Annotated in this window: 53 protein-coding genes and 1 other annotated feature (2 of these 54 cut by a window edge); of the genes, 20 read left to right on the top strand and 33 right to left on the bottom strand. The window is 56.1% G+C overall.

Annotated elements, in window-relative coordinates; all coding sequences use genetic code 11:
- The 5 genes from ACVCAM_RS11865 to emrD all read left to right on the top strand — a co-directional run.
- Positions 1-2,257 carry the 3' portion of a T6SS phospholipase effector Tle1-like catalytic domain-containing protein gene (locus tag ACVCAM_RS11865; RefSeq protein WP_407222924.1) on the top strand. It extends 152 nt beyond the left edge of the window, so only the last 2,257 of its 2,409 coding nucleotides appear in the window; its start codon lies beyond the left edge, outside the window; its stop codon occupies positions 2,255-2,257.
- Positions 2,258-2,657: 400 nt separating this feature from the next.
- Entirely contained in the window at positions 2,658-2,747 is a 90-nt protein-coding gene (tisB, locus tag ACVCAM_RS11870; RefSeq protein WP_008500146.1) for a type I toxin-antitoxin system toxin TisB, read from the top strand.
- A gap of 64 nt (positions 2,748-2,811) precedes the next feature.
- Positions 2,812-3,258 carry a GNAT family N-acetyltransferase gene (locus tag ACVCAM_RS11875; protein ID WP_025910712.1) on the top strand — a complete coding sequence of 149 codons (447 nt, stop codon included), beginning with the start codon at positions 2,812-2,814 and terminating at the stop codon, positions 3,256-3,258.
- 62 nt (positions 3,259-3,320) lie between these two features.
- A complete protein-coding gene (locus ACVCAM_RS11880) occupies positions 3,321-4,154 on the top strand; it encodes an EamA family transporter (RefSeq protein WP_045372111.1) in 834 nt (277 codons plus the stop codon).
- 175 nt (positions 4,155-4,329) lie between these two features.
- Complete coding sequence (emrD, locus tag ACVCAM_RS11885; RefSeq protein WP_023293703.1) at positions 4,330-5,514, top strand: multidrug efflux MFS transporter EmrD; 1,185 nt, start codon at positions 4,330-4,332, stop codon at positions 5,512-5,514.
- On the opposite strand, the gene ACVCAM_RS11890 is transcribed toward emrD, so the two are convergent.
- Positions 5,417-6,505 carry a cellulase family glycosylhydrolase gene (locus ACVCAM_RS11890; protein WP_039267105.1) on the bottom strand — a complete coding sequence of 363 codons (1,089 nt, stop codon included), beginning with the start codon at positions 6,503-6,505 and terminating at the stop codon, positions 5,417-5,419. The two genes, emrD and ACVCAM_RS11890, sit on opposite strands and share 98 nt — an antisense overlap.
- 84 nt (positions 6,506-6,589) lie before the next feature.
- Entirely contained in the window at positions 6,590-7,516 is a 927-nt protein-coding gene (gene dsdC / locus ACVCAM_RS11895; protein ID WP_025910720.1) for a DNA-binding transcriptional regulator DsdC, read from the bottom strand.
- 204 nt (positions 7,517-7,720) lie between these two features.
- Here dsdC and dsdX point away from each other — a divergent pair, with 204 nt between their 5' ends.
- Positions 7,721-9,058, top strand: coding sequence for a D-serine transporter DsdX (gene dsdX / locus ACVCAM_RS11900; RefSeq protein WP_008500153.1), 1,338 nt, complete (start codon positions 7,721-7,723; stop codon positions 9,056-9,058).
- 17 nt (positions 9,059-9,075) lie between these two features.
- Positions 9,076-10,362, top strand: coding sequence for a D-serine ammonia-lyase (dsdA, locus tag ACVCAM_RS11905; RefSeq protein WP_407222922.1), 1,287 nt, complete (start codon positions 9,076-9,078; stop codon positions 10,360-10,362).
- An 83-nt stretch (positions 10,363-10,445) separates the two neighbouring features.
- On the opposite strand, the gene ACVCAM_RS11910 is transcribed toward dsdA, so the two are convergent.
- From ACVCAM_RS11910 to ACVCAM_RS11925, 4 genes are all read right to left on the bottom strand, one after another.
- Positions 10,446-10,793 carry a DUF202 domain-containing protein gene (locus ACVCAM_RS11910; protein WP_021242685.1) on the bottom strand — a complete coding sequence of 116 codons (348 nt, stop codon included), beginning with the start codon at positions 10,791-10,793 and terminating at the stop codon, positions 10,446-10,448.
- Positions 10,783-11,130: a YidH family protein gene (locus ACVCAM_RS11915; protein WP_049121466.1), complete on the bottom strand. Its 348-nt coding sequence runs from the start codon at positions 11,128-11,130 to the stop codon at positions 10,783-10,785. The genes ACVCAM_RS11910 and ACVCAM_RS11915 overlap by 11 nt, the downstream gene beginning before the upstream one ends.
- A 92-nt stretch (positions 11,131-11,222) precedes the next feature.
- Positions 11,223-12,545, bottom strand: a complete 1,323-nt coding sequence (locus tag ACVCAM_RS11920) for a 6-phospho-alpha-glucosidase (RefSeq protein WP_320733218.1) — start codon at positions 12,543-12,545, stop codon at positions 11,223-11,225.
- On the bottom strand, positions 12,542-14,164 hold the full coding sequence (locus ACVCAM_RS11925; protein WP_407222921.1) for an alpha-glucoside-specific PTS transporter subunit IIBC: 1,623 nt from the start codon (positions 14,162-14,164) through the stop codon (positions 12,542-12,544). Before ACVCAM_RS11925 ends, ACVCAM_RS11920 begins: the two co-directional genes overlap by 4 nt.
- Positions 14,165-14,385: 221 nt before the next feature.
- On the opposite strand from ACVCAM_RS11925, the gene ACVCAM_RS11930 reads away from it, so the two are divergent.
- Positions 14,386-15,132, top strand: a complete 747-nt coding sequence (locus ACVCAM_RS11930; protein ID WP_008500159.1) for a GntR family transcriptional regulator — start codon at positions 14,386-14,388, stop codon at positions 15,130-15,132.
- Here ACVCAM_RS11930 and ACVCAM_RS11935 read toward each other — a convergent pair.
- The 3 genes from ACVCAM_RS11935 to ibpA form a co-directional block, all read right to left on the bottom strand.
- Positions 15,100-16,761: a putative transporter gene (locus tag ACVCAM_RS11935; protein ID WP_087855323.1), complete on the bottom strand. Its 1,662-nt coding sequence runs from the start codon at positions 16,759-16,761 to the stop codon at positions 15,100-15,102. The two genes, ACVCAM_RS11930 and ACVCAM_RS11935, sit on opposite strands and share 33 nt — an antisense overlap.
- Positions 16,762-16,933: 172 nt before the next feature.
- Entirely contained in the window at positions 16,934-17,362 is a 429-nt protein-coding gene (gene ibpB, locus ACVCAM_RS11940) for a small heat shock chaperone IbpB (RefSeq protein ID WP_008500161.1), read from the bottom strand.
- Positions 17,363-17,498: 136 nt separating this feature from the next.
- Positions 17,499-17,909, bottom strand: coding sequence for a small heat shock chaperone IbpA (ibpA, locus tag ACVCAM_RS11945; protein WP_008500162.1), 411 nt, complete (start codon positions 17,907-17,909; stop codon positions 17,499-17,501).
- Positions 17,903-17,974, bottom strand: a sequence feature (ROSE (Repression Of Heat Shock gene Expression) occurs in the 5'-region of heat shock genes and acts as an RNA thermometer to modulate expression.). Its footprint overlaps the gene before it by 7 nt.
- 249 nt (positions 17,975-18,223) lie before the next feature.
- Between ibpA and ACVCAM_RS11950 the strand changes: the two genes are divergently transcribed.
- Positions 18,224-18,556, top strand: coding sequence for a YceK/YidQ family lipoprotein (locus ACVCAM_RS11950; RefSeq protein WP_232931446.1), 333 nt, complete (start codon positions 18,224-18,226; stop codon positions 18,554-18,556).
- Here the strand turns inward: ACVCAM_RS11950 and ACVCAM_RS11955 are convergent.
- The 3 genes from ACVCAM_RS11955 to ACVCAM_RS11965 all read right to left on the bottom strand — a co-directional run bounded on the left by ACVCAM_RS11955 (position 18,553) and on the right by ACVCAM_RS11965 (position 21,785).
- Positions 18,553-19,782: a DUF3748 domain-containing protein gene (locus tag ACVCAM_RS11955; protein WP_407222920.1), complete on the bottom strand. Its 1,230-nt coding sequence runs from the start codon at positions 19,780-19,782 to the stop codon at positions 18,553-18,555. The genes ACVCAM_RS11950 and ACVCAM_RS11955 overlap by 4 nt on opposite strands.
- A 50-nt stretch (positions 19,783-19,832) precedes the next feature.
- Complete coding sequence (gene yidA, locus ACVCAM_RS11960; protein WP_232931450.1) at positions 19,833-20,645, bottom strand: sugar-phosphatase; 813 nt, start codon at positions 20,643-20,645, stop codon at positions 19,833-19,835.
- Positions 20,646-20,759: 114 nt separating this feature from the next.
- Positions 20,760-21,785 carry a zinc-dependent alcohol dehydrogenase family protein gene (locus ACVCAM_RS11965; protein ID WP_046091926.1) on the bottom strand — a complete coding sequence of 342 codons (1,026 nt, stop codon included), beginning with the start codon at positions 21,783-21,785 and terminating at the stop codon, positions 20,760-20,762.
- 109 nt (positions 21,786-21,894) lie between these two features.
- Here ACVCAM_RS11965 and ACVCAM_RS11970 point away from each other — a divergent pair, with 109 nt between their 5' ends.
- Positions 21,895-22,830, top strand: a complete 936-nt coding sequence (locus ACVCAM_RS11970) for a LysR family transcriptional regulator (protein WP_032654294.1) — start codon at positions 21,895-21,897, stop codon at positions 22,828-22,830.
- Positions 22,831-22,864: 34 nt separating this feature from the next.
- On the opposite strand, the gene gyrB is transcribed toward ACVCAM_RS11970, so the two are convergent.
- Genes gyrB through dnaA form a run of 4 tightly spaced genes read right to left on the bottom strand, consistent with a single transcriptional unit; the run spans position 22,865 to position 28,877 of the window.
- On the bottom strand, positions 22,865-25,276 hold the full coding sequence (gyrB, locus tag ACVCAM_RS11975; protein WP_008500168.1) for a DNA topoisomerase (ATP-hydrolyzing) subunit B: 2,412 nt from the start codon (positions 25,274-25,276) through the stop codon (positions 22,865-22,867).
- A 28-nt stretch (positions 25,277-25,304) separates the two neighbouring features.
- On the bottom strand, positions 25,305-26,378 hold the full coding sequence (gene recF / locus ACVCAM_RS11980) for a DNA replication/repair protein RecF (protein ID WP_008500169.1): 1,074 nt from the start codon (positions 26,376-26,378) through the stop codon (positions 25,305-25,307).
- The gene (gene dnaN, locus ACVCAM_RS11985; RefSeq protein WP_008500170.1) at positions 26,378-27,478 is read right to left on the bottom strand and encodes a DNA polymerase III subunit beta; all 1,101 of its coding nucleotides are present in this window, start codon (positions 27,476-27,478) and stop codon (positions 26,378-26,380) included. Before dnaN ends, recF begins: the two co-directional genes overlap by 1 nt.
- Before the next feature lie 4 nt (positions 27,479-27,482).
- Positions 27,483-28,877 carry a chromosomal replication initiator protein DnaA gene (gene dnaA, locus ACVCAM_RS11990; protein WP_010426558.1) on the bottom strand — a complete coding sequence of 465 codons (1,395 nt, stop codon included), beginning with the start codon at positions 28,875-28,877 and terminating at the stop codon, positions 27,483-27,485.
- A 599-nt stretch (positions 28,878-29,476) separates the two neighbouring features.
- Here dnaA and rpmH point away from each other — a divergent pair.
- The 9 genes from rpmH (at position 29,477) to ACVCAM_RS12035 (ending at position 36,996) form a co-directional block, all read left to right on the top strand.
- Positions 29,477-29,617 carry a 50S ribosomal protein L34 gene (rpmH, locus tag ACVCAM_RS11995; RefSeq protein ID WP_000831330.1) on the top strand — a complete coding sequence of 47 codons (141 nt, stop codon included), beginning with the start codon at positions 29,477-29,479 and terminating at the stop codon, positions 29,615-29,617.
- A gap of 16 nt (positions 29,618-29,633) precedes the next feature.
- The gene (rnpA, locus tag ACVCAM_RS12000) at positions 29,634-29,993 is read left to right on the top strand and encodes a ribonuclease P protein component (RefSeq protein WP_021242673.1); all 360 of its coding nucleotides are present in this window, start codon (positions 29,634-29,636) and stop codon (positions 29,991-29,993) included.
- Entirely contained in the window at positions 29,957-30,214 is a 258-nt protein-coding gene (gene yidD, locus ACVCAM_RS12005) for a membrane protein insertion efficiency factor YidD (protein ID WP_001307474.1), read from the top strand. Before rnpA ends, yidD begins: the two co-directional genes overlap by 37 nt.
- Before the next feature lie 2 nt (positions 30,215-30,216).
- On the top strand, positions 30,217-31,860 hold the full coding sequence (gene yidC / locus ACVCAM_RS12010; RefSeq protein WP_008500173.1) for a membrane protein insertase YidC: 1,644 nt from the start codon (positions 30,217-30,219) through the stop codon (positions 31,858-31,860).
- A gap of 72 nt (positions 31,861-31,932) precedes the next feature.
- Complete coding sequence (gene mnmE, locus ACVCAM_RS12015) at positions 31,933-33,297, top strand: tRNA uridine-5-carboxymethylaminomethyl(34) synthesis GTPase MnmE (RefSeq protein WP_407223771.1); 1,365 nt, start codon at positions 31,933-31,935, stop codon at positions 33,295-33,297.
- A 111-nt stretch (positions 33,298-33,408) separates the two neighbouring features.
- Complete coding sequence (locus tag ACVCAM_RS12020; protein ID WP_407223770.1) at positions 33,409-34,584, top strand: MFS transporter; 1,176 nt, start codon at positions 33,409-33,411, stop codon at positions 34,582-34,584.
- On the top strand, positions 34,553-35,524 hold the full coding sequence (gene yidZ, locus ACVCAM_RS12025) for an HTH-type transcriptional regulator YidZ (protein ID WP_008500176.1): 972 nt from the start codon (positions 34,553-34,555) through the stop codon (positions 35,522-35,524). The genes ACVCAM_RS12020 and yidZ overlap by 32 nt, the downstream gene beginning before the upstream one ends.
- A gap of 122 nt (positions 35,525-35,646) precedes the next feature.
- Entirely contained in the window at positions 35,647-36,393 is a 747-nt protein-coding gene (locus ACVCAM_RS12030; RefSeq protein WP_023293689.1) for a 4'-phosphopantetheinyl transferase family protein, read from the top strand.
- 36 nt (positions 36,394-36,429) lie between these two features.
- Positions 36,430-36,996 (top strand): NADPH-dependent FMN reductase, encoded by a 567-nt coding sequence (locus ACVCAM_RS12035; RefSeq protein ID WP_014833835.1) that lies wholly within the window; start codon positions 36,430-36,432, stop codon positions 36,994-36,996.
- A 91-nt stretch (positions 36,997-37,087) separates the two neighbouring features.
- On the opposite strand, the gene adeP is transcribed toward ACVCAM_RS12035, so the two are convergent.
- Positions 37,088-38,425 carry an adenine permease AdeP gene (gene adeP, locus ACVCAM_RS12040; protein WP_139962861.1) on the bottom strand — a complete coding sequence of 446 codons (1,338 nt, stop codon included), beginning with the start codon at positions 38,423-38,425 and terminating at the stop codon, positions 37,088-37,090.
- Between the two features lie 165 nt (positions 38,426-38,590).
- On the opposite strand from adeP, the gene yieH reads away from it, so the two are divergent.
- Positions 38,591-39,256: a 6-phosphogluconate phosphatase gene (gene yieH, locus ACVCAM_RS12045; RefSeq protein WP_008500180.1), complete on the top strand. Its 666-nt coding sequence runs from the start codon at positions 38,591-38,593 to the stop codon at positions 39,254-39,256.
- 31 nt (positions 39,257-39,287) lie between these two features.
- On the opposite strand, the gene ACVCAM_RS12050 is transcribed toward yieH, so the two are convergent.
- The 16 genes from ACVCAM_RS12050 to atpA form a co-directional block, all read right to left on the bottom strand.
- Entirely contained in the window at positions 39,288-40,436 is a 1,149-nt protein-coding gene (locus tag ACVCAM_RS12050; protein WP_094945105.1) for an esterase, read from the bottom strand.
- Between the two features lie 160 nt (positions 40,437-40,596).
- Positions 40,597-41,322, bottom strand: a complete 726-nt coding sequence (gene phoU, locus ACVCAM_RS12055) for a phosphate signaling complex protein PhoU (RefSeq protein ID WP_008500182.1) — start codon at positions 41,320-41,322, stop codon at positions 40,597-40,599.
- A 26-nt stretch (positions 41,323-41,348) separates the two neighbouring features.
- Positions 41,349-42,122, bottom strand: a complete 774-nt coding sequence (gene pstB, locus ACVCAM_RS12060; RefSeq protein ID WP_114519433.1) for a phosphate ABC transporter ATP-binding protein PstB — start codon at positions 42,120-42,122, stop codon at positions 41,349-41,351.
- A 47-nt stretch (positions 42,123-42,169) separates the two neighbouring features.
- Complete coding sequence (pstA, locus tag ACVCAM_RS12065; protein WP_008500184.1) at positions 42,170-43,060, bottom strand: phosphate ABC transporter permease PstA; 891 nt, start codon at positions 43,058-43,060, stop codon at positions 42,170-42,172.
- The gene (pstC, locus tag ACVCAM_RS12070; RefSeq protein ID WP_008500185.1) at positions 43,060-44,019 is read right to left on the bottom strand and encodes a phosphate ABC transporter permease PstC; all 960 of its coding nucleotides are present in this window, start codon (positions 44,017-44,019) and stop codon (positions 43,060-43,062) included. The genes pstA and pstC overlap by 1 nt, the downstream gene beginning before the upstream one ends.
- A 128-nt stretch (positions 44,020-44,147) precedes the next feature.
- The gene (gene pstS / locus ACVCAM_RS12075; RefSeq protein ID WP_008500186.1) at positions 44,148-45,188 is read right to left on the bottom strand and encodes a phosphate ABC transporter substrate-binding protein PstS; all 1,041 of its coding nucleotides are present in this window, start codon (positions 45,186-45,188) and stop codon (positions 44,148-44,150) included.
- 245 nt (positions 45,189-45,433) lie between these two features.
- On the bottom strand, positions 45,434-46,510 hold the full coding sequence (stgD, locus tag ACVCAM_RS12080) for a fimbrial protein StgD (RefSeq protein WP_023326365.1): 1,077 nt from the start codon (positions 46,508-46,510) through the stop codon (positions 45,434-45,436).
- Positions 46,511-46,519: 9 nt separating this feature from the next.
- Positions 46,520-49,039 carry a fimbria/pilus outer membrane usher protein gene (locus ACVCAM_RS12085; RefSeq protein WP_407223767.1) on the bottom strand — a complete coding sequence of 840 codons (2,520 nt, stop codon included), beginning with the start codon at positions 49,037-49,039 and terminating at the stop codon, positions 46,520-46,522.
- Between the two features lie 18 nt (positions 49,040-49,057).
- Positions 49,058-49,741, bottom strand: coding sequence for a fimbrial chaperone (locus ACVCAM_RS12090; protein WP_045353381.1), 684 nt, complete (start codon positions 49,739-49,741; stop codon positions 49,058-49,060).
- A gap of 71 nt (positions 49,742-49,812) precedes the next feature.
- Positions 49,813-50,391, bottom strand: coding sequence for a chaperone-usher fimbrial major subunit (locus tag ACVCAM_RS12095; protein WP_227879848.1), 579 nt, complete (start codon positions 50,389-50,391; stop codon positions 49,813-49,815).
- A 428-nt stretch (positions 50,392-50,819) separates the two neighbouring features.
- Positions 50,820-52,649 carry a glutamine--fructose-6-phosphate transaminase (isomerizing) gene (gene glmS, locus ACVCAM_RS12100; RefSeq protein ID WP_008500188.1) on the bottom strand — a complete coding sequence of 610 codons (1,830 nt, stop codon included), beginning with the start codon at positions 52,647-52,649 and terminating at the stop codon, positions 50,820-50,822.
- Positions 52,650-52,874: 225 nt separating this feature from the next.
- A complete protein-coding gene (glmU, locus tag ACVCAM_RS12105) occupies positions 52,875-54,245 on the bottom strand; it encodes a bifunctional UDP-N-acetylglucosamine diphosphorylase/glucosamine-1-phosphate N-acetyltransferase GlmU (RefSeq protein WP_059363311.1) in 1,371 nt (456 codons plus the stop codon).
- A 138-nt stretch (positions 54,246-54,383) separates the two neighbouring features.
- Positions 54,384-54,803, bottom strand: coding sequence for a F0F1 ATP synthase subunit epsilon (locus tag ACVCAM_RS12110; RefSeq protein WP_006177560.1), 420 nt, complete (start codon positions 54,801-54,803; stop codon positions 54,384-54,386).
- A gap of 20 nt (positions 54,804-54,823) precedes the next feature.
- Complete coding sequence (atpD, locus tag ACVCAM_RS12115) at positions 54,824-56,206, bottom strand: F0F1 ATP synthase subunit beta (RefSeq protein WP_003862362.1); 1,383 nt, start codon at positions 56,204-56,206, stop codon at positions 54,824-54,826.
- 31 nt (positions 56,207-56,237) lie between these two features.
- Complete coding sequence (gene atpG, locus ACVCAM_RS12120; RefSeq protein ID WP_008500191.1) at positions 56,238-57,101, bottom strand: F0F1 ATP synthase subunit gamma; 864 nt, start codon at positions 57,099-57,101, stop codon at positions 56,238-56,240.
- Positions 57,102-57,152: 51 nt separating this feature from the next.
- On the bottom strand, positions 57,153-57,671 hold the final stretch of the coding sequence (gene atpA / locus ACVCAM_RS12125) for a F0F1 ATP synthase subunit alpha (protein ID WP_003862367.1). 1,023 nt of this gene lie beyond the right edge of the window; the window shows 519 of its 1,542 coding nt (coding positions 1,024-1,542); the start codon falls outside the window, past its right edge; its stop codon occupies positions 57,153-57,155.

The following is a 57,671-nucleotide window of genomic DNA, read 5'->3' on the forward strand; positions in this document are numbered from 1 at the left end:
CCGACGCGTCTTGCCTCCCTGCTGTAAAACGCTCCATATCAGCCTTTTCTTTGACGGTACGGGCAACAACCTGAATCATGACCTCTATGAATCGACCCCGCCTCATCCGACCAATATCGCTCGCCTGTTCCGTTCCACCATAGGACAAGGCTATGCAGGGGGAACCGGCGCGCATAACGCAGAGCTGGTCGATCAGGAAGGCGTCGCGCACAACCAGTATTACAAATACTATATTCCCGGCGTGGGGACGCCTTTTCCGGAGGTGCTGGATCTCGACTTCAGTGATGCAGGCCTGAAATACGCAGCTTACGGCGAGGAGCGCATCAACTGGGGTCTGCTTCGGCTGGTAGACGCTCTGCGATGTACGCTTGGGCTTGGCAAGCTGAGCGATGAGGAAAACTGGCACTCCATTCAGGCTATGGCCACCAACTACTCACACTCCAACGTTCACGGAGAATACCTCCGCCACAGAGAGCTTTTCCGGCTGTTAAACGGGTTGGGTAAAACGCTGGAGACCGCGTTAACGCAGCCAACGCCAGGCACCTCTAAGCTGCTGGGAATCAAGCTCTATGTTTACGGTTTCTCGCGCGGAGCGGCCTCGGCCCGGGCCTTTGTTAACTGGCTTAACGCCCTGCTTTCGCCTTCCCGAGCAGGGGCCTTACAACCTTTTTACCTGGCGACAAAACAGGGTGAAATTCCGATTAGCATTGAATTTTTAGGTTTGCTGGATACGGTCGCTTCCGTAGGGATTGCCCATATTGCCCCGGTAGCGGAAGGTCATATGGGCTGGGCCGACGGAACGATGGAATTGCCGGACAATGCGCTGATTAAGCGCTGCGTGCATCTGGTTTCGGCTCACGATCAGCGGTTGTGCTTCCCACTCGATTCAATCTGTCGTGCTGACGGGCGATATCCTGAATATGCCGTAAAGGTGGTTTATCCTGGCATGCACTCTGATATTGGGGGCGGGTACCCACCAGGCGATCAGGGGAAAGCAAATGCTAATGTCGATGATTTCTTATTATCACAGCTTTGTTTAAACGACATATACGCAGCAGCCTTTACTTCAGGTGCCCCATTAAAAGTCCAAAAAGAGTCGCTCCCTGAAGATTTACAAAAAGATTCATGGAGAATTATGCCAGAAGCCCTGGTTGACGAATTTAGTACTGACCCCTTACTAATCCAACGCTTCAACGCCTGGCGCCAGCTCACTCTTGATTTACCTCCTTCCGAAAGTGGCGTTCCCGATGAACAGGCAACCCTCTACTCCCCCGTTCGCGCTCGAGTCAATATCATCGAAGCGCTTGAAAACCAAATAGGCTGGATAACCGCCTGGCGCATCAATCGCTACGCCCAGGAAACATTCCGGAGCCAGCGCTTTTATCACGACGCCGCAGCCAATAATCAAAATCAGGATAACGATCCTGGTAAAAGGGCGGAACGGGAAAGAGAACGCGAAAAACTACAAAAAGATGCAGAAAGAGAGCGAATTAAACAGCTCGGTAGCCATCCGCAGGGTCAGTTTGTCATGCTTAAAACAGGCCCAAAAGACTTTGATGCCTTGCTCGGGCAAACACAGCTTTTACAGGCCGCATTCGAGTTCAAAGAAGACTATCAGGGCGTTTCTCGTACTCAGGCAAAAAGCACAACCTACGCCGTACTCGATTACTTCAAAGGCTTTGTTTTTGCCTTTAACCAGGATGATATTCCCGTTGAGTTTAAAATGATCAAAGAGGCGGGGAAACAACATCTGGAAACACTGTTTCCACCACAAGGGGAACAGAGCAATGCCAATGACCCCTCAGGGCTGACTAGAGCGCTTTTTGATGACCAAATCCATGATTCCCGGGCCTGGTTTATGCACAGCGCGTTGGGCTCGCGCGAACCCTGGGGCAGTTATTTTATCTACCGTATGATCTATTTCGGCGAAGCGACGAGTAAACAGGTAAAGCCACTCTCCATGCTGGGCTATGTTGCAGGCCTGAGTTACCCCATCTCAACGCATGAGGTCCAGTTTCTTATTGAATTGCAAAACACCGGACAAGGGCCATCAGCATCCGTCGAACAACGCATTTCTGTCCTTGATGCCAGCACGGGATATCTGCTGGGGATATTGCAGGATAAAACCCGGCAAATACCCTGCGTTCACTACCCTGCCGCAACCCTGGCAGAGTGTCAAAAAGCGGAGGAAATGGCTTTTGAACAAAAGAGAGCCGCAATACAGTCGTACATTGAAAATATGAATTATTCCGACTAACAGAAAACAAAAAACCCCGCCTAAGCGAGGTTTTTATCAGGGTTTTGCGGTTGGTCGCCGCAGAACACACTGTGTTACGTCAACGCAAAAAGTATACGCGATCGAAGACGAACGCGCAATTCCGGCACGGATTTTGACGTTTTTGAGTATGGATCGCCTTCCAGATTTTGTCCACAAAATACTGTTCATACGTACAGTATTTATCTATACTGAGGGTGTTCGCAGTGAGCGAGGGGGCCGCAGTTTTACCGGCGCAACGAAGTCCTGGCTGAAACGGGTGGTGCCGTCAGTGCCTTAACCCCTGAAGTGAGCACACTGTGTTACGTCAATCCAGGTGCTGGCAACAGGCGGCGGAAAGGTACGCCAGCATCGTGCTCCTTTTAACCAAAAGGAGACGCGTATGAGCGTAGTGGATATGGTGATACTTATCCTCAAACTCATTGTTGCAGTACTGCAACTGCTTGATGCTGTCCTGAAATTCGTTCGGTAATTCAGGTTCAAGTCGCACCTGAGAGGGGCGGGCAACCGCCCCTCTTTAATAACGAGGGAATGCTATGTCGCGTCTGTTAATTGAGCCTGTCACGCCCGACGAGCCGGGGTATATCGCCCTGAAGGCGGAAAGTATCGCACTGAATTTCAACATGCTGCGCAGGCTGGAAGAGAGCTGGCAGCGGGGTGAGAACCGCTTTAACGCGCCGGGTGAAAAGCTGCTGGGGGCGTTTCTCAACGGCAAGCTGGTTGGCGTGTGCGGTCTGAATCGCGATCCGTTCAGCCAGCAGCCGCGCGCCGGGCGTATTCGCCATCTCTACGTCAGCGAGAAGTGCCGTGGGCTGGGGATTGGCAAGCAGCTTTTGACCGTGGTGATGGCCGATGCCAGCATCTGGTTCGATTTCCTCAATACCCATGCACCGGACGCTGCCTACGGGTTTTATCGCCGGGCAGGTTTTACGCTGGTCTCGGACGAACCGCGGGTGACGCACCGCCTTTTTTGTGCGGTATAACCGGCTGGCGGCTTCAGGGCGTGAATGTTACAGTTGAGTGACAATTCACCACCCGACACGCCATGACCCTCACCGTATTCTGCATTTTACTCTTCGCCGCGCTGCTGCATGCCAGCTGGAACGCCATCGTCAAAGCCGGAACGGACAAGCTTTATTCTGCAATCAGCGTCAGCGGCTCCGCCACGCTGATTGCCCTGGTGCTGCTCCCCTTCTCTCCACAGCCCTCTGCCGCAAGCTGGCCGTTTTTGATCGTCTCCTGCGCCTTACAGGTGGTCTACACCGTGCTGGTCGCGAAGACCTATCAGGTTTCCGATATGAGCCAGACCTACCCGCTGATGCGCGGCACCGCCCCGCTGCTGGTGGCGCTGATCAGCGTGCTGGCGCTCGGCGATCGTCTCTCCTGGCTCGCCTGGTCCGGCATCGGGGTAATTTGCCTGTCGATTCTGGCGATGGCAATGAACGGGCGCATGCAGTCACGCAAGGGGATCTGGCTGGCGCTGCTGAACGCCTGCTTTATTGCGGGATATACGCTGGTGGACGGCACCGGCGTGCGGCTGTCGGAGACCGCGCTGGGCTATACGCTGTGGACCTTCTTTATGAACGGCTTCTGCCTGCTCGGCTGGGCGATGGTCGCGCGTCGGCGCGAGGCGTCCGGCTACCTGCGTCTGCACTGGAAAAAGGGGCTGCTTGGCGGGGTGGGGACCATGGGCTCTTACGGTCTGGCGCTGTGGGCGATGACGCAGGCGCCGCTGGCGGTGGTCGCGGCGCTGCGTGAAACCTCCATACTCTTTGGCGCGCTGATCGCTTTTTTGCTTTTAAAAGAGAAGGTTGCGGGCCTGCGCATCGCGGCGGCGCTGGGTATCGCCGGCGGCGCTATTCTGCTGCGCCTGGCGTAAAGCACTGGCAACATTAGTTGCCGTTATTGTTTACAAATCCTGCCTTTACCGGTTTTTTCATTCACCGCGACAATGCTTAAATTGTCATCTCTCTGTGGTAGATTCCTCGCGCATTTATGGGAATGCGCAGTCACTTATTCTTCATTTTTCTCTTTTGGCAAAAGTATTCAGCGACATGAAAAAGCAACGGAACGTTAACTTATTGTTGATGCTGGTGTTACTGGTGGCCGTCGGTCAGATGGCGCAAACCATCTACATTCCGGCGATTGCCGACATGGCAAAGGAATTGAACGTCCGCGAGGGCGCGGTACAGAGCGTAATGGCGGCCTACCTGCTGACCTATGGCGTTTCGCAGCTCTTCTACGGCCCGCTCTCTGACCGCGTCGGGCGTCGCCCGGTGATCCTGGTGGGCATGAGTATTTTCATGGTGGCGACGGTGATTGCCATTACTACCCATAGCCTGACCGTACTGATTGCCGCCAGCGCCCTGCAGGGCGTTGGGACCGGCGTTGGCGGGGTGATGGCGCGAACCTTACCGCGCGATATGTATCAGGGTACCCAGCTGCGCCATGCCAACAGCCTGTTGAATATGGGGATTCTGGTCAGCCCGCTGCTGGCCCCGCTGATCGGCGGCCTGCTGGACACGATGTGGTCCTGGCGCGCCTGCTACGCCTTCCTGCTGGTGCTGTGCATCATTGTCACCTTCAGCATGGCGCGCTGGATGCCGGAAACGCGTCCGCAGGACGCGCCGCGCACGAAGCTGATCGCCAGCTATAAAACGCTGTTCGGCAACGGCGCGTTTACCTGCTACCTGCTGATGCTCATCGGCGGCCTGGCGGGCATCGCGGTGTTCGAAGCCTGCTCCGGCGTGCTGCTGGGCGCGGGGCTGGGCCTGAGCAGCATGGTGGTGAGCATTCTGTTTATTCTGCCGATCCCGGCGGCGTTCTTCGGTGCGTGGTTTGCCGGACGACCAAACAAGCGCTTTTCCACCCTGATGTGGCAGTCGGTGATCAGCTGTCTGCTGGCGGGTCTGATGATGTGGATCCCGGGGCTGTTTGGCGTGATGACCGTCTGGACGCTGCTCATCCCGGCGGCGCTGTTCTTCTTCGGCGCGGGGATGCTGTTCCCGCTCGCAACCAGCGGCGCGATGGAGCCGTTCCCGTTCCTTGCAGGTACGGCGGGCGCGCTGGTGGGCGGTTTGCAGAACATCGGTTCTGGTGCGCTGGCCTGGCTCTCGGCGATGATGCCGCAGACCGGGCAGGCTAGTTTGGGCCTGCTGATGACGCTGATGGGGCTGCTGATTTTACTGTGCTGGCTGCCGCTGGCGTCGCGTGTCCCGCATCACGAGCAGCCGGTTTAACCGCATGATGGCCCGGCTTCTCGCCGGGCTTTTCACAGACGGGCGCAATCATCGCCTGCAATAACGGCTCTGGCGCTGGCCGCCAGGCGCCCTCTTCCCCGTCGTAAAACTGGAAATCCGCGTTAAGCGCATACGGGATTTTGGCCTTTTGCAGCTCGCAGGCCATAAAGGTGGCGAACGCGACTTGCGAGGCGGTTGGCGTAAAGCGGCTTGATTCTCCCACGCCCCAGCCCCCGACCCAGCTAACGTGCCCGGTTTTTTGCTGCCAGTGCAGCGCGGCATTGATGCGGTTACGGATGGCCGCTTTCTCTGCCGCCGTGCCGGACGTCCACGGGTATTTGCCGCCATTTTTCAGCGGCCCCCACGGGAAAATATGCCACTCCGCCAGCAGATAGGTTTGGCTGTGCGCGGGCAGCTTCAGGCTGGATAACTCCTCCGGCGCGGCACGCAGGCGTGGCGCAATGAAGATCATGCGCTGCGGGTCGATGTCGTGGATCGCTTTGATGGTTTTTTCATAGACACGGTTTAGCGACGCCAGATTGTGGTTAAGCTTGTCGGCAGGCTCATAAATGAGATCAAAACCCAGCAGCGGGTAGCTTTGACCGAAATAGTGCGCCACGGCAATCCACCAGTTGACCGTCTCTTTCTCGTTATCGGCTTTCGGGTCGTTTTTATATTCATCAGCCTGATACGCGACTATCGGGATCACGCCATACTGCTCACAGGCTTCTACCAGCTTGCGCAGGTGGATCAGCCGAGCTTCCGTCGGCTCGTCGGCCACGCGGATGCGCACGTGGGTAATGCCTTTAGCCCGAAAATCGCGGACCACCAGCGGGTCGAATTCGCGTATGCCGCGCTCGGTGCGCGCCCAGTCCACATCCATACCGACGCCAAGCTGCTGCGCATAACGGGCAGCCGTCAGCGGCGGCTCAGCGGCAATGGCCCAGCCGGAAGAGATCAGTAACGCGGTCGCTATAAGAGGCTTTAACACGGTTTACCCTGGATAAATCGAAAGCATTACCTGTATTTAGCATGCTTTTTCACATTTGGTGTAGCGCGAAAGCGTAATAATTCTTCAACCTGCCAGTTCTCTCAGCCAGCCGATAAAGGCGTCTATTTTCGGCCACTGTCGGCCCGAAAGCGTCGAGACATAGTAGTGCTGATGGCATTTCAGGGTCTTGTCACCAAACGGGGCGATCAGTTCGCCCCGTTCAAGCCGTTTTTGCACCAGCCGCTTTCTCCCCATCGCGACGCCGACGTGGTTGATGGCCGCAATAATCGCTAAGTCGGAACGATCGAAACCAATACCCGACGATGGCGGCATATTCACCGCAAAGTGCTGCGCCCAGCTCAGCCACTCATCCGTACCGGAATCATTGCTCCAGGCCTGACGGTCGTGCAGCAGCGTGCAGTGGCTAAGGTTATCGGGGTTTTTCAACAGCTCATGCTCGCGGGCATACTGCGGCGAGCAGACGGGCAAAATCTCTTCGTCCATCAGGAAGTGATGAGACAGATGGTTTGGCGGCGTATCGTCGAAATAGAGCGCCAGATCGACGCCCGTTCGCTGCATATTGACGTAATCATTGCCGGTCAGGACGGTGAGCGAAATCGACGGATAGCGGCGGGTAAAGTCACCCAGCATGGGTACCAGCCAGCACTGAGCGATCGACGGCCGGGAGTAGACCGTCAGCGTGCCGGACAGCGCCTGGTTTTTGATGTCCAGGATCTCCTGATTCAGGGTGTCGAGGGACGATTTTAGCGTCCAGTAAACGCGCTTTCCCTCCTGCGTCAGCTCAACTTTACGGTGCGAGCGGACAAACAGCTGAATACCGAGCTCTTCTTCGAGCAGGTTGATGCGGTGGCTCACCGCGCTGGGGCTGAGCGACAGCTCCTCCGCCGCCAGCGCGAAGGATTCATGCCGGGCCGCCACTTCAAAGGTGTACATTTTCGACAGCTGCCAGCCGTTGAGCAGCCGGTTTCTGGCTTCATTTGCATCGGTCATCACAATTCTCACGCGTGTTTTCTGCGCCCAGCATACCGTTCATGGGTGAATTTATGTGAACCTAATGCGGATTAAGTGCGTTTTTTAGAGCGCAGTCACTCAGTTGATTCAATCTGGCTCACCTGAACGCCAATTTATATCGTTTGTCAGCCCACGCCGCTTTTTCGTCCAATACCCCCAGATGACATAAGGGTGAGGTGAGATATGGGATCTCAGGTCTGGGTTGTGGCAACGCTGCTGGTCAGCATTGTGTTGATTGTTTTAACCATCGTAAAACTGAAGTTTCACCCGTTCCTCGCGCTGCTGCTGGCGAGCTTTTTCGTCGGCGCAATGATGGGAATGAGCCCGCTGGATATGGTAAACGCCATTGAGAGCGGGATTGGCGGCACGCTGGGCTTCCTGGCGGCCGTGATTGGTCTGGGCACCATTCTCGGCAAGATGATGGAGGTTTCCGGCGCTGCAGAGCGCATCGGGATCGCCCTGCAGCGCTGCCGCTGGCTGTCAGCAGACGTGATTATGGTGCTGGTGGGCCTGATCTGCGGCATTACGCTGTTCGTGGAAGTGGGCGTGGTCCTGCTGATCCCGCTGGCGTTTTCCATCGCCAAAAAGACCCACACGTCGCTGCTCAAGCTGGCCATTCCGCTCTGTACCGCGCTGATGGCGGTGCACTGCGTGGTGCCGCCGCATCCGGCGGCGCTGTTTGTGACCAATAAATTAGGGGCGGACGTTGGGACGGTAATCGTCTACGGCCTGCTGGTGGGCCTGATGGCCTCTCTGGTCGGCGGCCCGCTGTTCCTGAAGCTGCTCGGCAATCGTCTGCCGTTTAAACCGGTTCCGGCAGAATTTTCAGACCTGAAGGTGCGGGAGGAGCATACCCTGCCGTCGCTGGGCGCCACGCTGTTTACGGTGCTGCTGCCGATTGCCCTGATGCTGGTGAAGACCATCGCCGAACTGAATATGGCAAAAGACGGCACGCTGTATACGCTGCTGGAGTTTATCGGCAACCCGATCACCGCCATGTTTATCGCCGTGTTTGTCGCCTACTACCTGCTGGGCATCCGCCAGCACATGGGCATGGGCGCGATGCTGACGCACACCGAGCACGGCTTTGGCTCTATCGCCAACATTTTGCTGATTATCGGCGCGGGCGGCGCGTTCAACGCCATCCTGAAAACCAGCGGACTGGCGGACTCGCTGGCGCAAATTCTCTCGAACCTGCACATGCACCCTATCCTGCTCGCCTGGCTGGTGGCGCTGGTGCTGCATGCCGCCGTAGGCTCCGCCACGGTCGCGATGATGGGCGCCACGGCCATCGTCGCGCCGATGCTGCCGCTCTACCCGAACGTCAGCCCGGAGATCATCACCATTGCCATCGGTTCCGGCGCCATTGGCTGCACGATCGTGACCGATTCCCTCTTCTGGCTGGTGAAGCAATACTGCGGCGCGACCCTGAATGAGACCTTCAAATACTATACGACGGCGACGTTTATCGCCTCGGTGCTTGCACTTGGCGGCACATTCCTGCTTTCTTTCATTATCTGAGCGCGAAGAGACGTATTATGGAAAACGCAACTATCACCACTTTAACCGCACAGTTTCCTCTGGTTGAGGATCTGATTGCCCTGAAAGAAACCACCTGGCTTAACCCGAACACCACCACGCTTGAAGAAGGGCTGCCCTATGTCGGGCTGACCAAAGCCAACGTGGACGATGCGCATGCGCGCCTCAACCGCTTCGCGCCATATCTGGCGAAAGCCTTCCCGGAGACGGCCGCAACGGGTGGGATTATTGAATCCGAACTGGTCGCCATTCCGGCAATGCGGGCGCGGCTGGAGAAAGAATCTGGCAAATCCATTCCCGGCACGCTGCTGCTGAAAAAAGACAGCCATCTGCCGATTTCCGGCTCGATTAAAGCGCGCGGCGGTATCTATGAGGTGCTGACCCACGCGGAAAAACTGGCGCTGGACGCCGGGTTGCTGAGCGTTGAAGACGACTACAGCATCCTGCTGGAGCCGCGCTTTAAGGACTTCTTCAGCCAGTACAGCATTGCGGTAGGCTCAACCGGCAACCTGGGGATGTCCATCGGCATCATGAGCGCCCGCATCGGCTTTAAGGTGACGGTACATATGTCCGCCGACGCCCGCGAGTGGAAAAAAGCCAAACTGCGCAGCCACGGCGTCATCGTCGTGGAATATGAGCAGGATTACGGCGTGGCGGTGGAGCAGGGACGCAAAGCGGCGGAAAGCGATCCGAACTGCTTCTTCATTGACGATGAAAATTCCCGCACCCTGTTCCTGGGCTACGCGGTGGCGGGCGAGCGCCTGAAGGCACAGTTTGCCGCTCAGGGCCGCGTGGTGGATGCCGATCATCCGCTGTACGTCTACCTGCCGTGCGGCGTCGGCGGCGGCCCCGGCGGCGTGGCGTTTGGCCTGAAGCTGGCCTTTGGCGATAACGTCCACTGCTTCTTCGCGGAGCCAACGCACTCCCCGTGCATGCTGCTGGGCGTCTACACCGGCCTGCACGACGAGATTGCCGTGCAGGATCTGGGCATTGATAACGTGACGGCGGCGGACGGCCTGGCGGTAGGACGCGCCTCCGGCTTCGTGGGCCGCGCGATGGAGCGCCTGCTTGACGGGTTCTATACGCTTTCCGACCAAAGCATGTACGACATGCTCGGCTGGCTGGCGCAGGAGGAAGGCATTCGGCTGGAACCGTCGGCGCTGGCGGGCATGGCCGGACCGCTGCGCGTGCCTTCAGATGCCAGCGTTACCCACCTGGTGTGGGCGACCGGCGGCGGCATGGTGCCGGAAGACGAGATGGCGAAGTATCTGGCTAAAGGGCAGTAATTCTGCCGGGTGGCGGCTACGCCTTACCCGGCCTACGGTTCGCGGCAGTTGTAGGCCCGGTAAGGCGTAGCCGCCACCGGGCTTTAAAAGCTCACAATTTGCTGAATGTGAGTCACTGCGAAGAGTAAAGACAGCGACAGCACGGCCAGGGCGATGAGGAACTTATCCCGCACCGCCTTCGGCTGCACAAAGTCGTCCTGCGCTACGTCCATCAGGTTACGGCTGCGGGTATAGCGCCATAAAACGATTGCCACCAGCGCCAGCACAACAAGCGAGATCCAGAACGGCACCCCGGTGCGGTGCCAGTTGTGCTTAATCGCCAGGGCGATCAGCGCGCCATACCCCAGCAGCGTGCGCAGCCAGGCGAGTGACGTCCGCTCCGGCTGCAGACCGGGGTCCGCTTCGCGTCGCGCTTTGCGGCTATCCGCCATAGAACACCAGCACCATCACCACGCCCGCCACCGCCAGCAAAATCGCGCTGATGATGAGTAACCCACGCGTATAGGGCAGATCCTGCTTCAGACGCATCGCCTTCTCATTGCGCAGCCAGCGCAGGTAGCCGTAAATCGCCAGCACGCCAGCGAACAGGCACAGCAGCAGCGCCAGCACCTCGCGAATCAACGGCGTGGCGAAATCAGGCGCGAGCTGGTCGAGCCCCACCCCGGCGGCAAGAAACCCCAGCGCGGTGCGGATCCACGCTAAATACGTGCGTTCATTAGCCAGCGAGAAGCGGTAGTCCGGCGCTTCGCCGAGGCGGGAAATTTTCATGAAGGTTCCTTGTCGAGCTACGGGCAGGCTTCAGCATAGCGTAAATCAACAAGGACAAGGAGACCGGCATCGGGCGATGCCGGTCAGGACGATCAGTGCAGCTCTGGCCAGTAATCCTTGTTCGCCTCGATCAGGTCATCCAGAATCGCTTTCGCGACGGACGCGCTCGGCACGGTTTTCGACAGGGTAATCGCCTGCCAGAGTTTCTGGTACGAGCGCTGCTCCCAGGCATCCACCACCAGTTTTTCCACCGCTACCTGCTGGCTCATCAGCCCTTTCTGGAAGTGCGGAATATCGCCCACCGTGAGCGGCTCCGGTCCGTTATGGCCCACCAGGCAAGGAATCTCCACCATCGCATCGGCATCAAAGTTATGGATGGCCCCGTTGTTTGGCACAATCAGCAGCATGCGTTCCTGGGTATTAAAGGCAATCGCGGTTGCCAGATCGACGATGTACGACGCGTGTTCGTCGATTTCCAGCTCACCGGCGGAGGATTTGCCCGCCTCGATAATCGCCCGGCATGAACTGAATACATGCTTCTCACGGTGGTCCATGACCTCATTGGCGCGGGTGCGGTCCGGGTTGGAATGCGCGACCACGTAGTCCGGGAACAGGTAATACTTCAGATAGGTGTTCGGCATGGTGTCCGGATCCAGCGCCTGCACGTCTTTGGCTTTGGCGAAGGTATCGTTCCAGCTCGCTTCGGTGTGCGCATCGTCAGACGGCGGTACATAGCCGTTTTTCGCCACGTATTCGCGCAGTTTCGGCATCAGATCGTTGCCGTTAAGATCTTCAATCGACGTCCACCAGCCGAAGTGGTTCAGGCCATAGTAGCGCACGCGCATCTCTTTGCGGTCTTTCAGGCCGACAATCTGCGCCATGCGCCCTTCAATACCGATCGGCATATCGCAGATGTTGAGAATTTTGGCGTTCGGACGCAGGCGGCGCGTGGCCTCCGCAACAATCGCCGCCGGGTTGGAGTAGTTCAGCATCCACGCGTTCGGAGAGTACTGCTCCATGTAATCCACCAGCTCCAGCACGCCGCCAATAGAGCGCATGCCGTAGGCGATCCCGCCCGGGCCGCAGGTTTCCTGGCCCAGCACGCCGTGGCGCAGCGGGATTTTTTCATCTTTTTCACGCATTGGGTATTTACCCACGCGGATATGCGCCATCACGAAATCCACATCGGTAAACGCCGCTTTCGGATCGGTGGTGTAGCTGAATTCAATTTCCGGCGCCTGCTCCTTAAGGATGATTTTGCACGCTTCGGCGATGGTCTCCTGACGCGCGCCGTCGTTGTCATAGAACTTCAGGGCGCGCAGCGGGAAACGGTCACGGTTGGCTAACAGCATCAGGACGATACCAGGCGTGAAGGTGCTGCCGCCGCCTGCAATGACAACTGAGAATTTTTTCATGATATAGCCTCTGTCAGGGTGGTTTGTTCATTCGTTAAGGGGGTTTTCATCAGCGATTCCAGCTGGTCGCGCACCTGAGGAACGTGCAGGCCGACAATCACCTGAATGCCGTTGCCGCGTCGCACCACGCCGTGGGCGCCGAGGGCTTTGAAGACGTCATCGCTTTGCGTTTTCGCCATATCGACCAGGGCGATGCGCAGGCGGGTGGCGCAGTTGTTGATGCTGTCGATGTTGGCCGCGCCGCCCAGCGCCTGCAGGAACCCGGCAGCCTGCCCGACCTGCTGGCTGGCCGCCGCCGGGACGGTGATTAGCCCGCGCGCCGCCTTATAGTCGGCCTTGCTGTAGAGCTTGATTTCGCTCTCTTCCCGGCCCGGGGTTTTCAGGTTCAGACGCGCAATCAGCGTTTTGAAGACCACGAAGTAAACTCCGGTAAAGCAGACGCCAATGCCGATCTGGGTGAACACCGTCGAGGCGTGGTTGTGGAACATCGGGATCCAGTTTTGCGGCAGGAACTGGTCCAGCAGGCCGCCGCCCATGTTCCCGACCACGCCGAAGGTGTACATCACCGTTGCCATGGTGGCCGCCAGCACGGCGTGAACGGCAAACAGCAGCGGCGAGATAAACAGGAAGGTAAATTCGAGCGGTTCGGTAATACCCACCAGCACCGCGGTAAGCGTGGCCGGGACCAGCAGCCCCGCGACCTTGACGCGGTTTTCCGGCGACGCGGTGTACCAGATCGCCAGCGCAATCCCGACCGAGCCAAACACTTTGGAGTTGCCGTGCAGCGCGAACCCGCCTTCCGGGAAGAGGGTTTTCAGCGGCAGGGTGCTCTGGCTGAATTCCTGCAGGTGCTGCGCCCAGTAGACCTGAATCCCCCCTTCCACCGCCGCCGGGCCAAAGATGAACGGACCGTAGACGAAGTGGTGCAATCCGGTTGGGATCAGAATGCGTTCCAGGAAGGTATAGACCCATACGCCCAGCGCACCGGCAGAACGCAGGAACGCCTGCAGGGACTCAATGCCCATCTGCACTTTCGGCCAGCCCAGCAGCGTCAGCCAGGCGCAGGGGATCATGACGAAGAACGCGAGGATAACGACAAACGAGCTGCCCTGGAAAATCCCCAGAAACACCGGCAGCGGCTTGTCAAAATAGCGGTTGTGGATGGCGGTGACGATGCCTGAAATCACGATGGCACCGATGATGCTGGTATCGAGCGTTTTGATGCCAGCAATCATCGCCAGCCCGCTACCGGCCGTTGGTTCGGCGGAGAAGTCGACGCCAAAGAAGTGGCCCCAGGTCATCCCCATCGCGTTGATGAAGTAGTTCCAGGTCAGGAAGCTAATCAGCACTGCCAGGCAGGCGCGGCCCTGGGCCTGCTTCGCCAGGCCAATCGGCAGGCCGACGGCAAAAATCAGCGGCATATTGCGGAACACCGCCCAGCCGCCCTCTTCAATGATGTGAACAATCTGCGCGAAAAGATGATCGGGGGCCGTTAAGGCTTCGCCGACAAACAGCGGGTTGCGAAGCATGATGGCGATTCCCACCACGATCCCGGCGAACGGAAACAGCAACACCGGGGTAAACATGGCACCGCCAAAACGTTGTATTTGACTGAGCATTTTTAAATCCTCATGAAACAACCTGTAGGGGTAGAGGCCTTTATGGTTTTTTGCTGGCCTGAGGTGAGCATAAGAACTTACTGATGCGTGAACATGGCGTGCCGCTGCGATTCGTGATCGCATTCATGGTTTTATTTTGACCAATCAGGTCTACTTTTTACGGTAAATATGGACATGTCAGGACGCCATCCACGCCCTGATAAGGGCAGAGAGGTCTACTGGTGATCTACAAATCCATTGCTGACAGATTGCGGCTGCGGCTGAATTCATCGGACTACAACATCGGCAGTCCGCTGCCGGGCGAGAAAGCGCTGGCGCAGGAGTTCGGCGTGGCGCGAATGACCATCCGCAAGGCGCTGGATCTGCTGGTGAGCTGGGGGCTGGTTGAACGGCGGCACGGCAGCGGCACGTTTGTGTCACGCAAAGACGTTCACCACGAAACCACCAACCTGACCGGGCTGGTGGAGGTGCTGCGTCAGCAGGGAAAAGAGGTGCAGAGCAAGGTGCTGCAGTTCGAAGTGATGCCCGCCCCGCCCGCCATCGCCAGCCAGCTGCGGATTCAGGTGGATGAGCGGATCTACTTTTCCCGGCGGGTGCGCTACGTGGACGGAAAGCCGCTGATGCTGGAGGACAGTTTTATGCCGGTGAAGCTGTTTCGCAATCTGTCGCTGGCGCATCTTGAAGGGTCAAAGTTTGATTACATCGAGAAGGAGTGCGGGATCACCATCAGCGGCAACTACGAGAGCCTGACGCCGGTGCTGGCCGATAAGCAGCTGGCGGGTTATATGAATCTGCCGGAACAGACACCGCTGTTGCGTATCACCTCCCTTTCCTACAGCGACAGCGGCGAGTTCCTCAACTATTCCGTGATGTTCCGAAATACCAGTGATTACCAGGTGGACTACCATCTGCGGCGCATCCACCCGGAAGATTTACTAGCTCATCCCCCAGAACAGCACCGCCAGTAGCTGCGGGGTAATGATGCGCAGGAACATCACCAGCGGGTAGACGGTGGCATAGGAGAGCGCGGCCGCGCCGCTGGTGGTGTGCAGGTTATTGGCAAAGGCCAGCGCGGGCGGATCGGTCATGGAACCCGCCAGCATGCCGCACAGCGTCAGGTAGTTCATTTTGGCGAACATCCGCGCCAGTATGCCCACCGTCAGCAGCGGGATCGCCGTGATAAAGATGCCGTAGCCGACCCAGCTCATCCCTTCACCCTTGACCAGGGTGTCGACGAAATCCCCGCCGGACTTCAGCCCGACCACCGCCAGGAACAGCACGATGCCCAGCTCGCGCAGCGCCAGGTTGGCGCTCGGCGGCATAAACCAGTAGAGCTTACCGATGCAGCCGATACGCCCGAGGATCAGCGCCATAATCAGCGGCCCGCCCGCCAGGCCCAGCTTGAGCGCCACCGGGAAGCCCGGCACGTACAGCGGGATGGAGCCGAGCAGCACGCCGAGCCCGATACCGATGAATACCGGTAGCATCTGCACCTGCTGCAGTTTCTGCTGGGCGTTACCCACCATATCCGCGACGGCGTCGATGGAAGACGGGCGCCCAACCAGGTTGAGGATATCCCCGAACTGCAGGCTGGCCTCCGGGCTGGCGACCAGCTCGACACCCGCACGGTTAAGGCGGGAGATCACGACGTCATAACGCTCTTTTACCTGCAGATCGCGTATTTTTTTGCCAAGGACGTGCTCGTTGGTCACCACAACGCGTTCCACCCGCATATCGGTGCCGCGCGTGGAGAGCGAGGTATCCACTTCCTGACCAATCACCAGACGGGCATTGTTCAAATCGCCAGGCTGGCCCACCAGGTGCAGCAGATCGCCTTGCTGAATAATGGTGCCGGGGGCAGGCACCATCAGCATATCGTCGCGCTTAAGGCGGGAGCAGATAATATTGGCGCTGTTCAGGATCGGCACGTCCTGAATCGCCATATTGTTCAGGTTGGGGTTATCGACCCGAATGTTGATGGTTTTGATCGGCATATGGCCGTTGGTGAGCGTGGTTTCGTGGTCCTTCGCCTCTTTATCGACATTAATGCGAAACAGGACGCGGACCAGCCACATGGAGAGCAGAATGCCGCAAATACCAAACGGATAGGCCATGGCGTAGCTCATCCCCATCTGGTCGACGATGCCGGATTCGATGCCCAAATCGCGCAGGATTTGCTGCCCCGCGCCGAGCGCAGGCGTGTTGGTGACCGCCCCGGAGAAAATGCCCAGCACCACGGGCAGCGGGATAGCAAAGATTTTATGTAGAATGGCGGTGACCAGCCCGCCCATCACCACAATGCCGAGAGCAAACAGGTTGAGCCGCAATCCGGAGACACGAAGAGAGGCGAAAAAACCCGGTCCCACCTGAATCCCGATGGTATAAACGAACAGGATCAGGCCGAACTCCTGGGTAAAGTGGAGCATTTCGGCGCTCAGCACCAGCCCGAGCTGGTCGGCAAAGTGGCCGACAAAAATGCCGCCAAACAGCACCCCGCCTATCCCAAACCCGACGCCGCGGATTTTGATATTCCCTATCCACAGGCCAACAACAGCGACCAGGGCCAACACGCTGACGGTTAACGCGATATCACTCATGATCCACTTCCTTGGCATAACCTTAGTTATGCTAAGGATTCTCTCAGAGCCGTGGGCGGTTGTATGGGCGATGGCGCACAAAAAAGCCCTGCCGGGGCAGGGCCTTGTGCGGTCTGTGAGCAGTGTCGGGTGGCGGCTGCGCCTTACCCGACCTACAGGTTCGGCGGGCTTGTTAGCTGTTTAACGCCGGCCGGTCGCTAATGGCGATACGCTGTGGCGCGATGGCTTCCGGCACGTTACGGGTCAGGTCAATATGCAGCAGCCCGTTGGTAAACGTTGCGCCGGAGACGTCCATATGGTCTGCCAGGGTAAAGCTCAGGCTAAACGGCTGATTAACCAGCCCCTGATGCAGCCATTTGGTCTCGGTCTCTTGTTTCTCCGGCGTACCTTTCACGGTCAGACGCGTGCCTTCGAGCTGGATATCCAGATCCTCCTGACGGAAGCCGGCCAGCGCCAGGGTGATGCGATAGTGGTTATCGTCGCTTTTTTCGATGTTGTACGGCGGAAACGTCTGTTGCTCAGCGGTGTTTTGCAGGGCATTAGCCAGTTTGTCAAAACCAATCCACTGACGAAGTAAGGGGGATAAATCGTAGTTACGCATACTAAATCTCCTTCTGAGAAGCGAGTTCGGCACAGTTTAATTTTGTGCGCAGTTGTTCCTGCAAATCCTGATGGATTCGCATATGCTCCCGTTACGGCAAGCAGGTCTGGGTGGGCCGCTCGCGCGACCCGCATAATTAGTTAATTTCGATACGACGCGGTTTTTTCTCTTCCGGAATCACACGTTCCAGTTCGATAAACAGCAGGCCGTTGACCAGGTTCGCGCCTTTCACGTGAATGTTCTCAGCTAACTGGAACTTGCGTTCAAAGTTGCGCTCAGCGATGCCCTGGTAAAGGTAGGTACGTTCTTTCTGCTCGGCCGTATGGGAACCTTTCACCACCAGCAGGTTGTCCTGCGCGGTGATCTCCAGTTCGTTTTCTGCAAAACCGGCGACGGCAATGGCGATGCGGTAGTGGTTTTCGTCAACCAGCTCAACATTGTATGGAGGGTAGCCGTTGCTCTGGCTTTGGTTATTTTCTAAATGGTTAAACAGGCGGTCAAAACCAATTGCAGAACGGTACAGCGGAGAAAGATCGAAGTTACGCATAAATAAAACTCCTGAAATCAGCGAGAAAAGTAAGCCTTCCACCATGGACAGGCCTTTACGCCCCCCGAACACCCATCAGGCGAGTTCGTTATCGGGTCGTATTCTTAAAATGGGTCTGCAACCGGGCTTTTCAAGCATGACAACTGCACTTTTTTTTGCACTTTCCTGCATCTCGCATAGACTGGGACAACAGCACAAAGGGTTAAATTGCGATGGCTGCCACAGTGCGGGGTTATCGGGCTATCCATTTTGGATAAGGCTCGCTATAACCCTGAGTTGCAGGTCTATGCAGTGCCATTAACGATGACTGAGTGATGATGAAAAATGTTCTGATAAAGCTGACGACGTTCAGCGGGGTAGTTTTACTTTGCGGGTGTTCGAGCGTGATGTCTCACACCGGCGGTAAAGAAGGAACATATCCGGGGACGCGCGCCAGCGCGGCGATGATCTCCGATGACGATACAAACTGGGGCACCAAATCCCTGGTTATCCTGGATATGCCGTTTACGGCTGCGGCGGACACGCTTCTGCTGCCGTGGGATTTATTCCGTAAGGACGACTCCGTGCGCTCACGGGTAGAGAAAAGCGAGCAGGAAAATCTGGCGACAAACGCCGTCATTCCGCCCGCAGAGATGCCGCCGCGCTAGTTCTGCGCGGTTTCCGCTAACCAGAGCTGACGGAAACCGTCCGTCTCTTCCATCCACGCAATAAAGCGCCCGTCCGGGGAAAATACGACGGCATCCGCATACGGCGGATTGCCGTGATCGGACGTCAAAAACGTCACCTGTCCGGTCTGCGCGTCACAGCAGGCGATCCGGTTTTCGAGCACAAACCCCAGCCGATCACCCGCCGGATGCCAGTTAAACGCAGACTGAATATCGCTCCCGTTACGCGTCAGCTGGCGCGGCTCGCCGCCTTCAGGTGAGATCAGCCACAGCTGCACAATGCCGTTATCGTCGCGCATCAGAAACGCGACCTGTGTCCCCTCCGGGTTGCTGCGAACCCAGTGACGCGGCTCGTTCACTAGGCCCGGATAGTCCCTTTGATGCGTAAAGGTCAAACGACGCTGCTTCACCCCAGCAGGCGGGGCTGGCAGGGTCTCTGCGGTGCCCTGAAGCGGCGCATCGCCCGCCCGTTTCCAGCTCTGTTCATCTTCAGGCAGGTTAACAATAAACAGTTCAGGCACTTTCTCGCCCGTTGCAGACAGGGTATCGCCGATAAACGCCAGTCTGCCGTTGCCCACCCAGCCCTCTTCGTAGGCGCGGTTAATCTCGTCGCTGCCCGGCTGCGGGTTGGGCGTCGTGCGGCTGACCAGCACGCTCCAGTAAGTCCCCGGGTATTCACGAGGATGGTTTCCCGGCGGATTCACCGGGCCATAAGGTGCCGCCACGCCGACGTTGCGTAAATCAAGCTTCGCATCGCGCACGTGCAGCACGTGGTCGTTATAGGTAAAGCTGACAAGCTGGCCGTTCGGGCTGAAGACATGGACGTGGCTGCCGCCGCGCAGCGCGCCCGGGGTGAACGGTGAAGTGATATCCATTGCGTCCAGGTTGCTCGCCTGACCGTGATGCGCAATTACCCCCTGGCGATGATGAAAATCGTAGTGCCAGTCCGCATCCGGGTTTTTCGGGCCGTGGATAAAGACGTATTTCTCCTGCGCGGGATGAACGGTCACCACGCCAACGTGCGCACCGTCAGTAGCGCGATAAATCACCTCGACCTCGCCCGTAACAACATTAACCCGCTCGATGGTTTCACCGGTGAACGATGCACCTGACGGGCGCACGTCATAGACCAGCCACTGGCTGTCCGGCGTCCAGGTATTGATGTTAGTAAGCTGGTGGTTGCGGGAAGCGAAGGTGATTTGTTTCATGAGGATACCCTGATGCGCGGTTTTCGCATCAGGGTATCGCAAGCGGGTGTTTAGTTCAGCACAAACTTCTCAATGGCGTAAGCCACGCCGTCTTCGAGGTTGGATTTGGTGACAAAATTAGCCACTTCTTTCACTGACGGAATAGCGTTATCCATCGCTACGCCCATGCCCGCGAATTCAATCATCGCGATGTCGTTTTCCTGATCGCCCAGCGCCATGATTTCGTCTGGTTTGATGCCCAGCGCGTCGGCTAGCGATTTCACGCCGGTGCCTTTATTGACGCGTTTATCGAGGATTTCAAGGAAGTACGGCGCACTTTTCAGCACGGTGTATTTCTCTTTCACTTCGGCCGGAATGCGCGCAATCGCTTTATCCAGGATCTCCGGCTCGTCGATCATCATCACTTTCAGGAACTGGGTGGCCGGATCCATCTTCTCGGCTTCGCAGAACACCAGCGGAATGGTCGCCACGTAGGATTCATGTACCGTGTAGTAGCTGATATCACGGTTGGCGGTGTAAAGCGTATTGCGATCGAGAGCGTGGAAGTGGGAACCCACGTCACGGGACAGTTTTTCCAGGAACCGGTAGTCATCGTAGCTTAGCGCGGTTTGCGCAACCGTACCGCCATCTGCGGCTTTCTGCACCAGCGCGCCGTTATAGGTAATGCAGTAGTCGCCGGGCTGATTCATGTGCAGCTCTTTCAGGTAGCTGTGCACGCCCGCATACGGACGCCCCGTGGTGAGGACCACATTCACGCCCTTTGCGCGTGCCGCGGCGATCGCGTTCTTAACGGCTGGAGAGATAGTGTGGTCTGGCAGCAACAGCGTGCCGTCCATATCGATTGCAATAAGTTTGATAGCCATGAGTTCCCCGGGATAAATGAGTGCTGCCTCATGCTAACGCGATTAAGCACACAAAAATAGAGCTACCTTGCGCAACAAAAGCCCCCTTTTACGCCTATCCCGAGGAACAAAGACTTACTCGCGGGTGAGAACGATTTTACCAAACGCACCGCGATCCAGATGCTCAAGAGCCTGTTTAAGCTCGTTAAAACGGTAGCGATGCTCAATCACGGGTTTCAACCCGGTGACATCCACGGCGCGGACGAAATCTTCCAACGCCCGGCGGTGCCCCACGCCGATCCCCTGAATGACGGGAGATTTCAGCAACAGTTCGCCAGCCGAGAGCGAAATGTCAGACCCGGCCAGCACGCCAATGACCGAGATACGTCCATGAACAGCAACGGCGCGCAGGGAGTGCTTCAGGTTCTCGCCCCCCACGGTTTCGATAATATGGTCGATGCCGCGATCCTGAGTCAGCGCCAGCGCCTCTTCAGCCCAGTCGCCTTTCAGGCGGTTGATGCCCTGGCTGGCCCCCAGCTTTTTGGCCAGCGCCAGCTTTTCATCGCTCCCGGACGTAACAATGACCTCTGCGCCGTGCGCTTTTGCGATTTGCAGGGCGAAAATCGCCACGCCGCCCGTTCCCTGTACCAGCACCGATTGCCCGGCGCGCAGCTGACCGCGTTCCACCAGTGCGAACCAGGCGGTAAGCCCCGCGCAGGGTAAGGTGCTGGCCTCTGCGTCATCCAGGGTTTCCGGCGATGCCGCCAGCGCGTCTTCCTTCACAATCACGTACTCGGCCAGCATTCCCTGGAAATAGCCGCCGGACGTTTTATAGGGCAAATTGCGCGCGTCCGCCTGCGGCTTACCGTCGATCCACTCCGGAAAGAAGGTTGAGATGACGCGGGCACCGGGCTGGAAACGCGTGACGCCTTCACCAACGCTGTCGACGACGCCCGCCATGTCAGACGCCGGGGTAAACGGGAAGGAAAGCGGAATCGGCATCGTGCCTTCAATCACCATTTTGTCGCGATAGTTGAGCGCAACGGCATTCACCCTTACGCGCACTTCACCCGGACCTGGCTGGGGAATGGGCTCCTGAATAAGCGTGAGGCTCTCGCGCCCGAGGGCGCTCATCGTCCAGCGTTGCATTGTCTCGGTCATTTTTTTCTCCGGCCATCAAGTAAGCTTTAGTACTGACAGTCTACCGTTGACGCATGGTCGCCAGTGGCGATAAGTTTTCTCTATATTGACGCCAAAAAAGATACAATTCATGACCGACACGCTGAAGGATATCCCTGTTTTTGTGGCTGCCGTAGAGGCGGGAAGCTTTGCACAGGCCGCCATTCGTCTGCATTTGTCACGCTCGGCGGTAGGAAAAAGCATCGCTCGTCTCGAGGAGCGACTGGGGGTACGGCTGTTTCAGCGCACCACCCGCAGCCAGAGCCTGACCGATAACGGCGCCCTTTTTTATGAACGGTGCCTGCGTGCGCTGGAGGAAATTCGGGGCGCAGAGTCGCTGCTTGAAACGGGGAAACAGCAGGTCAGCGGCCGCCTGCGCGTTGCCATGCCGGTACTGTTTGGCCGCCAGTGCGTCGCGCCGCTGTTGATTGAACTGGCGCAGGAACATCCCGGGCTTGAGCTTGAAATGTCGTTCAGCGACCGCGTGGTGGATCTGGTAGAGGAAGGGTTTGATATGGCTGTGCGTAACGGCACGCTGCAGGACAGCAGCATGCTGGTCGCCAGAAAGCTGGGGGAACACCGCATGGTGCTGTGCGCTGCGCCGGATTATCTGCAGAACAAAGGCCAGCCGCAAAGCGTGGCTGACTTACCCCATCATACGGCCATTAACTATCTGCGCGCAGGCAGAGTGTTACCCTGGCAACTGATGGATAACGAAGGGACCTCGCACACCTTTACTCCCCGTTCATCGCTCAATATGGACGATTTGCAGGCCATCTGCGACGCGGCGCTGGCCGGACACGGGATTGCCTGGCTCCCCTGCTGGATGGCCATTAAAGAAATTCATCAGGGAAAGCTCGTCCCGCTCCTGAAACAGGCGCCCGATGTCCATTTTGACGTTCATGCCGTCTGGCAGCAAACGCCGCACCTGCCGCTGAGAGTGAGGATTGCCGTCGATACGCTCGCCAGTCGCTTACCGTCAGTGCTGTCGCAGGATATGCCCGCGCCCATAAAAAAGCCGCGCTAAACGCGCGGCCAGTTATCGTGTGGTATCACGTCGATTAAATATCGATATTTGCCGCTTTCAGGGCGTTCTCTTCGATGAAGGCACGACGTGGTTCAACCGCATCGCCCATCAGGGTCGTGAACAGCTGGTCTGCAGCAATCGCGTCCTTAACGGTCACGCGCAGCATGCGACGGCTTTCCGGATCCATGGTGGTTTCCCACAGCTGCTCCGGGTTCATTTCGCCCAGACCTTTATAGCGCTGGATCGCGAGGCCGCGACGGGACTCTTTCACCAGCCAGTCCAGCGCCTGCTCGAAGCTGGCTACCGGCTGACGACGTTCGCCACGTTCGATGAACGCATCGTCTTCGATCAGGCCGCGCAGCTTCTCGCCGAGCGTGCAGATACGACGGTATTCCGGACCGGTGACAAACTCGTGCTCCAGCGGGTAGTCGGTGTCGACGCCGTGGGTACGCACGCGAACGATCGGCTCGAACTGCCCGTCAGCGTTCTGCTGAACATCGCATTTCCACTGGCTGCCATGCTGCTCTTTTTCGTTCAGATCGGTCACCAGAGCGTTCACCCAGCGGGTGACGGTCTGCTCGCTGCTCAGATCGGCTTCGGTCAGGGTTGGCTGATAAACCAGCTCCTTCAGCAGCGTTTTCGGATAACGACGTTCCATGCGCGTAATCATTTTCTGCGTGGCGTTGAACTCGGACACCAGACGCTCCAGCGGCTCACCGGCCAGTGCAGGGGCGTGCGAGTTCGCGTGCAGGGTCGCGCCATCAAGCGCGATTGCGATTTGGTACTGATCCATCGCTTCGTCATCTTTGATGTACTGTTCCTGCTTGCCTTTCTTCACTTTGTACAGCGGCGGCTGGGCAATGTAGACGTGACCACGCTCAACGATTTCAGGCATCTGACGATAGAAGAAGGTCAACAGCAGCGTACGAATGTGCGAGCCGTCGACGTCCGCATCGGTCATGATGATGATGCTGTGGTAGCGCAGTTTGTCCGGGTTGTACTCGTCACGGCCGATGCCGCAGCCCAGCGCGGTGATGAGCGTCGCCACTTCCTGAGAAGAGAGCATCTTGTCGAAACGGGCTTTCTCAACGTTGAGGATTTTACCCTTCAGCGGCAGAATCGCCTGGTTCTTACGGTTACGGCCCTGCTTCGCAGAACCGCCCGCGGAGTCCCCTTCCACGAGGTACAGTTCGGACAGCGCCGGGTCGCGTTCCTGGCAGTCAGCCAGCTTGCCCGGCAGGCCGGCTAAGTCCAGCGCGCCTTTACGACGGGTCATTTCACGGGCTTTACGCGCCGCTTCACGGGCACGCGCCGCATCAATAATTTTGCCCACCACGATTTTCGCGTCGGACGGGTTTTCCAGCAGGTATTCGCTCAGCAGTTCGTTCATCTGCTGCTCAACCGCCGATTTCACCTCAGAAGAGACCAGCTTGTCTTTGGTCTGTGAGGAGAACTTCGGATCCGGCACCTTCACGGAAACCACGGCAATCAGGCCTTCACGGGCATCGTCACCGGTGGCGCTGACTTTCGCTTTCTTGCTGTAGCCTTCTTTGTCCATGTAGGCGTTCAGGGTACGGGTCATCGCCGCACGGAAGCCAGCAAGGTGAGTACCACCGTCACGCTGTGGAATGTTGTTGGTAAAGCAGTAGATGTTTTCCTGGAAACCGTCGTTCCACTGCAGCGCCACTTCAACGCCGATACCGTCTTTTTCGGTGGAGAAATAGAAGATATTCGGGTGAATAGGCGTTTTGTTCTTGTTCAGATACTCAACAAACGCCTTGATACCGCCTTCGTAGTGGAAGTGGTCTTCTTTGTTGTCGCGTTTGTCGCGCAGGCGAATCGAGACGCCGGAGTTCAGGAACGACAGTTCACGCAGGCGTTTCGCCAGGATGTCGTACTCGAACTCGGTGACGTTGGTGAAGGTTTCGAGGCTCGGCCAGAAACGCACCATGGTACCGGTTTTGTCGGTTTCGCCGGTAACGGCCAGCGGTGCCTGCGGCACGCCGTGCGTGTAAAGCTGACGGTGAATTTTGCCTTCGCGCTGGATAACCAGCTCCAGCTTCTGCGAGAGGGCGTTTACTACCGAAACACCTACGCCGTGCAGGCCGCCGGAAACTTTATAGGAGTTATCGTCGAACTTACCGCCTGCGTGCAGGACGGTCATGATCACTTCCGCCGCGGAGACGCCCTCTTCCGGGTGAATACCGGTTGGGATGCCACGGCCGTCATCGGTGACGGAGACGGAGTTATCCGCATGGATGGTGACCACGATGTCTTTACAGTGACCCGCGAGCGCTTCGTCGATAGCGTTATCTACCACCTCGAATACCATGTGGTGCAGACCGGTGCCGTCATCCGTGTCGCCGATATACATACCCGGGCGCTTACGCACCGCATCCAGCCCTTTCAGGACTTTGATACTGGAGGAGTCATAAGAATTCGACATCAACGTTTCTCGCTCATTTCAACTTGGGTTAATCCGTTATTTTACCCTTTTCCACGGTAAACATCTTCGAATTTTCGTCCGACATGTCCATAACGTGTTCAGCGCTAATGGCGCTGACGAAAACCTGCGACTGCGTGGCTTTTAAGCGGCTGGCAAGCAGCCCGCGCCGCGCGTCGTCAAGTTCCGAGGCAAAATCATCTATCAGGTACAGGCAGCGTCGCCCGCTCTCGCGGGTGAGGAACTCCCCCTGCGCCAGGCGCAACGCACACATCAGGAGCTTGAGCTGCCCGCGCGACAGCGTGTCTTCCACCGGCGCACCGTCGGCACGAATGCGGAAATCCGCCTTGTGCGGGCCGTGCGCGGTGTAGGTCAACATGCGGTCGCGCTCGAAGCTTCTCTCTAACACCTCGGCATAGTCCGTCTCTTTCTCCCAGCCGCGCTGGAAGGAGAAGGTGAGAGAGAACTCGGGTAAAAACTGTTTGCAGGTGTCGGCCATGTCTTCGGCAATACCTGCGCTGTATTCGGCACGCCAGTTGCTGATTTGTTCCGCAAGAGGGATTAACTCCATGTCCCACGGACGCAGCTGGGCGTAGCGCGTCACCTGGCGCAACGCGGCGTTACGCTGCTTGAGCAGACGCTTCAGGTTGCTCCAGGCGTTAAAGAATCCGGCTTCGTTGTGAAAGCATCCCCAGTCGAGGAACGCTCTTCTGTATTTGGGGCCACCGTTGAGTAAAGTAAACCCCTCGGGCGTGATCAGCTGCATCGGCATCAGCAGTGCCAGCTCGGCCACCTTGTGGCCGTCGGTACCGTCGATGCGCACCTTGCTGTCGCCCTGCTTGTCTTTGGTCAGGCCGATGGCGGTCTCCCGCTCCTCACCCTGCAAACGCCCGTGCAGAACAAAAGATTCCTGCTCGTGGCGAATCACGCGACCAATCTGCAAACTGCGAAACGCCCGACCGTGGCCGAGCGTATAGATGGCTTCCAGCACGCTGGTTTTGCCGCTACCGTTCGCGCCAACCAGGAAATTAAAGCCAGGGGATAAAGCGAGATCCGCGCTTTCGATGTTGCGAAAGTCGCGGATCAACAGACGGGTGAGCGACATTACAGTCTCATTGGCATGACAACATAGGCAGCCGACTGTGATGCGGCATCTTCAATCTGTACGCTCGAAACGGAGTCGGTCAGCAGGATGCGCACGTTCTCGCATTTCAGCGCGTTCAGCACATCCAGCACGTAGCTAACGTTGAAGCCGATTTCCATCTCAGCCCCGGCGTAGGTGACGTCCAGAATCTCTTCTGCCTCTTCCTGCTCCGGGTTGTTGGCGGTGATTTTGATCTGATTTTCACTCACGTACAGGCGCACGCCGCGGAATTTCTCATTGGAGAGGATCGCGGCACGGGCAAAGGCCTGCTTGAGGCTGTCGCAACCGGCTTCCAGCGTTTTGTCCGGGTTCTTCGGCAATACGCGGCGATAATCCGGAAAACGACCGTCAACCAGCTTCGATGTGAAGACAAAATCGCCCACGTGAGCGCGGATGTTATTGCTGCCGATCTGCACGCGCAGCGGCGTGTCGCCACCGTCGAGCATACGCATCAGCTCAATCACCCCTTTACGCGGCACGATCACCGAATGGTTTGGCAGTGAGTCGCCAATCGGCATGGAACAGACCGCCAGACGGTGGCCGTCGGTCGCCACGGTACGCAGCTCTTCACCTTCGGTTTCGAACAGCATGCCGTTTAAGTAGTAACGAACGTCCTGATGCGCCATGGAGAACTGGGTGGCTTCAATCAGACGCTTCATCGTCGCCTGCGGCAGGGTGAATTCCACTTCGCTCTGCCAGTCGTCCAGGTTCGGGAAGTCCGCTGCAGGCAGCGTGGAGAGCGAGAAACGGCTGCGGCCAGAGCGCACCAGCATACGGTCGCCTTCCAGCTGCACGGCGATTTCAGCGCCTTCCGGCAGCCCGCGGCAGATATCAAAGAATTTACGTGCCGGAACCGTGGTCGCGCCCGCGTCGTGCGGCTGCGTCAGCGTAACACGCGCGATCATTTCCATTTCCAGATCTGTACCGGTCAGCGACAGCGTACCGTCCGCGACCTGAAGCAGCAGGTTTCCGAGAATAGGCAGCGTTGGGCGGCCGCCTAATGGGCCACTCACCTGTTGCAGCGGTTTTAATAAATGTTCACGTTCAACGGTAAATTTCATAGCGTCACGATGATAATGTTCTGATTAGATTGGAAAAATCTTCTTTTATGTCGTGGCTTTCTTCGCGTAACTGCTCAATCTTGCGACAGGCGTGCAGCACGGTCGTATGGTCACGGCCACCAAACGCATCGCCGATTTCCGGCAGACTGTGGTTGGTTAACTCCTTTGCCAGCGCCATCGCCATCTGACGCGGGCGCGCCACCGAGCGGGAACGACGTTTAGACAGTAAATCTGCCACTTTGATCTTGTAGTACTCAGCCACCGTCTTTTGAATATTGTCGATAGTGACCAGTTTTTCCTGCAATGCCAACAAATCACGCAGCGCTTCACGCACAAAATCGATGGTGATCGCACGACCGGTAAAGTTGGCATTGGCGATAACGCGGTTCAGTGCCCCTTCGAGCTCACGCACGTTGGAGCGCAGACGCTTGGCAATGAAGAACGCCACTTCACCCGGCAGGCGAATGTCGTTTTCATCGGCTTTCTTCATCAGGATCGCGACGCGGGTTTCCAGCTCCGGTGGCTCGATCGCCACGGTCAGGCCCCAGCCGAAGCGGGATTTCAGACGATCTTCAACGCCGTTGATCTCTTTTGGATAACGATCCGAGGTCAAAATGATCTGCTGATTGCCTTCCAGCAGGGCATTGAAGGTGTGGAAAAATTCTTCCTGCGATCGTTCTTTATTGGCAAAGAACTGAATGTCATCGATCAGCAGCGCGTCAACGGAACGGTAGTAGCGTTTAAACTCTTCGATCGCATTGTTTTGCAGGGCTTTTACCATGTCCTGAACGAAGCGTTCGGAGTGCATATACACCACTTTGGCATTGGGCTTGCGCGCCATAATGCCGTTGCCCACCGCGTGCAGCAGGTGCGTTTTACCGAGACCCGTGCCGCCATACAGGAACAGCGGGTTGTAGGCCCCACCGGGGTTATCAGCAACCTGGCGAGCCGCCGCGCGCGCCAGCTGGTTCGACTTACCTTCAACGAAGTTATCGAACGTGTGTTTGACGTTTACGTTAGAGCGGTAGGTTGGCTCAGCCGGAGCCGGGACATTATCCCAACCCTGACGAGCAGGAGCGACGCGAGGAGCCGGCGCGGGTGCGGCCTGAGCAGGCGCAGCCACATTCACGGTTTCACGTACGGTTTGGGTGACCGGCTTTGTGCCCACTTCAAAGCGCAGCTGTGGGGCATCTGACCCGCAGAAATCGTTCAGCAGTCCATTGATGTTATTAAGGTACTTGTCCCTTACCCAATCGAGCACAAAACGGTTTGGCGCGTACAAAGCCAGCGTGTTATCGCTCAGTTCCGCCTGCAACGGGCGGATCCACATACTGAATTCTGTGGCTGGTAACTCATCCTGCAATCGGGCAAGACACTGCTGCCAAAGCGAAAGTGACACGGCGGACTCCACTCGAACAATAAAAGAAAACTATTGAATATTCATGATTGTTGGCGCACATCGGCATGACCCTGTGTAAAGGGGGACGTGCGAATTGCTATCTGCAATTTATCCTGACCAGGATCCTGGGATCCCGATCGGGACCGCGGATCATAGCCTAAACTGAGCCAGAGATCTTCTGTTTCTCACAGATTCTTCCCGATTTATCCACAGGAAGATCAGAAACCGGTTAAGTGTAAACGATCCTGGCGCGAGTGCCCCACGATTTAGCCCGCATATTGGAAAAATTAATGAGCACAGCCAATTTATTGCTTAAATGATCTAACGAAGATCCGGGACGATCCTTGCGCTTTATCGGTGAGCCCGTATAATCCTCGACCCGGCGCGTGATGCTCATCTTCCTGCGTCGTCCGTTGCTCATTTTCCACGCGAAAACGTGCGGAAATACGCGGGAAATAAGGAAAGAGAATTGACTCCGGAGTGTACAATTATTACAATCCGGCCTCTTTAATCACCCACGCTGAGGCGTTAGTCGTTCGAAACTCGTTCGGGTATACGCAAAAGTCAGTGAATTTATTCAAGTTTAGGTAGAAATCGCCATGAAACGCACTTTTCAACCGTCTGTACTGAAGCGCAACCGTTCTCACGGCTTCCGTGCTCGTATGGCTACTAAAAATGGTCGTCAGGTTCTGGCACGTCGTCGTGCTAAAGGCCGCGCTCGTCTGACCGTTTCCAAGTAATAAAGCTAACCCCTGAGTGGTTAAGCTAGCATTTCCCAGGGAGTTACGTTTGTTAACTCCCGCTCATTTCACTTTCGTCTTCCAGCAGCCACAACGGGCTGGCACGCCGCAAATCACCATCCTCGGCCGCCAAAATTCGCTGGGGCATCCCCGCATCGGTCTCACAGTCGCCAAGAAAAATGTTAAGCGTGCGCATGAACGCAATCGGATTAAACGTCTGACGCGTGAAAGCTTCCGTTTACGTCAGCACGAACTGCCTTCAATGGATTTCGTGGTGGTGGCGAAGAAAGGGGTTGCCGACCTCGATAACCGTGCTCTCTCGGAAGCGTTGGAAAAATTATGGCGCCGCCACTGTCGCCTGGCTCCCGGGTCCTGATAGCCCTCATTCGGGTCTATCAACGCCTGATTAGTCCGCTACTCGGGCCGCACTGCCGTTTCACACCAACATGCTCAAGCTACGGAATTGAGGCATTGCGCAGGTTTGGAGTGATAAAAGGCAGTTGGTTGACGGTGAAACGCGTATTAAAATGCCACCCTTTACACCCCGGTGGAGACGACCCCGTCCCCCCAGGACCCTTTGATACCAGAGAACACTAACGATGGATTCGCAACGCAATCTTCTTATCATCGCTTTGTTGTTCGTGTCTTTCATGATCTGGCAGGCATGGGAGCAGGATAAAAATCCTCAACCCCAGCAGCAGACCACGCAGACTACGACCACCGCAGCGGGTAGCGCCGCCGACCAGGGCGTACCGGCCAGTGGCCAGGGGAAACAGATTACGGTTAAGACCGATGTGCTTGAGCTGACAATCAACACCCGTGGTGGTGATGTTGAGCAGGCGCTGCTGTTGACCTACCCGAAAGAGCTGAAGTCTAACGAACCGTTCCAGTTACTGGAAACCACGCCTGAGTTTATCTACCAGGCGCAGAGCGGCCTGACCGGTCGTGACGGCCCGGATAACCCGGCTAACGGTGCGCGTCCACTGTATAACGTCGAGAACGACACCTTTGTGCTGGCTGATGGCCAGAACGAACTCGTTATTCCGATGACCTATACCGACGCCGCAGGCAACACCTTCACCAAAACCTTCACCCTGAAGCGCGGTGAGTATGCGGTGAACGTGGGCTACAGCGTACAGAACGCCAGCGCGAAACCGCTGGAGCTGTCGACCTTTGGCCAGCTGAAGCAGTCCATCAATCTGCCGTCTCACCGTGACACCGGAAGCAGCAACTTTGCGCTGCACACCTTCCGTGGCGCGGCGTACTCCACGCCTGACGCGAAGTACGAGAAATACAAATTCGACACCATTGCCGATAACGAAAACCTGAACGTCAGCGCTAAAGGCGGTTGGGTGGCGATGCTGCAGCAGTATTTCGCGACGGCGTGGGTGCCAAATAACGACGGTACCAACAACTTCTATACCGCGAACCTGGGTAACGGCCTTGCAGCCATCGGCTACAAATCTCAGCCGGTTCTGGTACAGCCGGGTCAAACCGGTAAGCTGGCCAGCACCCTGTGGGTTGGCCCGGAAATTCAGGACAAAATGGCCGCTGTTGCGCCGCACCTGGATCTGACCGTGGATTACGGTTGGTTGTGGTTCATCTCTCAGCCGCTGTTTAAGCTGCTGAAGTTCATCCACAGCTTCCTGGGTAACTGGGGCTTCTCCATCATCGTTATCACCTTCATCGTTCGTGGCATCATGTACCCGCTGACTAAAGCGCAGTACACCTCCATGGCGAAGATGCGCATGCTGCAGCCGAAGATTCAGGCAATGCGTGAGCGTCTGGGCGATGACAAACAGCGTCAGAGCCAGGAAATGATGGCCCTGTATAAAGCAGAGAAAGTGAACCCACTGGGTGGCTGCTTCCCGCTGCTGATTCAGATGCCAATCTTCCTTGCGCTGTACTATATGCTGATGGGTTCCGTTGAGCTGCGCCACGCGCCGTTCGCGCTGTGGATCCATGACCTGTCCGCACAGGACCCGTACTACATCCTGCCGATCCTGATGGGCGTGACGATGTTCTTCATCCAGAAGATGTCGCCGACCACCGTGACCGACCCGATGCAGCAGAAGATCATGACCTTTATGCCGGTCATCTTCACCGTGTTCTTCCTGTGGTTCCCGTCAGGTCTGGTGCTGTACTATATCGTCAGCAACCTGGTGACCATCATCCAGCAGCAGCTGATTTACCGTGGTCTGGAAAAACGTGGCCTGCATAGCCGCGAAAAGAAAAAGTCCTGATCCGATAAGTTAACGCTAAAATAAGGGCGGTCGATTGACCGCCTTTTTTATTTGTATTGAACGAGAGCAACCATGAGCCATAACGACACTATCGTCGCCCAGGCAACCCCACCGGGACGCGGTGGTGTAGGCATTCTGCGTATCTCCGGCCTGAAGGCACGCGAGGTGGCCGAAGCGGTGCTGGGTAAACTGCCAAAGCCGCGCTACGCTGATTACCTGCCGTTTAAAGATGCCAACGGCACGCCGCTGGACCAGGGCATTGCGCTGTGGTTCCCCGGCCCGAACTCCTTTACCGGTGAAGACGTGCTGGAGCTTCAGGGCCACGGCGGCCCGGTTATCCTCGACCTGCTGTTAAAACGTATCCTGACCCTGCCGGGCCTGCGCATTGCGAAGCCGGGCGAGTTCTCCGAGCGTGCCTTCCTCAACGACAAGCTCGACCTGGCGCAGGCGGAGGCCATTGCTGACCTGATCGACGCCAGTTCTGAACAGGCGGCCCGCTCCGCCCTTAACTCCCTGCAGGGGGCATTCTCCGCGCGTGTGAATCACCTCGTGGAAGCACTTACTCACCTTAGGATCTACGTGGAAGCGGCTATCGACTTCCCGGACGAGGAGATCGACTTCCTCTCTGACGGCAAAATCGAAGCCCAGCTCAACCAGGTGATGGCCGATCTCGACGCCGTTCGTGCAGAAGCGCGCCAGGGCAGCCTGCTGCGTGAAGGGATGAAGGTGGTGATTGCCGGACGCCCGAACGCCGGTAAATCGAGCCTGCTGAACGCCCTGGCGGGCCGTGAAGCGGCAATCGTGACCGACATTGCCGGCACCACTCGCGACGTGCTGCGCGAGCACATCCACATCGACGGCATGCCGCTGCACATCATCGATACCGCCGGTCTGCGCGATGCCAGCGACGAGGTTGAGCGCATCGGTATCGAACGCGCCTGGCAGGAGATCGAGCAGGCCGACCGCGTGCTGTTTATGGTGGACGGTACCACCACCGACGCCGTTGACCCGGCAGAGATCTGGCCGGACTTTATTGCCCGTCTGCCGGCCAAACTGCCGATCACCGTGGTGCGTAACAAAGCGGACGTGACCGGCGAAACGCTCGGTATCAGCGATGTGAATGGTCACTCACTGATTCGCCTGTCGGCGCGGACCGGTGAAGGCGTGGACGACCTGCGTAACCATCTCAAGCAGAGCATGGGCTTTGACACCAGCATGGAAGGCGGCTTCCTGGCGCGTCGCCGTCACCTGCAGGCGCTGGAAGAGGCGGCACGCCATCTTGACCAGGGCAAAGCGCAGCTGATTGGCGCGTGGGCAGGTGAACTGCTGGCGGAAGAGCTGCGTCTGGCGCAGCAGAATCTGAGCGAGATCACCGGGGAGTTTACGTCGGACGATCTGCTGGGACGGATCTTCTCGAGCTTCTGTATTGGTAAGTAATGCCCGCTAATCCATGGTGATTTCCTCCTGGGAAATCACCATTGTCCAAATGGCAACTCGCCTAATCCCTTTTCACCCCCTATCCTGCATGCCTGCATCTATGGGGGGTTTATGGCGCGTTTTCTGTTTTGTAGTTTCGCATTAGTTCTGCTTTATCCGTCCGGTATTGATATGTATCTGGTGGGATTACCGCATATCGCCCGCGATCTGGGCGCCAGCGAAGCGCAGCTGCATATTGCGTTTTCGGCCTACCTCGCGGGGATGGCATCGTCGATGGTCTTTGCCGGGAAGATTGCGGATAAAGCAGGCCGTCAGCCTGTCGCAATCGCCGGTGCCATCGTTTTTGCCCTGGCGTCGCTTCTCTGCTCACAGGCGCAAAACAGCACCGTGTTTCTGGCCGGGCGCTTTATCCAGGGCATCGGTGCGGGCGGTTGCTACGTGGTGGCGTTTGCCATTTTGCGCGACACCCTAAGCGCCCAGCGTCGCGCCAAAGTGCTGTCGATGCTGAACGGCATTACCTGCATCATCCCGGTGCTGGCCCCGGTCGTGGGCTATCTGATCATGCTGAAATTCCCGTGGCAGAGCCTGTTCTGGACCATGGCGGCGATGGGCTCGCTGGTGTTTGTCCTGTCGATTGCCGTGCTGAAAGAGACCCACCCGGGCTCGCAGAATACCGGCCATACCGCGACCCTTCACCCGGCAGAGAAGCTTCTCAACCGCTTTTTCCTCAGCCGTCTGGCCGTGACCACGTTAAGCGTGGCGGTGATCCTGACCTATGTAAACGTTTCCCCGGTGTTGCTGATGGAGACCATGGGCTTCGATCGCGGTGAGTATTCCACGGTGATGGCATTAACCGCGATGGTCAGTATGGCCGTTTCGTTTTCGACGCCGTTTGCGCTGAATATCTTCCGCCAGCGCACGCTGATGGTGACCTCACAGGTTTTATTCATGGCCGCAGGCGCGATCCTGGCGACCACCAGCTCACATGCGGTGATGCTGGTGGGCATTACGCTCATTTGCGCCGGGTTCTCGGTTGGCTTTGGCGTGGCGATGAGCCAGGCGCTTGGTCCCTTCTCGCTGCGGGCAGGCGTGGCGAGTTCGGTGCTGGGGATCGCGCAGGTCTGCGGCTCGTCGCTGTGGATTTGGCTGGCGGCAGTCATCGGGCTTAACGCGCTGAATATGCTGATCGGGGTTCTGATTGGCTGTAGCATAGTCTGCATTACCTTACTTATGGTCATCCAGCCCGCGGCGCACTATGAAGAAGCCCATCAGCAGTCTCGATCTTAACCTGTTGCTGTGCCTGCAGCTTTTGCTGCAGGAGCGCAGCGTTACCAAGGCGGCGAAGCGGATGAACGTGACGCCGTCGGCGGTGAGCAAATCGCTGGCCAAGCTGCGCGACTGGTTTGACGACCCGCTGTTTGTCAAAACGCCGCTAGGGCTACTGCCGACGCCGCTGACGGTGAGCCTGGAGCAGGATCTGGCTGACTGGATGCAAATCGGCAACCAGATCCTCGATAAATTCCATCATGATTCTCCGGGCGGGCTGACGTTCGTGCTGGCCGCGGAAACGCCGCTGATGCTGATCCGCTTCAATACCCTGCTGGAGCAGGTGAACCAGCGCTATCCGCAGGCGACGGTGAAAATGCGCCAGTGGGATTACGACTCGCTGGACGCGATTACGCGTGGCGAGGTGGATTTGGGCTTCACCGGGCGTGAAACGCATCCGCGATCCCGCGAGCTGCTTAAGCTGATGCCGTGGTTTATCGACTACGAAATCCTGTTCAGCGACCGCCCCTGCGTCTATCTGCGCGAGGATCATCCGGCGCTTCAGCAAGAGTGGAATCTGGAGACCTTCCTGCGCTATCCCCACATCAGCATCTTCTGGGAACGCAGCGATACCTGGGCGCTTGATGAGGTGTTAAAGGAGATGGGACGCGATCGCACTATCGCCATGAGCCTGCCGGGCTTCGAACAGGCGATGTTTATGGCGGCGCAGCCCGGCCATCACTATATCGCCACCGCCCCGCACTACTGTCACCACTACAATGAACTCCACCAGCGTAAGCTGATCGCGCTTCCGATCCCCATTGATGAGGAGCAGGCGGATAAATTGACCGTGCCCTTCACGCTGATCTGGCATAAACGGAACAGCCATAATCCCAAAATTCTCTGGCTGCGGGAGACCATCAAGGCGCTGTACGGTGCGAGCGATCCAATTTTTGCCTAAGAAAATGTAAAGTTCGGTCCTAAGGCTTCTCTTACTTCCATTTACTGATTAAAACAGGAGGCAAGTTAAGCGATAATCATGTAACCGTTTAACCGATTACGACCATTATCAAGGAGCGAAAAATGGCTACGCACTTTGCAAGAGGGATACTTACAGAAGGACGTCTCGTATCGGCAAGAATTTCTTCAGCCTGTCACCGTGAAGCACTCACGCTTCCGGAGCATCGCAGGTCGCGGTTTTTAGCGTCCCGAGCGCTTCTCGCGGAACTGATGTTTATGCTGTACGGCACCAGCGAGCTGCCGGACATCATTACCCAGCCAGAAGGCCGCCCGGTCTTTGCCGACCCGGATCTCCCTCGTTTTTCCATTGCCTACACGGGCAATATCATTGGGGTCGCGCTGACCACCGAAGGGGACTGTGGGCTCGATATGGAGCTTCAGCGCGCGACGCGCAGCTTCCACGGTGGTAACGCGCATGAAGACTATCCGCTCTCCAGCAATGAGAAGCTGTGGGTACGCAACCAGAACGATCCTGTTGAAGCCAGAGCCCAGCTCATTACCCTGCGCCAGAGCATTCGCAAGCTCTGCGGATGCGCCTCAGACGACGCCAGCCTGCTGCAGCTGTTGCCTGGCTCCGGACGTCTGCGCGCCACCCAGGCCACGCTGGTAGAAGCGCTCTGCGACGCGGAGGATGTGCTCATCTGGTCCATCGCGGTGACCCCCGCCATCGAACGCATGAAAATCTGGGAATTTGACAGTCAACAGGGATGGCGTAGCCTTCCTGATGTGCCCGAGCGCGCCAACGAGCCCGCCGCACGTCTGATGCGATTAACCAGTTTACCGGCAGAAAAAGCATTCACCCTTAGCTGATCCAATCAGGGTCATCATGATGAAACAGGAGTAATCATGTCTGATACGTTGAAAGTTGTTACGTTACTGGGAAGCCTGCGCAAAGGTTCATTTAACGGGATGGTAGCCCGCACGCTGCCACAGCTGGCACCTGCAGGTATGGAAATTAGCGCCCTGCCGTCTATTGGCGATATTCCGCTTTATGATGCAGACGTACAGCAGGAAGAAGGGTTCCCGCAGAGCGTTGAGGCGCTGGCAGAGCAGATTCGCCAGGCTGACGGCGTGGTCATCGTCACGCCAGAGTACAACTACTCTGTACCCGGTGGTCTGAAGAATGCCATCGACTGGCTGTCCCGTTTACCTGAGCAGCCGCTGTCAGGCAAACCGGTGCTGATCCAGACCAGCTCCATGGGCGCGATTGGCGGCGCGCGCTGCCAGTATCACCTGCGTCAGATCCTGGTCTTCCTCGATGCGATGGTGATGAACAAGCCGGAATTTATGGGCGGAGTGATTCAGAACAAGGTCGACCCACAAACGGGTGAGGTGGTGGATCAGAGCACGCGCGACCATCTCTCTGGCCAGCTGACGGCGTTCGGGGATTACATTAAGCGGGTTAAAGCCTGATAAAAAAGCCCGGTGGCGCTAGCGCTTACCGGGCCTACACTCGTCAGTAGGTCAGGTAAGCGAAGCGCCACCTGACACCACAAACCGCACCTTAGTGCGCGTCAATAAACACAATCTTCAGTACAAACAGCAGCGCCACAACGATGACGCACGGGCTGAGGTCGCGGAAGCGGCCGGTACCGATCTTCATTACGCAGTAAGAGATAAAGCCCAGCGCGATACCTTCGGTAATCGAGAAGCTGAACGGCATCATCACGGCGGTAATAAACGCCGGCACCGCTTCGGTTAAATCATCCCACTTCACGCGAGACAGGCTGGAGGTCATCAGCACACCCACGTAGATCAGCGCACCCGCTGCAGCGTACGGAGGCACCATGCCCGCCAGCGGCGAGAGGAAGATCACCAGCAGGAACAGAATACCCACCACAACCGCCGTCAGGCCGGTACGGCCACCCACAGAAACCCCGGAAGAGGATTCAATGTAAGCGGTCACAGACGAGGTCCCGATAAATGAGCCGGTCACAGAGGAGATACTGTCCACAAACAGCGCCTGCTTCATGCGCGGGAATTTGCCTTTCTCATCTGCCAGACCCGCTTTGTCGGTCACGCCGATCAGCGTACCGGAGGAGTCGAAGAGATTCACCAGCATGAAGGAGAAAATCACGCCCGCCAGGCCCAGGTTCAGGGAACCCGCCAGATCAACATGGCCAACAACGGTAGAGACGCTCGGTGGCGCGGAAACGATGCCGTTATAGTGAACGTCGCCCAGCATCCAGCCCAGCAGCGTGGTCACCACGATGGAGACCAGCACCGCCGCATGAATATTGCGGGAAGCCAGGATAGCGATGATAAAGAAGCCCAGCACGCCCAGCAGCACGTTATGCGAGGTCAGGTGACCGATGCTCACCAGCGTATCCGGGTTCGCCACGATCACGCCGGCGTTTTTCAGCCCCATCATCCCGATAAACAGACCGATACCGCTGGTGATGCCCACGCGCAGGCTCACGGGAATGTTCGCAATCATCCAGTAACGCACGCGGAAAATGGTCAGCAGCAGCAGGCCAACCGCGCCCCAGAAGATGGCGCCCATACCCACCTGCCACGGCAGCCCCATCGCCTGAACCACCACGAAGGCAAAGAACGCATTCAGACCCATCGCCGGGGCCAGCGCGACCGGCAGGTTAGCGAACACACCCATCAGAATGCTGCCAAAGGCCGCGATCAGACAGGTAGTCACGAAGACGGCGCTGGTATCCATGCCAGCAACGCCCAGAATTTGAGGGTTAACAAAAACGATATAGACCATCGTCAGGAAGGTGGTGAAACCGGCGATCACTTCGGTGCGTGCCGTCGTGCCGTGCTCGCGCAGTTTAAACACGCGCTCAAGCAGACCCTGACCAGATGTCTGGGTAGTGTGTTGTTGACTCATCATCAATTTCCGAACAAGGAGGGAAAATTCGTCGCTATCCTATACCAAAATGCGACAATAGTGGCGGTTACGTGATACTTTTTTCATTGAATTTGCTTATACGGCAACGATTGCGTTCCGGTGAACTGCCGTACGTAAACGTTAAACTGGTTAAAAGGGAAAGGCATGTCCGGAATTGAAGCGGTATTTTTCGACTGCGACGGTACGCTGGTCGACAGTGAGGTCATTTGTTCCCGCGCGTATGTCGCCATGTTCCAGGAATTTGGCATTACGCTGGAACTCGACGAGGTGTTTAAGCGCTTTAAGGGCGTGAAGCTCTACGAGATCATCGACATCATTAACGAAGAACACGGCGTCGTTCTGGATAAAGCGGCTCTGGAACCGGTGTACCGCGCCGAGGTTGCGCGCCTTTTCGATTCGGAGCTGGAGGTGATTCCGGGCGCAAACGCGCTGCTGGATGCCATGACGGTGCCGATCTGCGTGGTCTCCAACGGGCCGGTCAGCAAAATGCAGCACTCGCTCGGCAAGCTTGAGATGCTGCACCACTTCCCGGAAAAACTGTTCAGCGGCTACGATATCCAGCGCTGGAAGCCGGACCCGGCACTGATGTTCCATGCGGCAAAGGCGATGAACGTTAACGTAGAGCACTGCATTCTGGTGGATGACTCGTCTGCGGGCGCGCAGTCGGGGATTGATGCGGGGATGGAGGTGTTTTACTTCTGCGCCGACCCGCACAACAAGCCGATCGTTCATCCAAAAGTCACGACCTTCACCGATCTGGCGCAGCTACCCGCGCTGTGGAAGGCGCGCGGGTGGAATATTACGCGCTAAGCAGACCCTCCCGGCAGGGAGGGCGACAGGTTTATCTGAAGAGCTTTTGAACAAACTCAGCATAGGCCGGACGCCAGACGTCCATTTCGTGGTTCAGACCGGGGTACATTTTATAGTCGAATTTGATGCCCTGCTTTTCCAGCTCCGCTTTCAGACCGGCGATATCTTTGCCGGTTACCGAATCGCGCTCTCCCACAACGACGGTGAAATTATGCAGCTGCCGGTTAATGGCCTCAGGCTGCTTAAAGCGTGCAGCCACGCCTTCGTCAGGCACGGTTGTCGTGGTAACGCCGCTGAACGTTCCCAGCCAGCCGAAGCTCTCCAGATGATTCATCCCGGAGACCAGCGCCTGATAACCGCCCTGTGACAATCCCGCCAGCGCCCGGCCTGCCGCATCTTTACGCACGTTGAAGCGTGTATCCACCAGCGGAATAATCTCGCTCATCAGTTCACGGTCTGCGGCTTTCGCATTGAGCGGATAGAAAGACTTCCGTCGTTCTGCCGGTGGGAAGTTCTCGGGGATGGCCTCAGTGCTCTCCGTCTCGGTGTCGGGTACCACCACCAGCATCGGTTTGATTTTCCCTTCGGCCATCAGGTTATCCATGATTTGCGGCAGACGGCCCTGGTCGATGGCAGAGAGCCCGGTATCCCCAAAGCCATGGTAGAAGTAGAGCACCGGTAAGGGTTCTCCTGTGCCGTTGTAGCCAGGGGGAGTCCATACATAGACGCGGCGCTCTGACTTGAGCGACGGCGAGTGCCAGGTCAAGGTTGTCAGATCGCCATGCGGTACAGGACGATCGTCGAGAATACTGCCCGGAACCAGAATCAGGCTGGTGTTCACCTGCCGCTGGGGTTTTTGATAGCGGCTTCCCGTGTCAACTGAACGGAAACCATCGATGTCGAAATAATATTCGTAGAGATTCGGGGCCATCGGCTCGCTTTTCCATGACCAGACGCCATTTTTCTCTTTCGTCATATCATGGGAAACCTGGCTTTCAGGCATTGACCCCGTCACCACGGAGACTCGCGTTGCGCCGGGTGCAAACAGGCGAAACGTAATGCTTTTATCCGCATTAACCTGGGTCACATAGTGGCTGACCGGGGTAGTCTGGTCAGGTGTGACCGGCAACGGTGCGGCAATCACGTCTGTTCCAATACCGATCCCGATGCTGATGGCCATCGCCAGGCACGCTAATGAATTTTTCATATACCATCCTTTGCTGTTTTTTCGTCTCACGTTAGCGCGTTTCGAACGTCAGGCAACGGATGAAGGGGAAAATTGTGATTACACTAGAAATAACAACGCCGGTGAGTACCGGCGTTGTTATCAGATGACAGGATTACTCTTTCGGATCTTTACCCGCCAGCAGCTTGTCCAGCTCGTCGCCGCCCACGTGACGGAAGTCCTGACCCTTCACGAAGTAGAAAATGTATTCGCAAATATTCTGGCAGCGGTCACCGATACGCTCGATAGAACGCGCGCAGAACAGGGCCGTCAGCACGCTCGGGATCGTGCGGGAATCTTCCATCATGTAGGTCATCAGCTGGCGCACGATGCCTTCATACTCCTGATCGACCTTCTTGTCTTCACGGTAGATACGCACCGCTTCGTCCAGATCCATCCGCGCAAAGGCATCCAGCACGTCGTGCAGCATCTGCACGGTGTGGCGGCCCAGTGACTCCAGGCTGACCAGCAGCGGCTGATGCTGCTGCGAAAACTTCTCCAGCGCGGTGCGGCAGATTTTATCGGCGACGTCACCGATACGTTCCAGCTCGGCGATGGTTTTGATGATCGCCATCACCAGACGCAGGTCGCTCGCCGTCGGCTGACGTTTCGCGATAATGCGCACGCAGGCTTCGTCGATAGCCACTTCCATCATGTTGACGTTTTTATCGCCTTCAATGACGCGCTTCGCCAGCTCGCTGTCCTGGTTGTGCATCGCCGTAATCGCATCAGAAAGCTGCTGCTCGACCATGCCGCCCATGGTCATCACCTGGGTGCGAATGCTTTCCAGCTCTGCGTTGAACTGGCCGGAAATGTGTTTATTAAGATTGAGGTTGTCCATGGTTTCTCCACATGCACTAAGGCAAATCAACCGTAGCGGCCAGTAATATAATCTTCGGTTTGTTTCTTCGCGGGCTTAGTGAACAGATCGTCCGTGTTACTGAACTCAATCAATTCACCCAGGTACATAAACGCCGTGTGATCGGAGCAACGCGCAGCCTGCTGCATGTTGTGGGTCACGATAACCACGGTGTAATCCTGCTTCAGCTCGGTGATCAGTTCTTCAATACGACCGGTTGAAATCGGGTCCAGCGCTGAACACGGCTCATCCAGCAGCAACACTTCCGGGCGAATCGCAATACCGCGCGCAATGCACAGACGCTGCTGCTGACCACCGGAGAGAGAGTACCCGCTCTGGTGCAACTTATCTTTGGTTTCGTTCCATAATGCGGCCTTGGTCAAAGCCCACTGCACGCGCTCATCCATATCGGCACGGGAGAGCTTTTCAAACAGGCGAACGCCAAAGGCGATGTTGTCATAAATAGACATCGGGAACGGCGTGGGTTTCTGGAACACCATCCCCACTTTCGCGCGCAGCAGGGCGATATCCTGAGCCTGGGTCAGAATGTTTTCGCCGTCGAGGATGATTTCCCCTTCAGCGCGCTGCTCCGGATAGAGCGAATACATTTTGTTAAAGGTACGCAGCAGCGTGGATTTCCCACAGCCGGACGGACCGATAAATGCCGTGACCTGGTTCTTCGCGATATCCAGGTTGATGTTCTTCAGGGCATGGAATTTGCCGTAGTAGAAGTTCAAATCACGAACCTGAATCTTACCCGGGGCATTATCAACCATACTCATTGACTCATTTCCTCATTCGGCGCCGCGAGCTGCCGCGCCGTAAAAAATTAACCGTGTTTCTTCTTCGCGAAAATGACGCGCGCCAGAATGTTCAGCAACAGTACGCAAAGGGTAATGATCAGCACCCCGGCCCAGGCCAGCTGCTGCCATTCCGCGAAGGGGCTCATCGCAAATTTAAAGATCGTCACCGGCAGGTTGGCGATCGGCTGCATCATGTCCGTGCTCCAGAACTGGTTGGAGAGGGACGTAAACAGCAGCGGCGCCGTTTCACCCGCAATACGCGCCACCGCCAGCAGGATACCGGTCATGATCCCGGAGACCGACGCCTTCAGCGTAATCGCAGAGATCATCTTCCATTTTGGCGTACCCAGCGCGTAAGCCGCTTCACGCAGGCTGTCCGGCACCAGTTTTAGCATGTTCTCGGTGGTTCGAATCACAATCGGCACCTGCAGCAGCGCCAGCGCAATCACACCCGCCCAGCCGGAGAAGTGTTCCATCTGCGCCACCACGACGGTGTAAACGAACAGACCCACGACGATAGACGGGGCTGACAGCAAAATGTCGTTAATGAAACGAATCACTTCCGCCAGCAAGGATTTACGACCGTATTCTGCCAGGTAGATGCCCGCCATGATGCCCAGCGGCGTGCCGAAGACCGTGGCCCAGAGGATCAGCAACCCGCTGCCCGCCAGGGCATTCGCCAGGCCACCACCCGCCGTGTTCGGCGGCGGCGTCATTTCGGTGAACAGCGAGAGTGACATTCCGTCAATCCCGCGAACGACCGTTGAGAAGAGGATCCAGACAAGCCAGAACAGACCGAATGCCATCGTCGCCATAGAGAGCGTCAGGGCAATGCGGTTTTTCATGCGGCGTCTGGCCTGCATTTTGCGGCGGGATTCCGCCAGTTCAGCAGTAGCTTGCATTTCGAGAGTGGCCATTAGCGTGCTCCCTCATTTTTAGCGAGACGCATAATCATCAGCTTGGAAATCGCCAGAACAATGAAGGTAATAACGAACAGAATCAGACCCAGCTCCATCAGCGCCGCGACGTGCAGACCCGATTCCGCTTCCGCAAACTCATTCGCCAGCGCAGAGGTAATACTGTTGCCCGGCATATAAAGCGACGCGCTGTCGAGCTGGTAGGTGTTACCGATGATGAAGGTGACCGCCATGGTTTCACCCAGTGCACGACCTAAGCCCAGCATCACGCCCCCGATCACCCCATTTTTGGTGAACGGAAGGACAATGCGCCAGATCACTTCCCAGGTGGTGCAGCCGATGCCGTAGGCCGACTCTTTCATCATCACCGGCGTTTGTTCGAACACATCGCGCATCACCGCCGCAATGTACGGAATAATCATGATGGCGAGGATCACACCCGCCGCCAGAATGCCGATACCGAAAGCCGGGCCGGAGAACAGGGCCCCCACAAACGGAATGGCAGAGAGGACGTTACCCACCGGTTCCTGGAAGTACGTGGCGAACAGCGGCGCAAAGATGAACAGGCCCCACATGCCGTAGACGATACTCGGAATAGCTGCCAGCAGTTCGATGGCGATCCCCAGCGGACGACGCAGCCAGCCCGGCGCCAGCTCCGTCAGGAACAGGGCAATACCAAAGCTTACCGGAACCGCAATCAGCAGGGCGATGAACGAGGTCACCAGCGTGCCGTAAATTGGCACCAGGGCACCGTAGATGTCGTTCGGCGCATCCCACTCTTTACTCCACAAGAAGGAAAAACCGAATTTCTGGATGCTCGGCCAGGAGGAGAAAATCAGAGACACGATAATGCCGCCCAGCAGCAATAGCACAATCAGCGCAGCCAGTTTGACCAGCGCGCTGAAAATCATGTCACCTTTTTTACCCGGAGGGTTAAATGCAGGCTTGGTTGCAGCCATAAATTACTCTTCTGTTTGAGACGTTTTTACGAATATGCCCGGTGGCGCTGACGCTTACCGGGCCTACAGAGTAAACCGTAGGGCGGGTAAGCGCAGCGCCACCCGCCATCTTCGTTAAATATATCCTGTTAGTACAGCGCTTTACCGCTGCTGTCTTTCACGTTGGTTTTCCATGCAGCGCGAATCTGCTCAACCACGTTGTCTGGCAGGGTGGCGTAATCCAGAGCGTTAGCCTGTTTGCCGCCGTTTTTGTATGCCCAGTCGAAGAACTTCAGCACTTCAGCGCCCTGTTCAGGTTTCTTCTGCTCTTTGTGCACCAGGATGAAGGTGGTAGAGGTGATTGGCCACGCCCCTTCGCCCTTCTGGTTAGTCAGATCCTGCGCGAAGGATTTGCTCCAGTCAGCGCCTTTGGCGGCATTAGCAAAGTTCTCTTCGGTCGGGCTAACCGGTTTGCCGTCGGCAGACACCAGTTTGGTGTAGGACAGGTTGTTCTGCTTCGCGTACGCATACTCTACGTAGCCGATGGAGCCAGGCAGACGCTGTACGAACGCGGCGATACCGTCATTACCTTTACCGCCCAGACCGGTAGGCCAGTTAACGGTAGAGCCGGAGCCGACTTTAGATTTCCACTCTTCGTTCACTTTCGCCAGGTAGCTGGTGAACACGAAAGAGGTACCAGAACCATCCGCGCGGCGAACCACGGCGATGTTCTGGGAAGGCAGCTTCAGGCCTGGGTTGAGTTTGGCGATCGCTTCGTCATCCCATTTTTTGATTTTGCCCAGGTAGATGTCACCCAGGGTTTTGCCGTCCAGCACCAGCTCACCCGACTTCACGCCCGGCAGGTTGATCGCCAGAACCACGCCACCGATCACGGTAGGGAACTGGAACAGGCCTTCCTGAGCCAGTTTGTCATCAGACAGCGGAGCATCTGATGCGCCGAAATCAACCGTGTTCGCGGTAATTTGTTTTACGCCACCGGAGGAGCCGATACCCTGATAGTTAACCTTGTTACCGGTTTCTTTCTGGTAGGTATCCGCCCATTTGGCATACACCGGCGCAGGGAAGGTTGCACCAGCGCCAGTCAGGCTTGCTTCTGCAAATACAGAGAACGCGCTCAGAGATAAGGTCGCGGCGACAACAGTTGCGACAGTGGTACGCATAACTTTCATAATGTCTCCTGCAAGATTTTCGTAAATCGTTGTTTAGTGGCTACGATGAGCAAAATAGGACAAACAGGTGACAGATAAATGTACGAATTATGACAGTTTTATGACAATGCAGGCGTTAAAAATAACTCATTGATAATAAATGATATTTATTCAGGATGGCGTCATAGAGTTGTCATACAGAAAGGGATAAGCCTGGTACAAAAGGGGGAAAATGACAACGGCTGTCATAAACAGCCGTCGGGTGATTAATGTTCAATTTCCAGCGTGACCGTCGCGTACGCTTCAAACGTTCCAGGTTTTGGCTGAGCCCCCGTTGCGCTTGCAGGCGCAGCGGAAAAGGTAAGCGAATTGTTTTCGGCGCCGTTATTGTTTTCGCCCCTATCCATGTCCATCCTGCCGCCGTTGACGCTGACCTGACGATCCCACTTGTCGTATACCACAATGCCTACATCATCATTGCCGTTGACTTTCATCATCGTGGCATCGGCGTCAACAGGGTCTCCATGGAAAGTGGAGTAGACAATATTCTCATCCAGCATGCCTGTGCACTGTACCTGAATCGTCTTTTTTACCTTGTGACTCGTCACGGCGGTGCCTTTGGTAGCGGAAAATTCCGGGGCCGGGATTTTGCCAAAATCTATCTCAAGCGTCTGCCCGGGCGCTATCTCGCAGTTTTGCGGCACGACGATATCGCCAGCGATTTTGATCTCTGCCATTTTTTCGGTGCTGGAGGTCGAGGAGGCCGCATCCAGCCCTCCATAAAGATCGGCGACTATCGTACCTGGCACACTCACCCGGCCAATAAACGGCTTGTTAATTAAGAATGATATTTTTATTTGTGAACCGGTATTGAGTGTTGGTTCGCTCCCTTCCTCGCCAGGCGCATAACAATAGGAGCTATGAGACATTACGTTTGGTTCTGCGCTGAAAGGTACCGGTATATATTCTCTGCCAAGCACAAGTATCGACGTGGCGATGCTGAGGTTGTTATTAAGGGTAAAATAGGTATACCCGTTCTTTACCACATCTTCACTTAACGGCGATCGTGCGGTGTAGTAGATTTGGCGAAAGCCCGTAGAGTAATGCGTAAGACAGTTGCATTGCGCTTTGTAACTCGTAGATGAACTGAGCGTTTCCAGATCCCTGATCTCTGTACCTGCTTTATTTTTATCCGCCGGGATCGACTGCCCGTTCAGATTAAGGTTATAGATATAAGCGCCACCTTCGGAGTGACAAATCCCGTCGCCCGTGGTGTACGCCTTGCATACTGGCGTCATAAATATTATCAACGCGCTTAAAAACAGAGGTGTCCTGAATTTCATCTTATTTCCCTATTGGCATACTGCCGATATTTGTATCAGTTCAACGCCTTCTGGCGGGGTAAAATGGTAGTTAACCGGGCAGGTCATCGTGTTATCTGCACCCCACTTCAGGACAAACGCCCCCTCTTCCGGCATGCCGGACAGATAAAGCTCGCCATTTTCGCCCACAATGCCGGTTACGCTGCCGTGGGGTAAATCAGCCGAGGCCATTGCGCCAAACGGCACCGGTTTGCCACTCTTCTGCCGCACATTGAACAGGACGCGATAGCCCACGTGAGTGACAAACTCCGCCCGTACCACCGCGCCGCGCGTCGGGATAACGCTGAGGATACTGTTGTCGATTTCGACGTTGGCCTTCGCAAAGTAATCGCTGTCGATCTCCACTCTGTTTTCATCGTAGGCATTGAGCTGCGTCTGTACCGTATAGCCGCGCCAGTCCGTCGCCTTACCCGTACCATTCTCCAGCGCCAGGCCGGAAGCTCCCGGGGCTTTAACCAGCGCGACGGTTTCCCCCAGCTCCTGAGAGAAAGTTATGCCATCGCTGTGGGCCAGAATCCCGCCCTTTATTCCATAGTTAAGGCGCTGGTTGTCCTGGGTATAGTCGTAACTGGCGTTTACCGAACCATATGTGCCGTCATAGCCCACCCCTGCGCTGTTGTTGTAATCTTCGTTATCCGCATCGTAAGACTGCTGAACGTTCCAGGAGAGGTTGTGCGCATCCAGCGCGTTACCGCTCAGCCCCACCTGGTGCATCCCTTTTCCATGGTTGTTTTGGGTGTACCCATAGTTGACGTAGCTATCATGTAGCCAGCCTGACAACGGTATGGAGAGAGAGAGCATAAAAATCTGTTCGCTGCCCTGGCTGTCGCTGATGTCAGTGTCGGTGCTATTTTGGGCCGAGGTGAGTGAATCGGTGTAGTTCCAGGAGACGTTCCAGGAAATAGAGCGCCAGCTATTGCTGTAGCCCAGCTGCACCAGCCGCTCGACTTCATTCGTCTTCCAGTACTGCTGGCGGCTAAGGGTAAGATAAATATTTCCCATCCCGTCGCCAAAGGTCTGCGTCCATGTTCCCTCCAGACGGCTACGGCGGTTACCTGTCGTCCAGAAGTCGCTCTCGTTATTCTGCCGGGACGCCCATTCGTTCAGGGTGTAGTAGCCCTCTGTGGAGTAGCGGTAGCCCACCAGCCGAAACGTTGTGTTAGTTTCATCAAAACGTTTGGAATAGAGAAAACGGTAAGATTGCCCGCTTTCGTCATCGTCCTCAAACCGCGCGCGGGCATGCGTTACGTCCAGCGAAATGGCGCCCAGCGAACCCATATCTTTCCCCACGCCAAGCGCGGCGGAGGTGTAATCGCTGGTTCCCTGCACGCCCCCGTAGAGGGTAATACCCGCAGGAAAACCGTGTAACACCTGCGCCTGAAAAACGGTCGGCTGAAAATCGTTTTGATCGCGCAGTTCACCCGCGCTGATATCGACATCGGTTTGATCTTCACGCTTCAGGATCGCCAGTGAGGCGTAAGGCTGGGTAAAATGTTGCTCGCTGCCATCCTCTTCTTTGATGGTAACATCCAGATCGCCACCCGAATTGGTAGTGTTTAAATCCTTGAGCGCAAACGCTCCCTGCGGTACGGCAGACTGGTAAATGATGTAACCGTTTTGCCGCACAATCACGGTCGCATTGCTTTTCGCCACGCCGCGAACCACTGGCGCAAACCCCGTCAGGCTCGAAGGCAGCATGTCATCATCCGTGTAGAGACGCATCCCACGCAGTTGCGTGCTGTCAAACACGTCGCTTGCGGTCCACGTATCCCCCAGCATGATTTGGCTGCGTAACGCGGCGATATCGCGCTGTAAATAGGTATTGATCGAATGATACGAAGACTCGCCATCGGTCACGTTTAGCGTACTGTAGTTACGTAAACGCCATGCCCCCAGGTTGGCACCGTTGCGCAGGTTCAGATAATAAAAATCGTCGTTAACATCCTCGTTCGAATGCACCGTGCTGGAGCCGGAAAAATCGTAGTTCACCATAAGCGCATTGATGCCCTCATCCCAGCGTGAGGGACTGATATAGCCGCGCGCCGATACATCAATATAGATTTGCGGCAACGTGACGTTAAGCTGGAGTTTATCCGTATCAAACGTCCAGCTTGAGCCGGGAACGAGCGGCGCGGGGTTCAGACAGGCTTTGTCATCTATGTCGTTAAGGGCCTTGATAGCCGCCACTTTTACCCCAAGCTCAGCGAGCACGGTTTTGACGTCTGAGAAGCAAGGATGAAGGTTGCTGGTGGCAGTATCTTCGACAAAGGTTACCTCCCGGCGGTCAACATATTCGCCGTTAACATGAATACTGACCTTATAGTTCCCGACAGGCAGACTGCTCGCGCGATTAAACTGGTGGATATCCACGTCCACCGGATGATCGATTTCAAGCAGCGCAGGGTTAAACATATCCCTCGCGGCCGCCTCGCCGGATAAACCAAGCACCATCCCGGAAGCAAGCGCGATGAAAATACGGGAACACTCCATAAATAAACCATCCTTTGCTTAAAGCGCAGCTTTTAAATCCTGGCTAATCGCACCGAAATCATTCACATACCGCCACACCAGCGCATGGCCATTCACGCCTTCCGGTAAGGGTAAACGCAGGGTTTCAAAGGGATGGACGATATTGAGTGGCACATCTTTGCCGTCCACTGTCACATTCATAACGTTGATATTTAGCGGCGTGGGATTTTCAACTACCAACTGCCGATTTTCTCTGTGCCACTTCACCTGCGTAGCGGCGTGCTCCGGGGTGATGTTCAACGAGGCCGGACGCCAGAACAGCTTGATACGCGTCTTAATAGCGATTTCCATCGCGTTCGGCTTATTGCTCGCCGGGGGAATATTTTTGATGTTCAGCCAGAACACCGACTCCCGATCCTGCGGTAAATTGCCCTCGGTTTTCATAATGCGCAGAATTTTTTCCTGCCCAGCCTCCAGACGAGATACCGGTGGAATGACGGTAAACGGTGGTTTTTTCGCGGTTCCTGTATTATTGAAGGGGTCAACCCATGTTTGAATAAGATAAGGGATAGCCGCTTCGTTATTTTTGACAGTAATGGTTGTGTCGGATTTATCACTCAAATAAATCACTCGTGTGCCACCAATAACCACACCTGCCGATGCCAGTGTAGAAATACCCGTAAGACAACACGCTATTAATACATTCACTATACGCCCTGGCATAATCCAATGTCCTTATATATAAAGGAGCCTGTTAATAAGTTCTTAACAGGCTCCGAATCCATAATCGCTGATTATTTCAGATATTCAATAGTAAACTGAGAGTCAGCATTCGCAGTACCCGGCGTCACTGTTGCCAGAGTCTGGACGAATTTCGCTTTGAATCCCATATCCGCTTTACCATCAGCAATGGCAACGTATTTAGAATTGTTATACAAAGGGATCGCGGTATCATCGCTCAGGTTGAACAGTTTAATCGCCACGCCCGTCGCCGCAATGGCGTCGCCGCTGCCAGTGAACTCGCCGTCCGTACCGTCTTCGTTCACCGGCGTACCGATTGAGAGATAACCTTTACCGATGGTATCTTTATCTTCCGTCCCGTCAAAGCGTACTGCCGCCTGAGTATAGGTTGCCGGGCAGCCTTCCAGACGGATGTGGAAATCTTTAACAGACGCGGTGGAATCAATACCTGCGAAAGTAGTGGCCGCCACACGACCAATATTAACAGTCTGGTTGCTGGTATCAGTCGTGACTGTACAGGTAGAATCAATCACCTCGCCACGGAAATGAACAGTACCGTCAGCCGCTAATGTCGCACCTGAAAACAGGGCGGAAGATAAAACCAGCGAAGTGGCTATAACGTTTAATTTCATGAAACTCTCCATAATTTATATTATTTGTATGCGTTTCATTTACACATTCAAATAAAACACACCATCCTTTAAAGCGTGGCGATAGTACAATTCATTCCTGCCCTATGACAAACACGTTTTCTCTCATGAAATATCTTTAAAATAAAATAATAAAAACGAAAAATAAAAAACCCCTTACAAATAAGAATAAAAAATAATTAAAAAATGCTATTGATGTCTCTTTTCTGTTTTTTTGAGAATTTATCAATATCTTTTCTTTGCCACCGCTAAATAAGATTATTTTTTAAGCAGAAATCGGCGAGACAATCAGATGACGCAATAATGTAAGGAAACATGAAAAAAGAAACAGGCTGCGATAAAAAGAAGTAATCGCTGAGGGGAGGACTATGAGGCTGCCAGAATACTGGCAGCCTCGGGTAGGCTGGAGATTATTCTACTGTAACGGACTTCGCCAGGTTACGCGGCTGGTCAACGTCGGTGCCTTTGATCAGCGCCACGTGATAGGCCAGCAGCTGCAGCGGAACGGTGTAGAAGATCGGCGCAATCACCTCTTCCACATGCGGCATCTCGATGATGTGCATGTTGTCGCTGCTGGCGAAACCGGCATCTTTATCAGCAAAGACGTACAACACGCCGCCACGGGCGCGGACTTCTTCGATGTTGGACTTCAGTTTTTCCAGCAGTTCGTTGTTCGGTGCCACGACGATAACCGGCATATCCGCGTCAATCAGCGCCAACGGACCGTGTTTCAGCTCGCCTGCCGCATAGGCTTCAGCGTGAATGTAAGAGATCTCTTTCAGCTTCAGCGCGCCTTCCAGCGCAATCGGATACTGATCGCCACGGCCCAGGAACAGGGCGTGATGTTTGTCAGAGAAATCTTCCGCCAGAGCTTCAATGCGTTTGTCCTGAGACAGCATCTGCTCAATACGGCTCGGCAGCGCCTGCAGACCGTGAACGATGTCATGCTCAACAGAGGCATCTTCACCTTTCAGACGCGCCAGTTTCGCCACCAGCATCAGCAGAACCGTCAGCTGAGTGGTAAACGCCTTGGTGGAGGCCACGCCGATTTCGGTACCCGCTTTGGTCATCAGCGCCAGATCGGATTCACGCACCAGCGATGAGCCCGGGACGTTACAGATGGCCAGAGAACCCAGATAACCCAGCTCTTTAGAGAGACGCAGCGCCGCCAGGGTATCTGCCGTTTCACCTGACTGGGAAAGGGTGATCATCAGGCTGTTACGACGCACGGCAGATTTGCGATAGCGGAACTCAGACGCAATTTCTACGTCGCACGGCACGCCCGCCAGAGATTCAAACCAGTAGCGAGAGACCATACCGGAGTTGTAGGAGGTGCCGCAGGCCACGATCTGAATATGCTCAACCTTGCTGAGCAGTTCGTTCGCGTTTGCGCCCAGCTCGCTTAGATCCACTTCACCATGGCTGATGCGCCCGGTCAGGGTGTTTTTGATGGCGTTTGGCTGCTCGTAAATCTCTTTCTGCATGTAGTGACGGTAAGCGCCTTTGTCGCCCGCGTCGTACTGCAGATTCGATTCGATCTCCTGACGTTTCACCTGCTCGCCTTTGGTATCGAACACGGTTACGCTGCGGCGAGTCACTTCGGCGATATCCCCCTCTTCGAGGAAGATAAAGCGACGCGTTACCGGCAGCAGTGCCAGCTGATCGGAAGCGATAAAGTTTTCACCCATGCCCAGGCCGATAACCATCGGGCTACCGGAACGCGCGGCCAGCAGCGTGGACGGGTCGCGGGAATCCATGATCACCGTACCGTACGCACCGCGCAGCTGAGGAATAGCGCGCAGCACCGCATCACGCAGCGTACCGCCCTGCTCAAGTTCCCAGTGCACCAGGTGAGCAATCACTTCGGTGTCAGTTTCAGAGACGAAGGTGTAGCCGCGCGCTTTCAGTGCTTCACGCAGCGGTTCGTGGTTTTCGATAATGCCATTGTGCACGACCACGATGTGTTCAGACACATGCGGGTGCGCGTTGCCTTCAGACGGTTCGCCGTGCGTCGCCCAGCGGGTGTGCGCAATACCGGTTCCCCCGTGCAGCGGATGTTCTTCCGCGGCCTGGGCCAGCATCTGCACTTTACCGAGACGGCGCAGACGGGTCATATGACCTTCTGCATCGACAACAGCCAGACCGGCAGAGTCGTAACCACGGTATTCCAGACGACGTAAACCTTCGAGAAGGATTTCAGCAATATCACGCTGCGCAACTGCGCCAACAATTCCACACATAATTTTAGATTCCGAATTTAGGCATAATGCCTGCGTTGTCGCTGACCTGTATTTGCCCTTTCCGGGCGCCCCGAGCCTTGTAGAGAGTGGGGTTATTTTTATGGGTACTGCTTGTGGGGGGAGATATATGTTTATCTCCTCACCCGGGTTTGCCTGATGACGGCTACGCCTTATCAGGCCTACTCAATCGTAGGGCGGGTAAGCGTAGCGCCACCCGCCTTGGTGTTACTTCTTCTTCACAGGACGTTTCCAGCCCTGCTTGTGCACCTGCGGCACACGGCTTAATACCAGTTCGTTATCGGCGATATCGCGCGTAACGGTTGTCCCGGCGGCAATCGTTACGCCGTTACCCACGGTAACAGGCGCCACCAGTTGGGTGTCGGAACCGACAAACACATCATCACCGATGATGGTTTTAAACTTATTGGCGCCGTCATAGTTACAGGTGATTGTGCCTGCGCCAATGTTGACGTTGTCACCAATTTCCGCGTCGCCCAGATAGGTTAAATGACCGGCTTTAGAGCCTTTACCCAGACGCGCTTTTTTCATCTCAACGAAGTTGCCCACGTGAGCGCCTTCCAGCAGCTCAGCGCCCGGGCGCAAACGCGCAAACGGGCCGATGGTACAGGCCACATCCAGACGGGCATTTTCCACCACGCTGTACGGGCTGATTTCACAGTCGTCACCAATGACGCTGTTTTTGATCACGCAGCCAGCGCCAATTTTGACGCGGTTGCCCAGCGTCACGTTACCCTCGAGGATGACGTTAGTATCAATTTCAACGTCGCGCCCGTGCGCTAACGTTCCACGCAGATCGAAACGCGCCGGATCGCGCAGCATCACGCCAGCCAGAAGGAGTTTCTCGGCCTGTTCGGACTGATAAACGCGCTCAAGACGGGAGAGTTGAAGACGGTTGTTCACCCCTTCGGTTTCGCTGATGCGCGCCGGATGGACCGCCGCAATCTCGCGCCCTTCCAGGTATGCCATCGCAATAATGTCGGTGATGTAGTATTCACCCTGGGCGTTATTATTATTGAGCTTCGACAGCCAGCGCTTCATATCCGCACCATTGGCAATCAGGATACCGGTGTTGATCTCCTGAATCTGACGCTGCGCCTCGCTGGCATCTTTATGCTCAACAATACCCGTAACGTTGCCGTTTTCACGGGTGATACGGCCATAACCGGTTGGATCGTCCAGCACGACGGTTAATAAACCGATGCCGCCCTGCGGTTTGGCTTCACGCAGGCGAGTCAGCGTTTCAACGGAGATCAGCGGGACATCGCCGTAGAGCATCAAAATGTCTTCGTCATCCGCAAAGAAGGGCGCTGCCTGCTGCATGGCATGGCCTGTACCCAACTGCTCGGCCTGAAGCACCCAGTTGAGCTTGTCGTCGCTCAGCGTCTTTTTAAGCAGATCGCCGCCGTGGCCGTAGACCAGGTGGACCTGACTGGCGCCCAATTCATTCGCTGCATCAATGACGTGCTGCACCATTGGCTTTCCTGCAAGCGTGTGAAGCACTTTAGGCAGGTCGGAATACATGCGGGTCCCTTTGCCTGCGGCAAGGATCACCACGCTCATCGCACTGTTTGACATACGCATCCTGACGGTAGTTTGAGTGAGAAGTAAAAACGTTTGATGCTTAAAATTCTACATCTTTTTCATCATGAATTAAGGCCGAAAAAAAAAGCCAGCCTGGTATCCAGACTGGCTTTTGTGCTTTTCAAGCCGGTGTTACATCGCTTTTTTGGTCAACTCGATAACGCGCAGTTTCGCGATCGCTTTGGCCAGCTCCGCAGACGCCTGAGCGTAATCCACGTCGCCATGAGAGCTGCTAATGTGCTCTTCAGCCTTACGCTTCGACTCCAGGGCTCGCGCTTCGTCGAGATCCTGGCCACGAATAGCGGTATCGGCCAGAACGGTCACACTGCCAGGCTGCACTTCAAGAATGCCGCCGGACAGATAGATAAACTCTTCGTGACCGAACTGTTTAACGATGCGGATCATACCAGGCTTAATGGCGGTGAGCAGCGGTGCGTGACCCGGGAAAATACCCAGCTCACCTTCACTACCCGTTACCTGGATTTTCTCGACCAGACCAGAGAACATTTGTTGCTCTGCGCTGACGACGTCCAGGTGGTAAGTCATTGCCATATCACCCTCCGATTAAGGCGTTAAAGTTTTTTGGCTTTTTCCACAGCTTCTTCGATGGAACCAACCATGTAGAACGCCTGCTCTGGCAGGTGATCGTATTCGCCTTCCATGATGCCTTTAAAGCCACGGATGGTGTCTTTCAGGGAAACGTATTTACCCGGAGAACCGGTGAATACTTCCGCAACGAAGAACGGCTGGGACAGGAAGCGCTGGATCTTACGCGCACGTGCTACCACCAGTTTGTCTTCTTCAGACAGTTCATCCATACCCAGGATGGCGATGATGTCTTTCAGTTCCTGGTAACGCTGCAGCAGGGACTGTACGCCACGCGCGGTGTCGTAGTGTTCCTGACCAACAACCAGTGGATCCAGCTGACGGCTGGTGGAGTCCAGCGGGTCAACGGCTGGGTAGATACCCAGAGACGCGATCTGACGGCTCAGTACCACGGTTGCATCTAAGTGCGCAAAGGTGGTGGCTGGAGATGGGTCAGTCAAGTCATCCGCAGGTACGTATACCGCCTGAACGGAGGTGATAGAACCGGTTTTGGTAGAGGTGATACGTTCCTGAAGAACACCCATCTCTTCCGCCAGCGTTGGTTGATAACCTACCGCTGAAGGCATACGACCCAGCAGTGCAGATACTTCAGTACCGGCCAGGGTGTAACGATAGATGTTATCAACGAACAGCAGAACGTCACGGCCTTCGTCACGGAACTTCTCAGCCATCGTCAGGCCGGTCAGCGCAACGCGCAGACGGTTTCCAGGTGGCTCGTTCATCTGGCCGTAAACCAGGGATACTTTGTCCAGAACGTTGGAGTCAGTCATTTCGTGGTAGAAGTCGTTACCCTCACGAGTACGTTCACCTACACCCGCAAATACGGAGTAACCGGAGTGCTCGATCGCGATGTTACGGATCAGCTCCATCATGTTTACGGTTTTACCTACACCCGCACCACCGAACAGACCAACTTTACCGCCCTTCGCAAACGGACACATCAGGTCGATAACTTTGATACCGGTTTCCAGCAGTTCCTGAGAGCTGGACAGCTCTTCGTAGGAAGGTGCCGCGCGGTGGATAGCCCAACGCTCTTCTTCACCGATGTCGCCTTTCATGTCGATTGGCTGACCCAATACGTTCATGATACGACCCAGTGTTGCTTTACCTACCGGGACTTCGATCGGGTGCTCAAGGTCTTTTACTTCCAGACCACGACGCAGACCGTCGGAAGAACCCATCGCGATGGTACGCACGATACCGCCGCCGAGCTGCTGCTGAACTTCCAGCACCAGGCTCTCGTTACCATTCTGTACCTCAAGCGCGTCGTACACGCGTGGTACGGCGTCCTGAGGGAACTCGACGTCCACCACGGCGCCGATTACCTGGACAATCTTTCCAGTAGCCATCTTGAATCCTCTACGTAATTCGTAAACCTGGTTAAACCGCGGCGGCCCCCGAGACGATCTCGGTGAGTTCCTGAGTAATGCTGGCCTGACGAGCTTTGTTGTAAACCAACTGCAGCTCTTTAATCAGGCTGCCGCCATTATCGGTCGCGGCTTTCATCGCCACCATTCGTGCGGCCTGCTCGCTGGCCAGGTTTTCTACAACGCCCTGATAAACCTGAGATTCAACGTAACGACGCAGCAGGGTATCCAGCAGCGGTTTCGGATCGGGTTCATACAGGTAATCCCAGGCTTTTTGCTTCAGCTCGTCATCTTCTGATGCCGGTAACGGCAGCATCTGAGTGAGCGTTGGAACCTGAGACATGGTGTTAATGAATTTGTTGCTGACAACGTACAGTCTGTCCAGACGGCCTTCATCATAGGCCTGCAACATCACTTTAACCGGGCCGATCAGTTCGGACAGGGACGGGTTATCACCCATACCGGTCACCTGAGCGACAATGTTGCCACCAACGGAGTTAAAGAAAGAGACGCCTTTAGAGCCGATCATTGCGATATCGCACTGAACGCCTTTTTCAGACCATGCTTTCATATCCGCCAGCAGTTTTTTGAACAGGTTAATGTTCAAGCCGCCACACAGACCACGGTCGGTCGACACCACCAGGTAGCCCACGCGCTTAACGTCGCGTTCTTCCAGGTAAGGGTGCTTATATTCCAGATTACCGTTTGCAAGGTGACCAATCACTTTGCGCATGGTTTCTGCATAAGGACGGCTGGCCGCCATGCGATCCTGCGATTTACGCATTTTGGAAGCGGCGACCATCTCCATCGCTTTAGTGATCTTTTGCGTGTTCTGGACGCTTGCGATCTTACTACGTATCTCTTTTGCGCCGGCCATGAGCTTCTCCTCAATGCCAGGCGGCTTGTCCTGAGACAAGCCGCCGGACGATTACCAGGATTGGGTTGCTTTGAAGGAATCGAGGATAGCTTTCAGCTTGCCTTCGATTTCGTCGTTATAGCCACCGGTCTGGTTGATCTCTTGCATCAGCGGAGCGTGATCACGGTCGACGTAAGCCAGCAGAGCGGCTTCGAAGCTACCGATTTTCGCCAGTTCCACATCTTCGAGGTAACCGCGTTCAGCCGCGAACAGTACCAGGCCCTGCTGAGCAACAGACATTGGTGCATACTGTTTCTGCTTCAGCAGCTCGGTCACTTTCTGACCGTGGCTCAGCTGTTTACGGGTTGCTTCGTCCAGATCGGATGCGAACTGAGAGAACGCAGCCAGTTCACGATACTGTGCCAGCGCGGTACGGATACCACCGGACAGTTTCTTGATGATCTTGGTCTGTGCAGCACCACCCACACGGGATACGGAGATACCCGGGTTAACCGCCGGACGAATACCGGAGTTAAACAGGTTGGTTTCCAGGAAGATCTGACCATCGGTAATGGAGATTACGTTGGTCGG

It is taken from the genome of Enterobacter sp. CFEC122 (genome assembly GCF_052983755.1).

Coding starts and splice junctions, on each gene's coding strand:
- ACVCAM_RS11910 (WP_021242685.1), bottom strand. CDS start 10,793: ATGGCGGATAGCCGCAAAGCGCGACGCGAAGCGGACCCCGGTCTGCAG.
- yidD (WP_001307474.1), top strand. CDS start 29,957: ATGGCGCCGCCACTGTCGCCTGGCTCCCGGGTCCTGATAGCCCTCATT.
- mnmE (WP_407223771.1), top strand. CDS start 31,933: ATGAGCCATAACGACACTATCGTCGCCCAGGCAACCCCACCGGGACGC.
- ACVCAM_RS12035 (WP_014833835.1), top strand. CDS start 36,430: ATGTCTGATACGTTGAAAGTTGTTACGTTACTGGGAAGCCTGCGCAAA.
- ACVCAM_RS11880 (WP_045372111.1), top strand. CDS start 3,321: ATGACCCTCACCGTATTCTGCATTTTACTCTTCGCCGCGCTGCTGCAT.
- ibpA (WP_008500162.1), bottom strand. CDS start 17,909: ATGCGTAACTTCGATCTTTCTCCGCTGTACCGTTCTGCAATTGGTTTT.
- pstS (WP_008500186.1), bottom strand. CDS start 45,188: ATGAAAGTTATGCGTACCACTGTCGCAACTGTTGTCGCCGCGACCTTA.
- ACVCAM_RS12020 (WP_407223770.1), top strand. CDS start 33,409: ATGGCGCGTTTTCTGTTTTGTAGTTTCGCATTAGTTCTGCTTTATCCG.
- dnaN (WP_008500170.1), bottom strand. CDS start 27,478: ATGAAATTTACCGTTGAACGTGAACATTTATTAAAACCGCTGCAACAG.
- glmU (WP_059363311.1), bottom strand. CDS start 54,245: ATGTCAAACAGTGCGATGAGCGTGGTGATCCTTGCCGCAGGCAAAGGG.
- gyrB (WP_008500168.1), bottom strand. CDS start 25,276: ATGTCGAATTCTTATGACTCCTCCAGTATCAAAGTCCTGAAAGGGCTG.
- ACVCAM_RS12090 (WP_045353381.1), bottom strand. CDS start 49,741: ATGCCAGGGCGTATAGTGAATGTATTAATAGCGTGTTGTCTTACGGGT.
- ACVCAM_RS12085 (WP_407223767.1), bottom strand. CDS start 49,039: ATGGAGTGTTCCCGTATTTTCATCGCGCTTGCTTCCGGGATGGTGCTT.
- ACVCAM_RS11925 (WP_407222921.1), bottom strand. CDS start 14,164: ATGCTCAGTCAAATACAACGTTTTGGCGGTGCCATGTTTACCCCGGTG.
- dsdC (WP_025910720.1), bottom strand. CDS start 7,516: ATGACCGATGCAAATGAAGCCAGAAACCGGCTGCTCAACGGCTGGCAG.
- atpG (WP_008500191.1), bottom strand. CDS start 57,101: ATGGCCGGCGCAAAAGAGATACGTAGTAAGATCGCAAGCGTCCAGAAC.
- stgD (WP_023326365.1), bottom strand. CDS start 46,510: ATGAAATTCAGGACACCTCTGTTTTTAAGCGCGTTGATAATATTTATG.
- ACVCAM_RS12095 (WP_227879848.1), bottom strand. CDS start 50,391: ATGAAATTAAACGTTATAGCCACTTCGCTGGTTTTATCTTCCGCCCTG.
- ACVCAM_RS11915 (WP_049121466.1), bottom strand. CDS start 11,130: ATGAAAATTTCCCGCCTCGGCGAAGCGCCGGACTACCGCTTCTCGCTG.
- ibpB (WP_008500161.1), bottom strand. CDS start 17,362: ATGCGTAACTACGATTTATCCCCCTTACTTCGTCAGTGGATTGGTTTT.
- ACVCAM_RS11875 (WP_025910712.1), top strand. CDS start 2,812: ATGTCGCGTCTGTTAATTGAGCCTGTCACGCCCGACGAGCCGGGGTAT.
- ACVCAM_RS12030 (WP_023293689.1), top strand. CDS start 35,647: ATGGCTACGCACTTTGCAAGAGGGATACTTACAGAAGGACGTCTCGTA.
- ACVCAM_RS11950 (WP_232931446.1), top strand. CDS start 18,224: ATGATGAAAAATGTTCTGATAAAGCTGACGACGTTCAGCGGGGTAGTT.
- atpD (WP_003862362.1), bottom strand. CDS start 56,206: ATGGCTACTGGAAAGATTGTCCAGGTAATCGGCGCCGTGGTGGACGTC.
- yieH (WP_008500180.1), top strand. CDS start 38,591: ATGTCCGGAATTGAAGCGGTATTTTTCGACTGCGACGGTACGCTGGTC.
- yidC (WP_008500173.1), top strand. CDS start 30,217: ATGGATTCGCAACGCAATCTTCTTATCATCGCTTTGTTGTTCGTGTCT.
- ACVCAM_RS11955 (WP_407222920.1), bottom strand. CDS start 19,782: ATGAAACAAATCACCTTCGCTTCCCGCAACCACCAGCTTACTAACATC.
- recF (WP_008500169.1), bottom strand. CDS start 26,378: ATGTCGCTCACCCGTCTGTTGATCCGCGACTTTCGCAACATCGAAAGC.
- pstB (WP_114519433.1), bottom strand. CDS start 42,122: ATGAGTATGGTTGATAATGCCCCGGGTAAGATTCAGGTTCGTGATTTG.
- tisB (WP_008500146.1), top strand. CDS start 2,658: ATGAGCGTAGTGGATATGGTGATACTTATCCTCAAACTCATTGTTGCA.
- ACVCAM_RS11935 (WP_087855323.1), bottom strand. CDS start 16,761: ATGAGTGATATCGCGTTAACCGTCAGCGTGTTGGCCCTGGTCGCTGTT.
- ACVCAM_RS12050 (WP_094945105.1), bottom strand. CDS start 40,436: ATGGCCATCAGCATCGGGATCGGTATTGGAACAGACGTGATTGCCGCA.
- glmS (WP_008500188.1), bottom strand. CDS start 52,649: ATGTGTGGAATTGTTGGCGCAGTTGCGCAGCGTGATATTGCTGAAATC.
- yidZ (WP_008500176.1), top strand. CDS start 34,553: ATGAAGAAGCCCATCAGCAGTCTCGATCTTAACCTGTTGCTGTGCCTG.
- phoU (WP_008500182.1), bottom strand. CDS start 41,322: ATGGACAACCTCAATCTTAATAAACACATTTCCGGCCAGTTCAACGCA.
- pstA (WP_008500184.1), bottom strand. CDS start 43,060: ATGGCCACTCTCGAAATGCAAGCTACTGCTGAACTGGCGGAATCCCGC.
- ACVCAM_RS12110 (WP_006177560.1), bottom strand. CDS start 54,803: ATGGCAATGACTTACCACCTGGACGTCGTCAGCGCAGAGCAACAAATG.
- adeP (WP_139962861.1), bottom strand. CDS start 38,425: ATGAGTCAACAACACACTACCCAGACATCTGGTCAGGGTCTGCTTGAG.
- yidA (WP_232931450.1), bottom strand. CDS start 20,645: ATGGCTATCAAACTTATTGCAATCGATATGGACGGCACGCTGTTGCTG.
- dsdX (WP_008500153.1), top strand. CDS start 7,721: ATGGGATCTCAGGTCTGGGTTGTGGCAACGCTGCTGGTCAGCATTGTG.
- ACVCAM_RS11920 (WP_320733218.1), bottom strand. CDS start 12,545: ATGAAAAAATTCTCAGTTGTCATTGCAGGCGGCGGCAGCACCTTCACG.
- ACVCAM_RS11965 (WP_046091926.1), bottom strand. CDS start 21,785: ATGACCGAGACAATGCAACGCTGGACGATGAGCGCCCTCGGGCGCGAG.
- emrD (WP_023293703.1), top strand. CDS start 4,330: ATGAAAAAGCAACGGAACGTTAACTTATTGTTGATGCTGGTGTTACTG.
- rpmH (WP_000831330.1), top strand. CDS start 29,477: ATGAAACGCACTTTTCAACCGTCTGTACTGAAGCGCAACCGTTCTCAC.
- ACVCAM_RS11970 (WP_032654294.1), top strand. CDS start 21,895: ATGACCGACACGCTGAAGGATATCCCTGTTTTTGTGGCTGCCGTAGAG.
- dsdA (WP_407222922.1), top strand. CDS start 9,076: ATGGAAAACGCAACTATCACCACTTTAACCGCACAGTTTCCTCTGGTT.
- pstC (WP_008500185.1), bottom strand. CDS start 44,019: ATGGCTGCAACCAAGCCTGCATTTAACCCTCCGGGTAAAAAAGGTGAC.